The sequence below is a fragment of the Bordetella sputigena genome, assembly GCF_965137885.1.
GTDB classification, from domain to species: domain Bacteria; phylum Pseudomonadota; class Gammaproteobacteria; order Burkholderiales; family Burkholderiaceae_B; genus Bordetella_C; species Bordetella_C sputigena.
In genome coordinates this window covers 113198-169355 of the sequence record NZ_CBCSCA010000007.1, presented here as the reverse complement: position 1 = coordinate 169355, position 56158 = coordinate 113198, and the positions used below count along the sequence as shown (strand labels likewise).

The following is a 56158-nucleotide window of genomic DNA, read 5'->3' as shown; positions in this document are numbered from 1 at the left end:
CCAGCGCGCTGGCGGCATGGTTCCGGACGTAGCCCAGCCGGTCGCAGGCTTCCTGGATTCTGGCCCGCAGCGCCGGCTGCACTTTGTCCGGCGTACGCAGCGCGCGCGATACCGTGATGGCGCTGACGCCGGTGGCCCGTGCGACGTCCGCCATGGTGACGCCTTGCTGGCGCGAACTGCGAGACTTGCGGACCGTCATGGCTGGGGCTGTCGCAAAAAAACCGTAGTCTGACCCAAAGGCGGCCTTGGTACAAACCCGGACAGGCATGGGAAGGGGTTGGCAGCCCGTGCATGATAGCGCTAACATTCACGGCCGCATCGAATGCAACGCAAAAAATCTGGAGACAACGATGCCAACCTTTCCTTCGGCCGGGAGCGGGCGCAATCCGCTTGGCCGTGCCCTGGACCTCGTATTCCGCATCCAGACCGCGCTCATGGCGGCGTGCCTGGTCGTCATGGTCGTCCTGCTGTTCGGCAACGTCGCGCTGCGCTACCTGTTCAACTCCGGCATCAACGTGTCCGATGAATTGTCGCGCCTGGCCTTCGTCTGGCTCATCTTCATCGGCTCGGTCCTGGCGATGCGCAGCCACACCCATATGGGCGTGACCATGCTGGTGGAGCGCTTCGGGCGGGGCGCGCGCCGCGTCACGCACCTGTTCTGTCAACTGCTGGTGCTGGGTGTGCTGTGCATGTTGATCAAGGGAAGCTGGGACCAGACGCTGATCGGCATGGCGACCCTGTTGCCTGTTACCGGGCTGCCGGCCGGCATCTTCAACCTGGCCTGCCTGTACGCGGCGGTCGCCATGGCCCTGCTGACGCTGGCCGACATCGTGTTGACGCTGGGCGGCGCCGAACCGGCCCTGGACGCCAGCGCCGTCGATCCGCTCAGCTGACACGCCGGGCCATGTCTTCCGTTCCGCAACGCCCGGGACCGGCGTGGCCGGCGGCGCGGCCACGCGCCACCCGTATCGCGGTCCTGGCCATTCCTCTTCGTCCGACGCCATGATTCTTTCCGTATTCCTGATCGTGCTGCTGGGCCTGCTCGCGCTGGGCATGCCGATCGCGTTCGCGCTGATGATCAGCGCCGTGCCGATGATGTTCCAGCTGGACTTCGTCGACCCGCAGATCCTGGCGCAGAACATGCTCGGCGGCGCCAACAGCTTCACGCTGATGGCCGTGCCGCTGTTCATGCTGGCCGGCGAGCTGATGAACGAAGGCGGGATCTCGCGCCGCATCGTCAACCTGGCCGCCATGTTCGTCGGCCATATACGCGGCGGGCTGGGCTACGTGGCCATCTTCGCCAGCGTGCTGCTGGCGGCCTTGTCCGGGTCGGCGGTGGCGGACGCGGCGGCGCTGGGATCGCTGCTGATCCCCATGCTGCGGGAAAAGGGCTACGAGGCGGGCGATGCCGCCGGCCTGATCTCGGCGGGCGGCATCATCGCGCCGATCATCCCGCCGTCGATCTCCTTCATCATCTACGGCGTGGCGACCAATGTGTCGATCACGAAGCTGTTCTTCGCCGGCATCGCGCCCGGCCTGCTGATGGCGCTGACGCTGGTGGCGGTATGGTCCTGGACCGCGCGGCGCAGCGGCGGCCATGTGCTGCCCACGCCGCGCCAGCCCTGGGGCGCGCGCATGCGTGCGCTGCGTGAATCCTTGTGGGCGCTGTTCCTGCCCGTGATCATCATCGGCGGCCTGCGCGGCGGCATCTTCACGCCCACCGAGGCCGCCGTGGTGGCGGCCGTCTACGCGCTGCTGATCAGCCTGTTCGTGTATCGCGAACTGCGCTTCAAGGATCTCGGCCCTATCTTCGTCCGCGCCGCCAGCACCACCGCCATCGTCATGTTCCTGGTCGCCGCCGCCATGGTGTCTTCCTACATGATCACGTTGGCCGATATGCCGCAGGACCTGGTGGCCCTGCTGGAGCCCTTGCTCGACCATCCCAAATGGCTGATGTTCGCGATGCTGATCGTGCTGACGCTGGTCGGCACCGCGATGGACCTGACGCCGACCATCCTGATCCTGGCGCCGGTGCTGATGCCGGTCGTCACCAAGGCCGGCATCGACCCGGTGTATTTCGGTGTGATGTTCGTCATGGTCGGCTGCGTGGGGTTGCTGACGCCGCCGGTCGGCACCGTGCTGAACGTCGTGGCCGGTGTCGCCCGCATCCGCATGGAAACCATTATCCGCGGCGCGTGGCGCTACGTCGTCGCCTATACCCTGCTACTACTGTTGATGGTGATCTTTCCGGAATTGATCACCGTGCCAGCGAAGTGGATTCATTAGAGGCCCGCCAACGTCGACAGGCCCTGAACCAGGAAGTGACCACCCTCGGGAGACAACCATGTTCACCACCATGAAGAAACTGGCCATCGCCTTGGCCGCCGTATCCCTGTGCGGCGCCGCGGGCGTGGCCCAGGCGCAGGATGTGAAGACGCGCATCATCCGTTTCGGCTACGGCCTGAACGAAGAGAGCGTGCAGGGCCGAGCGGCGCGCTATCTGGCCGAAGAACTGGGCAAGATCAGCGGCGGCAAGCTGAAGATGCGGACCTACGGTTCGGCCAACCTCGGTTCGGACGAACAGATGCAGGCCGCCCTGGTGGGCGGCGCGCAGGAAATGATGGTGGGGTCCACCGCGCCGCTGGCCACCATGGTCAAGGAATTCGGCGTGTACGACCTGCCTTTCCTGTTCAATGACGAAAAAGAAGCGGATGCGGTGCTGGACGGCCCCTTCGGCGAAAAACTCCTGAAAATGCTGGACGCCAAGGGGCTGGTCGGCCTGGTGTATTGGGAAAACGGTTTCCGCAACGTGACGAATTCCAAGCATCCCATCGCCAAGGCGGAGGACATGCAGGGCATCAAGCTGCGCGTGATGCAGAACCAGATCGCGCTGGGCGTCTTCGGCGCGCTGGGCGCCAATGCGGTGCCCATGCCGTTCTCCGAATTGTTCACCGCGCTGGAAACGCGCACGGTGGATGGCCAGGAGAATCCCGTCACCACGATTCAGAGCAGCAAGTTCTACGAAGTGCAGCCCTATCTGAGCATGACGCGTCACGTCTATACGCCCTGGGTGGTGATGGCGTCGAAGAAATGGTGGGACACGCTGTCGCCGGACGAGCAGAAGCTGATCCGCCAGGCCGCCGCGTCGTCGCGCGATTTCGAACGCAAGGACAGCCGTGCGGATTCCAACAAGGCGATGACCGTGTTGAAAGACTCCGGCATGAAGATCAACACCGTGTCCCCGGAAGAACTGCAGCGCCTGCGCGAGAAGGCCCAGCCGGTGGTCGACAAGTACACGCAGGACCTGGGTCCGGACCTGGTCAAGCAGCTGCAGGATGAGATCAACAAGGTCCGCAAGGGCTGAAGCACGCAAGCTGGCCGGGATCCGGTCCGGACCCGGCCGCACGCAATACCGCCGCGAGAAACACCATGTCAGAAGCTCCCCGCCGTTTACGCAGCCAGAAATGGTTCGACGATCCCACCCACGCCGACATGACGGCGATCTATGTCGAGCGCTACCTGAACTATGGCTTGACGCGCGCCGAGCTGCAGTCCGGCCGGCCCATCATCGGCATTGCGCAGACCGGCAATGACCTGGCGCCGTGCAACCGGCACCATCTGGAGCTGTCGCAGCGTACCAAGGCGGCGATCCGCGATGCCGGCGGGATACCCATGGAGTTTCCCGTGCATCCGCTGGCCGAACAGGGCCGCCGTCCGACGGCGGCCCTGGACCGCAACCTGGCCTATCTGGGCCTGGTGGAGATCCTGCACGGTTATCCGCTGGACGGGGTCGTCCTGACCACCGGTTGCGACAAGACCACGCCGGCCTGCCTGATGGCCGCCGCCACGGTCGATATTCCCGCCATCGTGCTGTCCGGCGGTCCCATGCTGGACGGCTGGCACGAAGGCAAGCGCGTGGGTTCGGGCACGGTGATCTGGCACGCGCGCAATCTGATGGCCGCCGGCAAGATCGACTACGAAGGCTTCATGACGCTGGCGACGGCATCGTCGCCGTCGGTGGGCCATTGCAATACGATGGGCACGGCGCTGTCCATGAACTCGCTGGCCGAAGCGCTGGGCATGTCGTTGCCGACCTGCGCCAGCATTCCCGCGCCGTATCGCGAGCGCGGCCAGATGGCCTATGCCACCGGCCTGCGCATCGTCGAGATGGTGCGCGAGGACCTGCGGCCTTCGCGCATCCTGACCCGGCAGGCTTTCGAGAACGCGATCGTCGTGGCATCCGCCCTGGGGGCCTCGAGCAACTGCCCGCCCCACCTGATCGCCATCGCGCGGCACATGGGCGTGGAGCTGTCGCTGGAAGATTGGCAGCGCCTGGGCGAAGACGTGCCGCTATTGGTCAATTGCGTACCCGCCGGCGAATACCTGGGCGAAAACTTCCACCGCGCGGGCGGCGTGCCGGCCGTGCAGCACGAGTTGCTGGCGGCGGGACGGCTGCATGGCGATTGCCTGACCGTATCCGGCAGGACGGTGGCGCAGATCGCCGGCAACGCCGCCACCACCGATCGCGACGTCATTCGTACCTGCGACACGCCGCTCAAGCAGCGCGCGGGTTTCATCGTGCTGTCGGGCAATTTCTTCGACAGCGCCATCATGAAAATGTCGGTGGTCGGCGAAGACTTCCGCAAGGCCTATCTATCCAAGCCCGGCGACGAGAATGCCTTCGAGACGCGAGCCGTCGTGTTCGACGGTCCGGAGGACTATCACGCGCGCATCGACGATCCCGAGCTACGGATCGACGAACATTGCATGCTGGTCATACGCGGCGCCGGCCCGATCGGCTATCCCGGCGGCGCGGAGGTCGTGAACATGGCCCCGCCGGCCCGGCTGATCCAGCAAGGCATCGAATCGCTGCCCTGCATGGGCGACGGCCGCCAGAGCGGTACGTCGGCAAGCCCCTCCATCCTGAACATGTCGCCCGAGGCCGCGGCCGGCGGCGGCCTGGCGCTGCTGCGCACGGGCGATCGCATCCGCGTCGATCTGACCGCCCGCACCGTCACGCTGCAAGTCGATGCCGCCGAACTCGAGGCGCGCCGCAGCGAAGCGCCCGCTTTCCAGATCCCGCCGCCGCAGACGCCCTGGCAGGAAATCTTCCGCGGAATGACCGGTCAGCTGTCCACCGGCATGTGCCTGGAACCGGCAACCCTGTACCTGAAGGTGGTGGAGCAGCGCGGCGATCCTCGCCATTCGCACTGAGTCCCTGCGTCTGGCGCCGAATGCCCCTGGGATCCGAACGCATCCCCGCTGGCCGGCATGACGCAGGGCCAGGCCATGGCGGTGATGACGGACCTGCTGGCTCGACGAGGCGGCTTCGGCGAGCGTGACCGCGATGCCGGCCGGCTGCATGGGGGCGACGACATATTGCTCCTTCCTCCGATCCGATTCGGCTTCCAAGGGCTGTCGGCCTGGCCTGGCGATGGAACGCGCGCGCAGGCGCGGCCACCGTCATCAGCGTTCCGCCGCTGCGCGCGCGGGGCGCTTATACGAGAACCTTGCCAGGCGTATTTCCATGTTCAGTCTCAGCAATATCAAAATCCCGCAACTCGAACCTTCGGCCATCTGGTATGACACGCCGGCAACCGCCGCCGGGCATGAGCACGAAGTCAACGTGGACGACCCGCTGCTCGATGATGATTTCCCCGGATGCCGGACGTTCGTGCATGCCGTGCAGGCGGAAAGGGTGCGCGACAGCGACTATTCCCGCCTCTTCCGCCCGGTGCTGTTGCCTTGCCATATCGCCTTTGCGGGCGCGGACGACGACATGCGGCAATTGCACGAGGCCGCTGTGGCCTGGAACGCCACGGACATGTTCCTGGCAGGGGCGGATAACGCGTTGACGCGGCTGCCGATGAGCGGCCAATGCCGCAAGGTGCGAGTCCGGGGCGTGGGCATGGTGCCCCTGCCGGAGCGGGTTGAAGGCCCCGTGCCGGATCCTTCACGCAGGGTCGCCCAGATCATCGCATATGGTGAATATGTGATCACGCCCGGCGATGATGAAGTGTCCTTCAGGATGGACAGCGCCCGCCTGGACAAGGATCCGGGCGCCCACGCCTCCATCGTGCCGGATCGCGGCGTGTACGAGATCGAGGACGGAAAATGGCTGATCGGCCGCCGGGCCAAGGAAGATCCGCTCGCCGTCTGCCTGCGCATGGTGCAGATGGAGGGCTCATCGACGGCCTGTATGCGCAACGCGTTATTGAACGCGCCCCAGGATATGGACGGCCCTCGGGGATCGCCGGCCTTTCAGGCACAGGAATGCGCGCGTCTGCTGGGCCCGGGCGCGATATTGCTGTCCCTGGACGGCAAGACGCATCGCGAGGCCATGCAATCGATCGGCGAAAAGCTGGAAGACCGGCACTGCGGCATTCTTTTCACGCAAGGGCATGTCAGGGTGTTGGACCACGCCAGGACGCTGGGGCGCGTTTTTTCGATCGGCCTGCGTGATCCACAGACCTGCTCCGCAAGATGGATACGCGACCACATGGAATTCTGGCGGGACGAGGCGGCGTCCTCCGCCGTCACCCCGGTGCCCGATGACTGGGTGCATGGGCCCGCGGATGTACTGGTTCTACCCCCACCGCGGCTGGGGCCGCGCATGCCGGAACAACTGGCCTGACCTTAACGGGCCGCGCCGCGCGCGGCGATATCGTTGACCACCACGAGTGCCGCTTCGAGCGTGAATTCGCCGTTGGCCGCCATGGCATGCGCCTGCTCCGGCGTCACTGTCGCGAACTCCATGACTTCGCCGTCGCGGTTCGCCGGCCTTACGCCGGCGTCCAGGACGCAGCGGCTGACCAGCAGATCTTCCACTTGATACCCTTCCGGCAGCCGCCTGTGCATGCGCAGGACGGTGCGTAGCGGCTCGCGGCCGCGCACGTCGCGCGGTGCCAGGCCGGCTTCTTCATGGCATTCGCGGATCAGCGCGACGTCCAGCGATTCGCCGCTCGCCACCAGGCCGCCCACCAGGGTGTCCCACATGCCGGGGTCGGTGGCCTTGTTCAGGGCGCGGCGCGCCACCCAGAGCCGGCCGTCCGGCGTCCAGGCGTTCAGATGCACGGCCCGCGTCAGGATGCCCAGCGGCCGCACGGCCGCGCGCTCGATAGCGCCGAGCCGGCGGCCATCGGCATCGTATACATCCAGCAATTCGTCGCGCCAGCCGCGCAGGCAGTCAGCTTTACGCAAGGCTTGCGCGACGGCGGCCAGCAGCGCGTCCAGTTCCGGCCCGTCCGCCATGCCGTCGCCCAGCTGCAAGGTATTGGTGTCAACCCTGACCCCGGCAAGCCCGCGCAAGGCATCGCATGCCGCCAGGGTGGCGTGGCCGCAGCGCCGGCCGGCGACGTACAAGGCGCGCGATGAGGGCGGGATCAGCTCCTGGGCGCGCGCGCGCAGCGCGGCATACAGGTCGTCGAGCAGGGGCGGATGGGGCGATGGCAGAGGACTTTGCTGCATGGCGGGATTTTAGGGGCTTATTCCTTGCCTGGTTGGTGGCCGCGGTCGTTTTCAGGGTGGCCGTCCGGCCATGGGCAGGGCGCTTGCGTCGGCGCCGCGCGGCCTGCCGGAAAGCGGCATCGCGATGTTCCGCCGGGCCGGTCGATACCAGGGGAGGCGGCCTCCGCTATAATCCGGCGGTTTCTTTGTGATTCGAGCAGAACCGATGTGCGTTGGCAGTGGTTTTATGCCCGTCTCGTAATCTGCCGTCCAACAATCGCGCGTTTCCGTGTAGGTACCGGCAGCACCCTGCCACATCGGCACGGCCCTGACGCGTCATGATAGAGGGTCAGCATGAAGAAGTGGAGAGGGATACTGGGCGCGTGCGCATTGCTGGCAAGCGGCATTGCCTGTGCTCAGGTCAAGGACATGCCGGGCGGCCCCAAGGTCGACCAGCTGAACCTGCACGAAGGCGTTACGCAGATCGCCCATGACGTGATGTGGCTGCACTGGATGATGCTCAGCATCTGTCTGGTGATCTTCATCGGCGTCTTTGGCGTGATGTTCTATTCGATCTGGGCGCACCGCAAATCGCGCGGGCATCAGCCGGCCACCTTCCACGAGCACGTCGGCGTGGAAGTTGCCTGGACTGTCATCCCTTTCTTCATCGTTATCGCCATGGCCTTGCCAGCCACCAAAGCGGTGGTCGCCATGAAGGACACGTCCAGCCCCGACCTGACCGTCAAGGTCACGGGCTACCAGTGGAAGTGGGGCTACGAATACATCGACGGTCCCGCCACCGGCGTCAAGTTCCTGTCTACCTTGTCCACGCCGCGCGCGCAGATCGACGGCAAGGAACCCAAGGGCGAGTTCTACCTGATGGAAGTCGACAACCCGCTGGTCGTGCCCGTGGACCAGAAGGTGCGCGTCGTGCTGACCGCCGGCGACGTCATCCACTCCTGGATGGTGCCGGATTTCGGCATCAAGCAGGACGCCATCCCGGGCTTCCTGCGCGACACCTGGTTCCGCGCCGAAAAGGTCGGCACCTATCGCGGCCAATGCGCGGAACTGTGCGGCAAGGACCACGCCTTCATGCCCATCGTGGTGGAAGTCAAGTCCAAGGAAGACTACGCCAAGTGGGCGGACGAGCAAAAGAAGAAACTGGCCTCGGCCGCCGACGATCCCAATAAGCAATGGACCGAAGCCGAACTGGTCGCCCGGGGCGAAAAGGTCTACGGCGCCAATTGCGTAGTCTGTCACCAGGCCACCGGCAAGGGCGTACCGGGCTCCTTCCCGGCCCTGGACGGCGATAAGATCGTGCTGGGCCCGCAGGCGGAGCAGATCAAGACCGTGCTGCACGGCCGTCCCGGCACGCCGATGCCGGCCTTCATGAACCAGCTCAACGACGTGGAAGTCGCCGCGGTCATCACCTATACCCGCCATGCCTGGAGCAATGCGGGCAAGGGCCAGGATCCGACCGTCCAGCCGTCCACCGTCAAGTCGTCGCCGCACTAACACGCCGTGTCCGGGCCACGCCCGGACTTCTTGCGTTCGTCAGATACCGAATACCTCAGCCTGGCCGTGGATCGGCCCGGCAACATGCAGGAAGGAGTTGAGACTATGAGCAGCGTCACTGTAGACCACGTCGAGCCGGGCCACGGGCACGGCCACGGTCACGATGACCACCATCACGCCATCCCCACGGGCTGGCGGCGCTGGCTGTTCGCCACCAACCACAAGGATATCGGGACGATGTATCTCATCTTCTCGTTCCTGATGTTGCTGGAAGGCGGCACGCTGGCCTTGCTGCTGCGCACGGAGCTGTTCGAGCCGGGCCTGCAGTTCTTCCGTCCGGAACTGTTCAACCAGTTCACCACCATGCACGGCCTGGTGATGGTGTTCGGCGCCATCATGCCGGCCTTCGTCGGCTTCGCGAACTGGATGATCCCGATGCAGATCGGCGCGTCGGACATGGCTTTCGCGCGGATGAACAACTTCAGCTTCTGGATCCTGCCGATGGCGGCGATCCTGCTGACGGCGTCGTTCTTCGTGCCGGGCGGCGCCACCGCCGCCGGCTGGACGCTGTACGCGCCGCTGTCGCTGCAGATGGGCCCGGGCATGGACCTGGCCATTTTCGCCATGCACATCATGGGCGCATCGTCCATCATGGGCGCGATCAACGTGATCGTGACCATCCTGAACATGCGGGCGCCCGGCATGACGCTGATGAAAATGCCGCTGTTCTGCTGGACCTGGCTGATCACCGCCTTCCTGCTGATCGCCGTGATGCCGGTGCTCGCCGCCGCCATCACCATGGTGCTGACGGACCGCCATTTCGGCACGGACTTCTTCAACGCGGCCGCCGGCGGCGACCCGGTGCTGTACCAGCACGTGTTCTGGTTCTTCGGGCATCCCGAGGTCTACATCATGATCCTGCCCGCGTTCGGCATCGTGTCCGCCGTCGTGCCGGCCTTCGCCCGCAAGCCGCTGTTCGGCTATGCCTCCATGGTGTACGCCACGGCGGCCATCGCGGTGCTGTCCTTCATCGTGTGGGCACACCACATGTTCACCACCGGGATGCCGGTGACGGGGCAGCTGTACTTCATGTACGCGACCATGCTGATTTCCATCCCCACCGGGGTGAAGGTGTTCAACTGGGTGGCCACGATGTGGCGCGGGTCGATGACCTTCGAAACGCCCATGCTGTTCGCCATCGGCTTCATCTTCGTGTTCACCATGGGCGGCTTCACCGGCCTGATCCTGTCGGTGGCGCCGATCGACATCCAGGTGCATGACACCTACTACGTGGTGGCGCACTTCCATTACGTGCTGGTGGCGGGCTCGCTGTTCGGCCTGTTCGCGGGCGCGTACTACTGGGTGCCGAAGTGGAGCGGCCGCATGTACAGCGAAAAGCTGGGCAAGCTGCACTTCTGGTCGTCGCTGATTTCCTTCAACGTGACCTTCTTCCCCATGCATTTCCTGGGGCTGGCCGGCATGCCGCGCCGCTACGCGGACTACGCCGCCCAGTTCACCACCTTCCATCAGATCGCCACCATCGGCGCGTTCTGGTTCGGCCTGTCGCAGCTGATCTTCCTGTACGCCATGATCCGCTGCTATATGGGCAAGGGCGAACCGGCGGCGGCCAAGCCGTGGGAGGGCGCCGAAGGGCTGGAGTGGACGGTGCCTTCGCCGGCGCCCTTCCATACCTTCGAAACGCCGCCTGAAGTGAAATAAGCGCTACCGGCCCAAGCAGACAGGACCCGCCATGACGCCCGAACAACGCCGCCGCAACCGCATCGCCGGACTGGTGCTGCTGGTCTTCGTCGTGGCGATTTTCGCCTGGGCCATTTTCAAGGGCAGCCATCTGTTCCCCGGCGGCGTGGCATAAGGACGCAACCATGGCAGACACCCCGGATACCCCGCGGCGCAGGTCCAGCTTTCTGCAGACGCTGAAAGCGGTGGCCTGGGGCATGCTGGGCATCCGCAAGGGCGCCGGCTATCAGGAAGACGCGCGGCTGAACCCCGTGCATCTGGTCATCGCCGGCGTGCTGGCCGGCGTGATCTTCGTGGCCGTCCTGGTTTCCATCGTGCGCTGGGTCGTGGCCAGCCATGGCTGACTAAACAAACTATTCGACGTATCAGTACCAGGGAGAAGACCATGAGTGCAGGACACTCGGTTCAAGCGAAAGAGGCGCCCTACTACTATGTGCCCGCCGACTCGGGCCACCCGGTGCGCAGCGCGATTTCGCTGCTGATCATCGCAGCGGGCGCGGCCTGCTGGGTGAATGATGTCTGGGTGGGCAAGTGGCTGGTGCTGCTGGGCCTGCTGTGCCTGATCGCCGTGCTGTTCCGCTGGTTCGGGGACGCGATCGGCGAATCCGAGCGCGGCATGAACAGCAAGCGGGTGGACGTGTCCTACCGCTGGGGCATGAGCTGGTTCATTTTCTCCGAGGTCATGTTCTTCGGCGGCTTCTTCGGCGCCTTGTGGTACGTGCGCACCATCACGACGCCGTGGCTGGGCGACCTGGACCACAAGCTGCTGCTGTGGCCGGATTTTTCCGCCGTGTGGCCCAACTTCGGCCCGGCCGGCGTGGTCGAGCATTTCGCCACTGTCGGCCCGTTCTGGCTGCCCACCATCAACACCGCGCTGCTGCTGAGTTCCGGCGTCACGCTGACCATCTCGCACCACGCGCTGCGGGCCGACCATCGCGGCAAGGCCATTTTCTGGCTGGCGGCGACGGTGATACTGGGCGCCATCTTCGTGGCCTGCCAGGCCGCCGAGTACCACCACGCGTATACCGAACTGAACCTGAAGTTCAGTTCCGGCGCCTACGGTTCGCTGTTCTTCATGTTGACGGGCTTTCACGGCTTCCACGTCATCATGGGCGCGACCATGTTGACGGTGATCCTGATTCGCCTGATGCGCGGCCATTTCACGCCCAGCCACCATTTCGGTTTTGAAGGCGCGGCCTGGTACTGGCACTTCGTCGACGTCGTCTGGCTGGGCCTGTATCTGTTCGTCTACTGGTTCTGAGTCCGCGCGGGCGGCCCCGGCCGGGGCCGCCCGCGGATCGATCGCGGTCGCCACGGCCGCCACGGTCGACCACCGGTGGCCATGCCGGCGCACCGCTGGCCGCTGGTCGAACAGGACACGCCCAGGCAGTCTTCCGAGTCCTGCACGAGCCGCCAGGGAACCCGCGGCTTGCGTCCTTATCTAATCCCGGTGCTTTCGATCCAGCCGAAGTGATGGGCGATCAGCACGAACAGGAACAGGGCGACTGACAGCCCGATGCGCACCGTCAGGGCGTTGACCGTCCTGTTGGTGGTTCCCTTATCCCTCATCAGGTAAACCAGGGCCGAGCCCAGGCTGGCCAGAATGCCGACGAAGGCCAGGACAACTAGGACGCGCATGGCGGTCTCCGGGTGTAAACCAGAATTATTGCAGACATGGCTCGCGCGCATCGCACTTTGATTGCCCTGGTGCTGCTGGGCATCATGGCGCTGCTGCTGGCGTCGCTGGGACGCTGGCAGTTGCGCCGTGCCGACGAACGGCGCGCCATCCTCGCGGCCATCGAGAACGGCCGCCGCCAGCCCCCGCTGCTCTTGACGCCGGCCACGCCTTCCGACGACATGCGGCCATGGCGGCCGGTGTCGGCGCAGGGGCATTGGCGCGCCGCCATGACGGTCCTGCTGGACAACCGCAACCAGGATGGCCGGCCTGGCTACTGGGTCGCCACGCCGCTGATGCTGGATGAAGGCGCCAATACCGCGGTGCTGGTGCTGCGCGGATGGCTGCCGCGCGCGCTGCCCGGCGAGCCGGCGGCGGTGCCGCCGCCCTTGCCTGACGGCATCCGGACCATCAGCGGCGAACTGGTGCAGCGGGTGCCGCGCCTGTTCGAGTTGTGGAATCCGGGCGGCGCCCCCAGCGACGCCTTGCCGTCCACGTGGCCCGCGCCCGCGCTGCCCACGGTGCAGAACCTGGATCTGGACGCCTATGCCAGGGCCACCGGCCTGAACCTGCTGCCCACCGTCGTCGAGCAGCTGGCGCCCTCGGGCGACGGCCTGGTGCGCGAATGGCCGCAGCCCTCGGTGGACTTCAATCAGAATATTGGCTATGCCATGCAATGGTTTGGTTTCGCGAGCATTGCCGGCATCGCCTTCGTGGTGGTGGCGGTCCGCGCCGCGCGGTCGGCGCGCGCCATGCGCCGCGGCCGCGGGCCCTGATCGTCGCGGCGCGCGTCGCCGAGCTCGTCGCGGTGATGCCGTCGCGTCGCTATCCGGCGCGATCGCGCGGCGAGGATCCGCCGGCCATCCCCACCGCATGGCCGATGACCGCCGATCATCGCCTTTCTGCAACTACTATCGCTGGAACGCACGATTTTGCCCACACCCGCCATGACTTCCGCACCCGAGCGACCGCGCGCCGCCCCGCGCCGCGGCCGGTCCGTCCTGATCGCGATCTTCCTGATCACGCTGGCGCCCATCCTGGGCGCCGTGGTCATGTACCTGAACCCGCAATGGTGGCCCGATGACAGCAGCAACTACGGCACCCTGGTCCAGCCGCAGCGCGATATACCCGGCGCCGCGGAGCTGCCGCTGGCGACCCTGGACGGCCAGCCTTTCGATCTGTCCAGCCTGAAGGGCAAATGGCTGCTGATGACGGCGGACGGCGGCGAATGCCCCGAATCCTGCGCCCGCAAACTGTTCATCATCCGCAATACCCACGCCAGCCAGGGCAAGAATGTCGACCGCGTGGCCCGCGTGTGGTTCATCACCGACGATGCGCCCGTGCCGCAGAAAGTGCTGGAGGCGTATCGCGGGACCGTCATGGTGCGCGGGCGGCCCGAACAGCTCGCGCCGTTCCTGCTGGGCGCGCCCGCGGGCACGGGGGCGGGTCAAACGGCTGGCCAAGGTTCGGGCACGGGTGCCGGACCAGCCGCCGCACAGGGCGCCGCGGCGCTCGCGGGACCGATCTGGATGGTCGATCCGCTAGGCCATTTGATGCTGCAATTCCCCGCCGAAGCCGATCCGGTAAAGGTGCGCAAGGACGTCAGCAAGCTGATCTACAACTCGCGCATTGGCTGAGTTCATGGACACCGTTATCCACCGCTACCGCAAGCTGGTTTTCTTTACCTGGTTCCTGACGCTGGACCTGATCATGTTCGGCGCCTTCGTGCGGCTGACCGATTCGGGCCTGGGCTGCCCCGACTGGCCCGGCTGCTACGGCAGCGTGACGCCGCTGGGTTCGCTGCACGACATCCACGCCGCCAACAGCGCCATGCCCTTCGGTCCCGTATCGCTGTCCAAGGCCTGGATCGAGATGATCCACCGCTATGCCGGCTCCATCCTGGGCATGCTGATCATCGCCATCGTCTACATGGCCTGGCGTTATCGCGCCCGGCTCGGTCGTTCCCCGGCGCTGGCGACCGCGACGCTGGTGATCGTCTGCGTGCAGGGCGCCTTCGGAGCCTGGACGGTCACCCATCAGCTGATGCCGGTGGTCGTCACCGCCCATTTGCTGTTTGGCATGTTGACCCTGGCGGTCATGACCTGGCTGGCCGCGCGCGAACGACCCTACCAGCCCCTGAGCGCCGGCGCCGCGCGCTGGCGACCCTGGATGGCGGGCGGCCTTGCGCTGCTTGTAGTGCAGATCGCCCTGGGCGGCTGGGTCAGCACCAACTACGCGGCCCTGGCCTGCATGGACTTTCCCATGTGCCAGGGGCAGTGGCTGCCGCCCATGGATTTCGCGGGCGGCTATTCCATCATCCGCGCACTGGGCGAATTGCCGTCCGGCGAAATGATCTCGCAGTACGCGCTGACGGCCATCCATTGGGTACACCGCAATTTCGCGTTCGTGGTGTTCATCTATCTGGGCACGCTCGGTTTCCGCTTGCTGAAAGAGCCCGGCCTCCGCGGCCCCGCCCGGCTGATGCTTTGCCTGCTGCTGGCGCAGTTGCTGACGGGCCTGACCACCATTTTCTTCGAATGGCCGCTGCTCATCGCCGTCCTGCACAACGGCGGAGCAGCCGGGCTGGTCCTGGCGGGGGTCACCTTGCAGGTGCGGCTGGCCACCGCCGGGCGTCCGGCGTACAGGCCCTTCAACGGCGCCGTGCTGGCTGCTGACAGGTCCTGACGCCGCAGGGGGTTTAAAATACCGTCCATCATGACCAGTTTCGTTGCCTCCGATTCCGGATTGCTGCGCCAGTACCTGGTGCTTACCAAGCCCCGCGTGACACAGCTCGCGGTGTTTTGCGCCGTCATCGGCATGTTCCTGGCGGCGCCCGGCATGCCGGACCTGAAGCGGGTGGCCTATGCGACCCTGGGCATCTGGCTGCTGGCCGCGGCCGCCTTCGCCATCAACTGCCTGATCGAACAGGAAGTGGACGCGCGCATGCTGCGCACCGCGCGGCGGCCGACCGCGCGCGGCAGCATCCTGCCGCAGCAGGTGATCGCCTTGTCCGGCCTGCTGGGCGGCGCCGGCATGCTGGTGCTGTACAACCTGGTGAATCCCCTGACGATGTGGCTGACCTTCGCCACGTTCGTCGGCTATGCGGTGATCTATACCGTCATCCTCAAGCCCCGCACGCCGCAGAACATCGTCATCGGCGGACTGTCCGGCGCCATGCCGCCGGCGCTGGGCTGGGCGGCCATTGCCAATGCCACGCCGGCCCAGGCCTGGGTACTGGTCCTGATCATCTTCATCTGGACGCCGCCGCATTTCTGGGCGCTGGCGCTGTACCGCATGAACGATTACGCCAAGGCCGGCCTGCCCATGCTGCCCGTGACGCATGGGCGGAAATTCACCCGCCTGCATATTCTGCTTTACAGTATCGCGCTGCTGGCCACGACCCTGCTGCCTTATGCGATCCGCATGAGCGGCCTGGTCTATCTGGTCAGCGCGGTGGTGCTGGGGGCTGTGTTCGTCGCTTATGCCTGGCAGCTGTACCGCGCTTATTCCGATGCCCTGGCCCGCAAGCTGTTTCGCTATTCCATCGTGTACCTGTCGCTGCTGTTTGGCGCCCTGCTGATCGATCACTGGGCCCAACTGCTCGCCTGACCCGCCGCGAGATTTCTTCCATGCCTGCTATCGCCGTTCCGCGCCGCGCCTTGCTGCGGGCCTTCGCCGCCGCGCCCATCGCCAGCCTGCTGGCGGCCTGCGGCCAGGATGCGCCTTCCTTCAAGGGCAGCGACATTACCGGCACCCATTTGGGCAAGAACCTGTCGATGGTGGACCAGGATGGCCGGCCGCGTACCCTGTCCGACTATGCGGGCAAGGTGATGGTGGTCTTCTTCGGCTACACCCAGTGCCCGGACGTCTGCCCGACGGCATTGGCGGAGCTGTCCCAGGTCATGCAGGCGCTGGGCGACCAGGCGTCGCGCGTGCAGGTCGTCATGATCAGCGTGGACCCGGAGCGCGATACGCCGGATGTGCTGAAGCAGTACGTGCAGACCTTCAACCCGTCCTTCGTGGGCCTGACCGGCACGCCGGAGCAGGTCAAGCAGGCCGCTACGTCATTCAAGGTGTACTACGCCAAGGTGCCGGCCAAGAACGGCAAGGACTACAGCATGGACCACAGCGCGGCCTTTTATCTGCTCGACGCGAAGGGCGAGGCGCGCGTGCTGGCGGGGAACGGGTCGGACGTCGCCTCGCTGGCGCACGACATCAAGGCCTTGCTGACCTGATTACCGGGGCACGGCCGGCCGGGCCAGGCCGAAGCGGGCTTAGGGCGCGGCCTACGGCCCGGATTTGCTGGCCTCGTTGAGCGTGTTGGCCCTGTTGGCCCTGTTCGCGGCCGCGTCCCAGGCGGCAAAGGCGGCCTGGGCGGGCGCGTCGAGCTCGCCCAGGGAAATATCCCGGCGTCCCGCCAGGATCATCAATGCATAGGGCGTGGCCAGCGCGGAGGCCTCGGCGCACAGGCGCGATTCCTCGCCGGTGGCGGGTAGGCGGTTGCGCCAGTAGTTGATTGCATCTTCCAGCCGTGTGATCGGAATGACGGTATCCATCGGTCCATTGTCCCAGAACCTTGCGTGAAGTCACGCCGCGGCGCGGGCCGGAAACGGTTGTTCGCCCGCGGTGGTTTCAACGGTACGGTCGAAACCGCGTCCGGCCTTGCAAAACTTTCAAACGGTCACTTTGGCAATACGCTGAAAATAGGACCGGGTGCTATACATCGGGCCGTGTTTTTCTGAAGGAGTTCCATCATGAATGCTCCAGCACCTTTGCATGGGATGGCCGCCAGGCGCGGCCTGCATCCCCTGGTGGCCATAGCCTCCGTCTGCGTGATCGCGCTGTGCGCCGTCGCCACCGCGGCCATCCTGGGCTGGCTGCCGACGCCCAAGGCGCAACAAGAGGCGGCTCGCGAGCAGAGCGCGGGCACCGTGCCAGGCCCGGAAGACGCCAACCTGGCGCCGCTGCCCGGCGGGCAGGCCACCCCGGGGCCGTCCCAGGCGGCCGCCGCGGCGCCTTCCACGACCGCGCCCCGCGCCGCCGCCGCGCAGCCCGCGACGACTTCCTCGCAACGCGCGGCACAGGCGCCGGCCACGCAGCCGCCCTCATCGCAGCAGCAGGCGGCCGCGGCATGTCCGCAATGCGGCGTGGTCGTTTCCGTGAATACCGTGCAAGTGCCGGTGCAAAACAAGGATGAGCCCATCGTCGGTACGGTGGCCGGCGGCGTGGTGGGCGGCGTCGTCGGCAATCAATTCGGCGGCGGCCACGGCAGGACCGCGTTGACCGTTCTGGGCGCCGTGGGCGGCGCTTTGGCAGGCCGCGAAATCGAGCGTAATATCAAGCAGCAACAGACCGTGACACGGTATCAGTTGGTGGCGCGGACCAACGACGGCCACACCCACACGTTCCACAGCGCGACGCCTTTCCAGTATTCCCCGGGTCAAGCGATACGCGTGGAGAACAACCAACTGCTGCCGGGTTGAACCAGGGGGCGGCGCGAGGACGACATGACAGATCACAATAGCAATCCATTCGTTCTGCCCGGCATGGGACAAGGCGCGGCCGATGCGGCCAGCAATCCGCTGCTGGCCAGCATGGAAATGATGCGGCAGGCCTGGGCGGGGTTGACCGGCCCGGGCGGCCTGGCGCAGGTCATGCCCATGACGCCGCCGATGAACCTGCAGGACCTGGAACGCCGCATCGCCGAACTGCGCGCGGTGGAAAGCTGGCTGCGCATGAATCTGTCGATGTTGAGCAGCACCATCCAGGGTCTGGAAGTGCAGCGCTCCACCATCGCTACCTTGCGTTCTTTCGTGGACAACCTGGGCGCCCTGGGACAGGATGCCGGCGGCGCTTCGCCGCTGGAGATTGTTCTCGGGCTGAAGCCGGCGCCTGCGTCCGCCGGCGCCGGCCGGCAGGCGTGGTCCGGTGAGGCCGCCCGATCCGGCGAGGCATCGCCTTCGCGTGCGGAGGCCGGTGCGCGGATGGAGACACCCGCGGATGCGTCGGCGGGCGCCGGGGACAATGCCGCCAGGTCGGCAGCCGGCGAAGGCGCGGCCGCCGAAGAGGCAGCGTCGGCTGGGCCGTCGGCTTCGGCCGGGTCGGCCCAGGCCATCAACCAGGCCGCGCAATCGGCTTCGGAGGCCTGGTGGGGGATGCTGCAGCAGCAGTTCAACCAGCTGGCCGCCGCGACGGCCGCCAGCATGCCGGGCATGTCGACGCCGGGCGCCGCGGCTTCAGGCAATGCCACGCCGGGCGCCGCCACGGGTACGTCGAGTGGCAAAGCCGGGTCCGAACGGCAAGGTGCCGCCGGTATGAATCAGCAGGCGGACCGTGCCCCGGCAGCGTCGAAACGCGCGGCCGGCAAGGCCGTAGGGGCCGGCCAAGGCGCGCCCCGTAAAACGGCGGTCAGGAAAAACAAAATACAATCGGACCCGGACCAATCGTAGTTTCCTTCCAGCCATGCGCCGCCCACGAGGCGGCGCATTCTCATCGAAATTCCATGCTTAATGTCGTCATCCTCGCTGCCGGGTTGGGCAAGCGCATGCAATCCGATCTCCCCAAGGTGTTGCACACGCTGGCCGGCCGTTCCATGCTGGGCCACGTGGTGGACAGCGCGCGTGCGCTGGACCCCGCGCGCATCGTCGTCGTGGTCGGACACGGCGCCGAACGCGTCCAGGCGGCATTCAAGGACCAGGCCGACCTGAGCTTCGCGCTGCAGCAGCCGCAGCACGGCACGGGCCATGCCGTGGCGCAGGCCGTCCCGCTATTGAGCGAAGGCGACGCCGACGACGCCACGCTGGTGCTGTACGGCGACGTGCCCCTGGTCCAGCCCGACACGCTGCGACGCCTGCTGGCGGCACGCGGAGACGGCATGGCGGTGCTGACCGAAACCCTGGCCGACCCGACGGGTTATGGCCGCATCGTGCGCGACGAGCAGGGCAACATTCGCCGCATCGTCGAACACAAGGATGCGTCGGAGGCCGAGCGCGCCATCGTCGAAGTCAATACCGGCATCCTGGCCGCGCCGACCGCCCGCCTGAAAGAATGGCTGACGCGCATCGACAACCGCAATGCCCAGGGCGAGTACTACCTGACCGACGTGGTCGGCCTGTCCGTGCAGGACGGCGTGCCGGTCGGCAGCGCGCAGCCCGCCGCGCATTGGGAAACACTGGGCGTCAACAGCCGCCTGCAGCAGGCCGAACTGGAACGCACTTGGCAACGCGAACAGGCGCGCCGCCTGCTCGACGCCGGCGCGACCATCGCCGATCCCGCGCGCTTCGACCTGCGTGGCGCCATGCGGGTCGGCCGCGATGTATTCATCGACGTCGGCTGCGTGTTCGAAGGCAATGTCGAGCTTGGTGACGGCGTGCGCGTCGGACCGCATTGCGTGCTGCGCGACGTCAGCGTGGGCGCCGGCACCATCGTCGAAGCCTTCAGCCATCTGCAGGACGCGACCATAGGCCAGGACGCCCGCATTGGTCCGTATGCCCGTCTGCGTCCCGGTACGGCGCTGGCCGACCGTGCTCACATCGGCAATTTCGTCGAAGTGAAGAACAGCAAGGTCGGCGAGGACAGCAAGGCGAACCATCTGGCCTATATCGGCGATGCCGACGTGGGCGCGCGCGTCAACGTGGGCGCGGGCGCGATTACCTGCAACTACGACGGCGCGAATAAGTACCGCACGATCATCGAGGACGACGTCTTCATCGGCTCCGACAGCCAACTGGTGGCGCCCGTGCGCGTCGGCCAGGGGGCGACGCTGGGCGCCGGCACCACGCTGACGCGCGATGCGCCGGCCGGCAAGCTGGTCGTATCGCGTAGCCGGCAGACCACCATCGACGGCTGGCAGCGCCCGGTCAAGAAAAAATCGTGAAGGACCAGAGCAGCGCGCCTGCCAACGCATCGTCCGGCGCCACGCCACAGGGACCGGGCGGTCCCAAGCCTGTTTTCGAGGGGCTGCCCACGCCGCGCCGCTACTGGGCGGCCGGTGTCGTCATGCTGGGCATGACGCTGGCCGTGCTCGATGCGACCATTGCCAACGTCGCGCTGCCGACGATATCGGCGGACCTGAATATCGCCCCCGCCAGCGCGGTGTGGATCGTCAACGCCTATAGCGTGTCGGTCGTGATCATGCTGCTGCCCTTGTCGGCGCTGGCCGAGCGGGTGGGATTCCGCCGCATGTTCGGCCTGGGGCTGGCCCTGTTCACGCTGGCCTCGCTGGTCTGCGCGATGGCCAGTTCCCTGACGACGCTGATCGCGGCGCGCATGTTCCAGGGCGTGGGGGCGGCGTCGCTGATGTGCATGTTCGGCGGGCTGGTGCGCAATATCTATCCGCTGGCCAAGCTGGGCCGCGGGATCAGCCTGAACGCCACGCTGGTGGCGGTGATGTCCGTACTGGGACCGACGCTGGGATCGATCATATTGTCCGTGGCCGACTGGCCGTGGATTTTCGCGGTCAACGTGCCTATCGGTATTTTTGGCTTGTTCCTGGTGCGCTTCCTGCCGGACCCGCCGCGCAACACGGCGCCTTTCGACGTGATCAGCGCCCTGCTTTGCATGGTGGTGCTGGGGGTGTTCATCACCGGCGTCGACAACCTGCATCAGGACCTGGTCCGCGGATTGGGGATGGTGGCGATCTCCGTGCTGGCGGGCATCCTGCTGGTGCGGCGGGCCAGCCGCCAGACCGCGCCGCTGGTGCCGGTGGATCTGCTGCGCATCCAGCCGGTGGCCTATGCGGTGGCCGCGTCGGGATGTACGTTCGCGGCGCAGATGAGCGCCTACGTGTCGCTGCCCTTCTATTTCCAATCGGTGCTGGGACGGCCGCACCTGGAAGTGGGCATGCTGCTGGCCGCCTGGCCGGTCGGCACCGCGGTGGTCGCGCCGCTGGCGGGTCGCCTGTCCGACCGCTATTCGGTGGCCATGCTCAGCGGCGCCGGCGCCGGCTGCATGATGGTGGGCCTGATATGGCTGGCGGTGCTGCCGCACAGCGCCTCGAATCCCTGGATCGTCGCCGGTATGTTCCTCTGCGGCCTGGGGTTCGGTTTCTTCCAGACGCCCAACAACCGGTCGATGATCTCTTCGGCGCCGCGTACGCGTAGCGGCGCGATCGGCGGCGTGCAGGCGACCACGCGCGTTTTCGGGCAGAGTTTCGGCACCGCGCTCGTGGCCACCGCGTTCGGCCTGTTCCCCGCCAAGGGGCCGCTGGTGGCCATCAGCCTGGGCGCGCTATGCGCCGGCATGGCGGTGCTCGTCAATACCGTCCGCTTCTCGCGCGTGGCGCAGCCGCCGCGCAAAGGCTAGATGACCGCGCGGTGACGGATCCGGCGCGCGTCCGCCGGCTTATTTTCGCGGGCGATCAGCCGTTAACCGGTAGCGGGCGGCGCCTACGCCGCCCGCGCATGGCCGGCTCCTATAATGCGGCCATGGCCGCGCGTTGCGCGCGGATGAATCGATGAAGGGCATTTATCAATGAAGATCACCGTGGTGGGTACGGGATATGTCGGCCTGGTATCCGGGGCCTGCCTGGCGGAAATGGGCAACGATGTCATGTGCCTGGACGTCGACGCCACCAAGGTCGCGCGCCTGAAGCAGAACGACATTCCGATCTACGAGCCGGGCCTGGAAGAGCTCGTGCGCCGCAACGCCAAGGGCGGCCGGCTGCACTTCACCACCGATGTCGCCGAAAGCGTGCGCCATGGCGACGTGCAGTTCATCGCCGTCGGCACGCCGCCCGGCGAGGACGGCTCGGCCGACCTGCAGTACGTGCTGGAAGCCGCGCGCAATATTGCCCGTCACATGACCGGCCGCAAGATCATTGTCGACAAGTCCACCGTGCCGGTCGGCACCGCGGACAAGGTACGCCAGGCCGTGGCCCAGGTGCTGGCCGAGCGCGGCGTCGATTTCCCGTTCAGCGTGGCTTCCAATCCGGAATTCCTGAAGGAAGGCGCGGCGATCCAGGACTTCATGAGCCCGGATCGCGTGATCGTGGGCGCGGACGACGAGTACACCGTCGGCGTGATGCGGCGTATCTATGAGCCGTTCCAGCGTACGCACGACCGGCTCATGGTCATGGACGTGCGCTCCGCCGAACTGACGAAATACGCCGCCAATGCCATGCTGGCCACGCGTATTTCCTTCATGAACGAAATGGCCAATCTGGCCGAGATCCTGAACGCGGACATCGAGCAGGTGCGCCGCGGTATCGGCGCGGACCCGCGCATCGGTTACCAGTTTCTGTATCCCGGCGCGGGCTACGGCGGTTCCTGCTTCCCCAAGGATGTGCAGGCATTGGTGCGCACGGCGGAACAGCATGGACTGCCGATGCGCGTCATCCAGGCCGTGGAAACCGCCAATGATGCGCAGAAATACCGCCTGCCGGAGAAAGTGGCGCGCCGCTATGGCGAGAACCTGAACGGCCGCACCTTCGCGCTCTGGGGGCTGGCCTTCAAGCCCAATACCGACGATATGCGCGAAGCGCCCAGCCTGACGGTCATCCAGGAGCTGGCGCGGCGCGGCGCGCGCATCCGCGCCTACGATCCCGTCGCCATGGATGAGGCGCGCAAGGTCGTCGGCCGCATGCCCGACGTGCAGGACAAGGTCGAGTTCGTCGCCGATATGTACCAGGCCCTGGACGCGGCGGACGGGCTGCTGCTCGTCACCGAATGGAAGGCCTTCCGCGCGCCCGATTTCGAGCGCGTCCTGGCGCTGCTGAAGTCGCCGCTGATCCTGGACGGCCGGAATCAGTACAACGCGGCCGAACTCAAGGCCATGGGCTTCGATTACGAGGGCATCGGCCGCGCATGAAGATCCTGCAGCTCAACTTCGAGAAGGGCTGGCGGGGCGGGGAAAGACAAACCCTGTACTGCATGATGGCCTTTCGCGATGCGGGGCACGAGGTCGAGCTGCTGGCGCGCGCCGGCTGTCCTTTGGCGCAGCGCGCCGCCGAGCAGGGCTTTACGGTGCATCCCGTCAAGCATGTGCCGGGGCAGATCGCTTTCCTGGCCACGCGCGGGCGGCGCTACGACATCATCCATGCCCAGACCGCCAATACGGTCACGTGGGCGGTGCTGACCAAGGCGCTGCATGGACGCCCCGTGGTGTTCTCGCGGCGCACGTCGTTCGTGGTCAAGCCGGGCGAGGAATGGAAAACCGGCGGCAAATGGCGGCGCGTGGACCTGCTGGTGGCCATCAGCGAAATGGCGGCCGCCGAGCCGCGCCGCCTGGGCATCGAGCCGGTCATCATCCGCAGCGCGGTGTTGCCGGCGCCGATCGACACCGCCAACCTGGCCCGGCTGTCTTCCGAATTCAAACTGCCCGGCAAAAAAATCATCGCCACGTCAGCCGCCTTGATCCACGACAAGGATCCGCTGACCATGATCCGCGCCGTGGGAGAGCTGGCCGAGACGCGGCTGGATTTCATCTTCGTCCATTTCGGCGCGGGCGGGAACAACGAAGCCCAGGCGCGCGCGCTGGTGGCCGAGCTGGGATTGCAGTCCGTCTATCTGTTCGCGGGCTTCCGCAAGGGCGTGGAGGACTTCTACGCCGCCATGGACGTCTTCGCCATGAGCTCGCGCGAAGAGGCGCTGGGCAGCAGCGTGTTCGACGCCTTCCTGCGCCGCGTGCCGGTCGTTTCTACCGACGCCGGCGGCTTGAAGGAAAGCCTGGCCGACGGGCGCGGCATACTCTGTCCCGTGGAGGACTATCGCGCCCTGGCGGCGGGCATGGGGCGGCTGCTGGACGATGCGGCCTTGCGCCGGCAGGTCGTACAGAAGGCTTATGACTACGTGCGCGCCGAGCATGATGTACGCGGCATGGGCGATCGGTATCTGGCCCAGTTCGAACGGCTGCTGCGCGAGCGCGGCGAGGCGCGGCGGATCGAGGCGTCCTGACGGCGTTCCGAACCTTGTCGAAGGGGCGAGCCGGGCCGCGATGCGCTAGACGACCAGGCGCGTCTCGAACTTCGCGCGATGCACCGAGAAAAAAGTCCGCACGTTGCGCACGTTCGCCTGCGCGGTGAACGCCCGGTGCACCAGCGCGTGATATGCCGGCATGTCCCGGACCTGCGCGATCAGCAGAAAATCCGGTCCGGGCGAGACGCGATAGCACTGCAGCACCGCCGGCTCGTCGCGCATGCGCGCTTCGAACTCGTCCATCCGTTCTGCCGCCTGGACATCCAGTGTCACTTCCACCAACGCCGTCAGGCTGCTGCCCAGCCTGGCCGGATCCAGGATGGCGACCTGCTTCTCGATAATGCCGAGTTCCCGCAGGCGCCGGACGCGCCGCAGGCAGGTGGGCGGGGAGGCATGGACCTTTTCGGCGAGTTCCTGGTTGGTCAGGGAGGCGTCGGTCTGGAGCTGGTCCAGGATGCGGCGGTCCAGCTCGTCCAGTTCGGGTAGTGCTTCTGGTGCGTTCATGGTGGAGAAATCCCGGCGCAAGGCGCGGCAAGACGCTGGTGATGGAATTTTATGAAAAATTTATCGTATTTAGTTTATGAAAATTTCTCCATGAGAGTATGCAGTCCAAAAATTTCATCTTTGAGTAAAATAAGAAATCCGATTTCTTGGGCGCCGCCGCACAATCCTCGCACTGCATCAAACAACCCTGGAGCCTCCCATGTGCGGAATCGTCGGCGCGGTCGCCCAACGCGACATCACCCCCATCCTGGTCGAGGGCCTGCGGCGCCTGGAGTACCGGGGCTATGACTCCTGCGGCGTGGCGGTCTACGCCGACGGCCAGCTGCGCCGCACCCGCAGCACCGAGCGCGTAGCCGAGCTCAGCGAGCAAATCCGCCGCGATCATCTGTCCGGCTTCACGGGAATTTCCCATACCCGCTGGGCCACGCACGGCGCCCCGGCCACGCACAACGCCCATCCGCACTTTTCCAGCTTCGGCAAGGACGCGGCGCGCATCGCGCTGGTCCACAACGGCATCATCGAAAACCACGATGAGCTGCGCGCCGAACTGCAGGCCGCGGGCTACGTGTTCGAAAGCCAGACCGACACCGAAGTCATCGCCCATCTGGTCAACCACTTGTACGCCGGCGATCTGTTCGAGGCCGTGCAGCAGGCCGTGCGCCGCCTGCATGGCGCCTACGCCATCGCCGTCTTCTGCCGCGACGAGCCGCATCGCGTGGTGGGCGCGCGCCAGGGCTCGCCGCTGGTGGTCGGCATCGGCGATAACGAAAACTTCCTGGCTTCCGACGCGCTGGCGCTGGCCGGCACCACCGACCGCATCATCTATCTGGAAGACGGCGACGTGGTGGACCTGCAGCTGACGCGCGTCTGGATCGTCGACGAGCAGGGCCGGCCGGTCGAACGCAAGGTCAACACCGTGCAGGTGCATACCGGCGCCGCCGAGCTCGGCCCTTACCGGCATTTCATGCAGAAGGAAATCTTCGAGCAGCCGCGCGCGGTTGGCGATACCCTGCAGGACATCGAGACCATCACGCCCGAACTGTTCGGCGACGGCGCCTACCGCGTGTTCAAGGACACGGATTCGGTATTGATCCTGGCCTGCGGCACCAGCTACTACGCGGGCCTGACCGCGAAGTACTGGATCGAGTCGCTGGCCAAGCTGCCCGTCGCGGTGGAGATCGCCAGCGAATACCGTTATCGCGACAGCGTGCCCAACCCGCGCACGCTGGTGGTCACCATCTCGCAATCGGGCGAAACCGCCGACACGCTGGCCGCGCTGAAGCACGCGCGCGGCCTGGGCATGGAAAACACGCTGACCATCTGCAACGTCGCCACCAGCGCAATGGTGCGGGAATGCAAGCTGAATTTCATCACGCGCGCCGGCGTCGAGATCGGCGTGGCGTCGACCAAGGCATTCACCACGCAGCTGACGGCCTTGTTCATGCTGACGCTGGGCCTGGCGCAGACGCACGGCCGTTTGACGGATGAAGAGGAAGCCGAGCACATCCGCGCGCTGCGCCATCTGCCGGTGGCGATCGGGTCGGTGCTGGCGCTGGAGCCGCAAATCATGGGCTGGGCGGCCCGCTTCGCCACCAAGGAAAACGCGCTGTTCCTGGGCCGCGGCCTGCATTATCCGATCGCCCTGGAAGGCGCCTTGAAGCTGAAGGAAATCAGCTACATCCACGCCGAGGCCTATCCCGCCGGCGAACTGAAGCACGGCCCGCTGGCGCTGGTCACCGAACAGATGCCGGTCGTCACCATCGCGCCGAACGACGCCCTGCTGGAGAAGCTGAAATCCAATATGCAGGAAGTGCGCGCGCGCGGCGGCGAGCTGTATGTGTTCGCCGACGCGGACAGCCGCATCGGCAGCGGCAACGGCACCCACGTGATACGCATGCCGGAACACTACGGCAAGCTGTCGCCCATTCTGCACACCATTCCGCTGCAGCTGCTGGCGTATCACACGGCGTGCGCGCGGGGCACGGACGTGGACAAGCCGCGGAATCTGGCGAAGAGCGTGACGGTGGAGTGAGGGCGGAGTCGGCTGGGGTAGCGTGAAAGAGCGCCGCGCGGGCAAGCCTGCTGCAAGAGACGATGAACGCCGACATGGCGGCCATCGAAGAAAAGGTAAATGCGCTGCGCGAGACGTCGTCGGTCTGCCCGCCGACGAACGGCGAAGCATGCGACAAGAACACGCGCAGCCGATCGCTCAGACGCTGCACCGATGGCTTATCGCGCAGCGTCAGCGTGTTCCAGACGGGTCACCGACTCACGGCCTGGTGGCGGCGACGGCTACTTCGTCTCCTGGACTTTGCGCTTGCGCCAAAGATATAGCCCGCTAAGCAGGATAACGATCATGATCAGGTCCAACGCAGCCCAGATGATCTTGAGCGGCAGGCCGGCGGGATCACCATAGTGCAGCGGTCGCGAGAACTGCAGCACACGCAGGTACCAGGGCATTTCCAGGACCGCCGTCAATCGGCCCGTACGCGCGTCCACCAGGACTCCGTCAAAAAGGTGGGCGCCCAGCGGCGTTGCACCCTTGGCCCACAGCAGGTAGTGATGGGAGAGGCCCAGGCCGGCATCGGGGAAACGCAGCGACTCCACTACACGGCCGGGAACAGCGGCCTTCGCGGTGGCGTAGGCCTGTTGCACCGAGGCCAGTCGCGAGGAGCCAGTAGCCGGATCTCCGCCCGCCATGGCCACGGCAGCCCGGACGTCGTGGGACAGCCAGTAACGGAACAAGGGAACCGCCAGTTCGTGGATGGCGCCGGTAACGCCCATCATGAGCGTCCAGACCAGCGTGACAATTCCCAGCAGGTTGTGCAGGTCCAGCCATTTCAGGCGCGGAGCCCGTGTGGCACGGACGGTGCCAAACGGGATTTTCTTCATGTACGGATGATAGAGGACGGCGCCCGATATCACTGCCACCGCCAGGAGCAGCGCCATGAACCCAAGATATAGCTGGCCAGGAAGGCGGGCATAGAGGTCGATGTGCAGGCGAATCATGACGTTCATGATGCGGGTCCCTGGACCTTCGCCGGCGCTGTCCATCGCCTGCAACAGCATACCTGTGCGCGCATCGTACTGCAGCCGGATCGAGGACGCCCCGGACGGGGCGTCGTGCCCGGGCGCCAGCGTCATGATGACGCTGGCAGCGTCCTGGGCGACTTCGAGTTCTACGATCCGGTGCGTGGGATAGCGTTGGAGAGCCTGGTCCACCAGACGGTCGAGTACAGGAGGGGACGTGCCCGGCGTGACGCTCGGCCAGGACGGGGCAGCGTCCAGCCAGTCGACGATTTCGTCGCGGAAGATCAAGGGCAGGCCCGAGACGCAGGCCACCAGCATGAAAAGGGTACAGGCCAGGCTGGTCCACTTGTGGACCAGATACCAGGCCTTGCCGCGCACCGTCCGCGCGGGCAGTGGACTTCCGGCGGGCCGCCGCACTAGAACTCCGCGGTGACGGACAGCAGTACCGTGCGGGGGGCGGCCACCGTCAGGCCTTCGCGCGCGGCCGACTGCCAATAGTGCTTGTTGAATACGTTCTCCACCGTTGCCCGCAAGGTCACCGGTGTACGGTTGATGTTCATCGCATAGCGCGCGCCCACGTCGAAGCGGGTCCAACTGGGGATTTGCTGCGTGTTCGCCGCATCGACGTATTGCGAGCTGGTGCGCAGCACGCGTGCCGTCAGAGTCAAGCCCTGCACAAAAGGCGTATCCCACTCAGCGGAGGCGTTGAATTGCCAGCGCGGCACGGCTGGCGCGACGTGGCCGTCGTTCACGCCGCCCTCGGTCTTGGTCAAGACACCGGCGGTGTAGGCCACGCCGCCCAAGAGCCGCACACGGCGCACGGGCTCGCCCTGCACCAGAAACTCCACGCCGCGGTTGCGCTGCTCGCCGGCGGCCTGGTAGCGCAGCGTCACCGGGTCCAGGTAGGCGCTGGGCTGCTCGATCTGGAACGCGCTCAAGGTAGTCGCCACCGTGCCGAAGTCGTACTTGACGCCGACTTCATACTGCTTCGATACGTTGGGCTTGAAGGTCTCGCCGGCGTTCACGGCTTCCGCCGGCGCGGTGCCGCCCTGGCTCAGGCCTTCGATGTAGTTGCTGTACAGCGCCAGTTGCGGGGTAGGCTTCACCGTCAGCGCGATCGCCGGCGTGACGGCGGATTTTCCGTAATCCGATAAGCGCTCGCCGGTGGCGGGGTTATAGTTCACCGATTGCACACGTTGCTGGCGCAGGCCCCCGGTCAATTGCACCGCGCCGTCCATTGCCGAGAGCGTGTCGGCCAGTGCGACGCTGTACAGCCGTGTCTCGCTGGTCTTGCCAAGGTCGTGGGGCATGGCGATGGACGGTTTGGCCAGATCGACGGGATCGTACAGGTCGGAGAACACGGTGGACGAACGCACGCGCGCCGACGAATAGTCGATGTCGAGGAAGCTGGCCGACAGCACCGGCTGGTGCGCAATCGGGCCGGTATCGAAACGCCCACGGATGCCGACCTCGCCGGTCTTGCTCCAGAGTTTTTCGTTCAGGCGGGCGGGCACGGAGCCTATCGTGCCCGCCGGGTCGAGCATCAGCCAGCTCGTCTGCAGGCTTTCGAAATCGTGCTTGCGCGCACCCAACGCCCCGTACACGGTCCAGTCGTCGGAGAGGTCGTATTCGGCGCGCACGTCGCCGGTCCACTCCTTCGCCTTCCAATAGGTCCAGTCGGGGAAGAAGTTTCGCTTCGGGTCCGGCGCGTGGCCGATGTCTTCGCCCGAAGGGGGAGGAAATAGCAGACCGCTGCGCGCATCGGTCACTCGGTTCTGGTAATTGATGTCCCCCTCGATGCGGAAGCGGTTGCCGCGATAGTCCAGGCCGAGCGACAACGCCCCCATGTCCTCGCCGGCACCGGATATGTTCATGTCGCCGTCGCTGCGCAGCACATTCAGGCGCATGCCGGTGCGCTGGTCTTCGCCGAAACGGCGCGCGATATCGGCCTGCACGCCGAACTGGCTGTTCTCGATATAGGACAGCGTGACACGGTTCAGGGGTTCGGCGCCGGCGCGCTTGGGCACCAGGTTGATCGAGCCGCCAACCGAGCCGAACGGCGCCATGCCGTTGAGCAAAGCGTTGGGACCACGCAAAACCTCGACCCTCTCGATGCCGATCAGCGAGGTGGCATTGCGGGGAGAGATGCCATAGAGGCCGTTGTAGGCGACGTCGTAATTGAACAGCGTGAAGCCGCGGATATTGAACTCGTCGCGGCCTGCGCCGCGCGAATAGGTATTGCGCACCGAAGGGTCGTTGAGCAGAACGTCGCCAATGTTCTGCGCCTGCTGGTCCTCGATCAGCTTGGAGGTGTACGAGGTCACGCTGAAGGGGGTGTCGAGGAAATCCCGATCGCCCAGCAGGCCGATTCTGGCGCCGCGCGCCACCTCGCCGCCCGGGTAAGGTTCGTCGGCCGACGCGGCGGCCGAGGCGGTCACCGATACGGTGGGCAAGATCGCGTCGGCGTGCGCGGGCCGCAAGGCGTAGCCGCCGTCGGTCTGGCGAACAGCTTCCAGGGCGGTGTTGTCGAGCAGTATCCGGAATGCGTCCTCGACGGTATATGCGCCGCGTACTCCGGGGCTGTTTTTACCGGCCGTCAGAGCCGCGGGCACACTGAGAAGAATATCGGCCTGCTGGGCGAAACGGCTCAAGGCGCCCGCCAGGGGGCCCGCTGGAACGTCGTAGGCGTGGATGGGGGCCGCTGCGGCGGCACGTCCGCTGGCCTGCGCATAGACCGTGGCGACGCCCGCGTCCGTCATCAGGATCGCGCCGAGCACGGTCTTGCGCGCCATGCGGCCGACGGCGGCAGTGCGCGGCAATAGGCGGGAGGACAGTCCCAGGTGGACAGGTGGCAACAGGCGGCGCATCGAACGGCTTTCCTTGGAGTGGAGGTGGTCAAGGAGAGGTCCACCGCTTCCGGGCATGGGGGGCGGCCGGCCGTCACGGACGGTATGGCCATATGGGCGCGGCACGGCTGCGTGGGGTCCTCTTTCCCTGTTAATCGAACGAGCAGAGAAAAAGCGAACCGTGGCGTGAAATTTTCGCGAGCGTGCTTACCTGGGCTCGAGCGTCACCCACCACGGCAGCGTGCGCTGGACGCGTATCGGCAGCTCCCGCTCGAGCATGGCCAGCGTGCGATCCATGTCGTGGGCCGGATAGCGGCCGACGACGCGCAGGCCGGCGACGCGGGGATCGACGCCTGTATACCCGGGGTGATAGCGGCCCAGTTCCGCGATGAGATCGGCGAGGGGCAGATCCTCCGCCAGGATCACGCCGCGAGACCAGGCATCGCGCGCGGGGTCGGCGGGGGCGGCCATGGAGATGCCGTCGGCGGTGTAACGCCTTTGTTCGCCGGCACGGACGAGCGCAACGCGGCCGGCAAGGTTCTCGATGCGCACCTGCCCGTCATAGACCGCCAACAGGACATCGTCATCCGCCTGTCTTACCGTGAAACGGGTGCCCAATGCTTGCAGCCGACCGTAGCGGGTGTCGACGAAAAAAGGACGTTGCCGGGCATCCTTGCCCGTTTCGACGAGGATTTCGCCACGGACCAGCGCTATCAGGCGGCGATCCTCCTTGAAATGGACGTCGATGGCGCTGCGGGTATTGAGCCGGACGCGGGTATCGTCGGCGAGGATGATCTCGCGTTGTTCGCCGACTCCGGTGGCATAGTCGGAATGCCACGCCGCCACGACGGCGGGCAAGGGCGTGAGCCGCCAGGCCAGCCAGCCCAGGAGCCCCACGCCGCCCAGCGCCAGGACGCGGCCGACGGCCTGGCGGCGCGACGGCGCGCGGCGGGAAGCCACTCGTACCGCTTGCTCCGCGGCTTCGCGCTCGCCATCGTTACGCAGCAGCGCAAAGCGCCGACTTACAGCTTCGACGTGCGCCCAGGCGCGGCGATGTTCCGGCCGCGCGTCCAGCCAGCGTTGCCATGCGGCGTGCTGCCCGGGGCCATGCTCGGCATCCTGCAATACCGCATACCACTCGGCAGCCACTTTCAGGCTTTCATAATCCGCTTGCACGGAGCGGTCTTCGGCAAAGACCGGCGGAAGTGAGGCCGGCATGGCTAGGACCTGTGCGTACTGGAAGAAGTCAGCCCGGCATCGATCAGCGCGAGGTGCAGCATGGCTCGAGCCAAGTACTTCTGCACCATGCGCAGGGACACGCCCATATGGTCGGCGATCTCTCGCGTCGAAAGCCCATGTATCTGAGCCTGGATGAAGGCCGTGCGTACCGTTTCCGGAAGGCGCCCGAGCCACTCGCCGACCTCCATCAGGGTTTCGATGACCAGCGAATGGTGTTCTGGGGAAGGCACGCAGGCGACGGGCTGGGCCGCAAGGCATTCCAGCCAGGCCTGCTCTACTTCTCGCCGCCGCCAGAGATCCGTGCATAGTCCCTGCGCCATGGCGCGCAGATAGGCCCGCGCAGCGCCGCCGGTGGCAAAACCGTCGGGCGCCGGCTTAAGGATCAGCCGCAGGAAGGCGTCGTGCGCCAGATCGGCTGCGTCTGCGGCATTACCCAGGCGGCGCCGCAGCCATCCCAGCAGCCAGCCGTGATGATCTCGGTATAGAGCGCTCAAGTCTTGGTGCGCAGGGGGCATGACGACGGACATCGGGCTGAAACCCTGGCGCAGCGCAAGCCGAGCCAAATAGAAATAGGAATGGTTATTGTTTATAACTGAAATCTCCTGTTTCTAGCAATGCCTCGTCCGAGGCGGATCGTCCTGCGATCGTTACGCAAAGCTTATGGCGCGGGCGGCTGAGGTACGCGCCGCCCGCGTAGCGCGGCCGGCGAAGGATCTACTCGCAAAGCAAGTTAGAGATCGACGCTGGCGCCGGGCCGATGGGCGCTGGGCGCGCGGCCGGTCGGGCACGCAATCGCATTGGCGCGATGCCTGTCCTGTCAGCACGCCGCCAGCACGGCTCGCACCGCGTCCGGCGTGAAGGGCGCTTCGTAGAAGCGCTTGCCGGTCGCGTCGAACAAGGCATTGGCGATGGCGGCGGGGCCGGGCACCGACGCGGATTCCCCGGCGCCCAGCGGCGGTTCGTCCTGCCGGGGCATCAGCAGCACATCGATGTCCGGCAAGTCCTTGAAACCGATGATCGGGTAGCCGCCCCATTCCCGGCTGGCCACGCCCGCCGCATCAAAATCCACTTTCTCCAGCAGGCAGCGGCTGAGCGTCTGATTGACGTTGCCATGAATCTGATGGCGCACGCCGTCGGGGTTGACGATCATGCCCGCGTCGTGGCCCACCACGACGCGCGTCACGCGGATGCGTCCGGTGGCTGCCTCTACGTGCAAGTCGATGACCCAGGCCGCCCACGCCGCGCCAAACCCCGGAAACTTGCTGTGCACATAGCGCGCGTACGCCACACCGCGTCCGTGCAGCATGCCGTCGGCATCGGGCCGGCCCCGCGACCCGGTGGCGCCCGCCTGCCATCCCGCCCGCCTGGCGGTGGCGCCGATGAGGGCGCTGGCGCGCGGATCGTCCAGATGCCGCAAGCGGAATTGGACCGGGTCGGCGCCCGCCGTGTGGGCCAGTTCGTCGATCATGCAATCGTGCGCAAAGGAATTGGGCAAGGCCGACACGCCGCGCAGCCACGACGAGCGCACCAGCGGCGGCATGTCGTGGCAGACGACGCGGCGCTTGGCGTAACGGTACGGCGGGTCGGCGGTGCGGTCGCCCATCTCCAAGGTGCGAGGCTCGCCCGATACAGCGCCGGTCAGGAGCAGCGCCAGCAAGGGCGCGTCGTTGGAAGGGTAGCGCACGGCGAAGTCATAGGCCAGCAGGTCGCCGTGCGCATCCACCGCCGCGCTGACGTCCATCAACTGGCCTGTGCCCTTGGGTTCCCATTGGTGTTCCTGTTCACGCGTGAGCTGCACGCGTACCGGCGCGCCCACGGCCATGGCGAGCAGCGCCGCGTCGGCGCTGACATCGTCGGCGCAGTTGCGGCCGTAGCAGCCAGCGGCCTCCATGCGGATCAGGTCGATCCGGCCTTCACCCAGCTTCAGCAGGCGGTCCAGGTCGGCGCGCAGCATGTGCGGGTTCTGTGTGCCTGTCCATACCGTCAGCCTGCCATCGCAAAAATCCGCCACGGCACAGGACGGGCCGATGGACGCGTGCATCTGATAGGGCCACACATAGCTGCGGCGCAGTTGCGTGGCGGCGGGGGCCGGCGCCAGCGCGGCATCGACATCGCCATCGTCGATCAGCATCCGCGGGCGGGCGGGGTTGGCGCGAATGGCCGTGGCCAGATCATCCAGGCGAGGCGCGGGCGGCACCGGGCGCCAGCGCACCTTCAGCGCGCGCATGGCGGCAATGGCCTGCTCTTCGCGGTCGGCCACGACGCCGATGAAGTCGCCTTGCGTTACCACCTGAACATTGCCGGGCAAGTGCGCCACGGATCCGGCGTCCACGTCGATGAGGCAACGGCCGATGAAGTCACCCGCGTCGCGCCCCGGGTGGGGCGGCCGGATCACGCGGCCGTGGCGCATGCCAGGCACGCGCACGTCGTGCACGAAGCTGAGTTCACCTGTGGCCTTGGCGGGGATGTCCACGCGTGCCACGCCCTGGCCGACGATGCGGTATTCGCTTGCGGGTTTCAGGCGCACCGGCTGATCCTGAGCGGCCAAGGTCAGCCGGACGTGTTGGCCGGCGATAAGGTCGCCGTAGTGCAGTTGGCGTGCGGGAGTGTTGCCGGTCGCGTGGGTGGCGGCATTGGCGTCCGCGGCGACGGACACCACGCCGTCGCGCACGCACAGCGCGTCTCTGCCCACGTTCCATCGCCGCGCCGCGCGCTCCAGCAGGTATTCTCGCGCCTGCGCCGCCGCGCGGCGCAGCGGCACGGCTGAAATCTGGATGCTGGCGCTGGCGATGGTGGGCCCCTGGTTCGGGGCGGCGTTGGTGTGGCCCAGCACCATGTCCAAGCGCGCCAGCGTTATGTCGAGTTCTTCGGCAACGATCTGCGCCAGCGCCGTGCGGATGCCGGTGCCCAGGTCCACGTGGCCGTTGAAGGCCAGCACGCGCCAACCAGGCGCCGGCGCGCCATGGCTGTCCACCTCGTTGTCAGCGGTGCCCACCACGGCAATGAAGATCTCGGGCGTAGGCTGCACATAGTCCGATGCCGACCCGGGTTGGCCCGGTGCGGGGCGTGGCGGCGCGGACGGCTCGCGCACGACCAGCAAGGCGTCGGGATGCGCAAGCAGCGCGGCGGAAAGATGCTGGGGCGAGGGCAGAGTCATGGCGGGCGGGCTTGGGCCGATGGACGATTATGCCGACGTCAGCGCGTATCGGCCATCGCCTGCGCCAGGGGCATCACGGCGGCGTACTTCTGCGCCATGTCGAACAGGTTGGCGTCATGCGGCCCCAAGGCGCGGTCGCCGCAGCAGTCGGCCACGACCAGCGGCCGCATGCCCGCCTGCATGGCATCCACCACGCTGGCGCGGACGCAGCCGCTGGTGACGCAGCCGGCCACCAGCAACGTCTGTACGCCGCGCTGCGCCAGCCACGGCGCCAGCATGGTGCCGAAGAACGCGGACGGCGTGCTCTTGCGTACCACGTATTCACCCGGCGCCGGGGCCAGTTCCGGCACGATCGCGCTGTTGTGGCTGTGCTCTTTCAGCGCCAGCATCGCAGGCACCTTGATGCAGAAGATATTGCTGTCGGCGTCGTCGTCCGAAAACACGATGCGGCTGTGCGCCACGGGCCAGCCGCGTTCGCGGGCGTGGGCCAGCAGGTGGCGCGTCTGCGCGATGGCGGACGCGATGTTACCCCCGCCCAATACGTCCGGGTCCGCAAAGCCGTTGACGAAGTCCACGATCAACAGGCCATAGGGCGGTTTCAGCGGCAAGGGCGTGCCAAAGCCCTGGCGTGAATAGGCGGAGATGTCGCCGACGACGGGGGCCGCTGCATGAGGGGAAGAGGTCATGGCGTGTCCTTGCGGCGGGCGGCGCGTGCCAGCCCGGGTTCGTCTTGCACTACGCCGTTGACGACGACGAGCGTGTCGTCCAGCGCCACGCTGCAATGGCGCATGGGAATATCAATGTGGCAGGCGGTGCTGCGGCTGCCGCCCGCTTCGTTGTTCGGGCCCATGGACCACAGGAAGTTGCCTTCGAAGGCGCGGGCGTCCATGCCGATATGGGCTTCCTTGTTGTAGTGCGCCAGCATGGACCATTGCGCCCGCGGTTGCAGTCCCCAGCCGATGTGCGACACGGCATAGGCTTCCGGGTCCTCGTACGCGGCCATGTATTCCTTCAGGATGTCGGCCTGCAAACCGCCTTCGATGCGCGTGACGTAGCCGTTTTCGATGACGAGCTCGATGGGGTCGGTGACGTAGTCTTTCATGGGCAGCAGGATGTCGCCGCGGTCCAGCACCACGCGGCCATTGCTGTGGCCTTCGTTGGGCCAGGTCAGCACAAAGCCGCTGGGCCAGTGGTCCCAACGGCCGGGCTCGTCCACGAAGCCATATTCGGAGATGGCGGGAAATTCGCCCAGCGCGCAGCGCAGGTCGGTGCCCGCGTCAGACGTGATATGCATCTGCCGCGCCGCTTCGATCCGGCGCGCGGCCGCCCGCACGCGTTCGCGGTCGGCCGCGGTGGGCACCAGCCGGCACAGCACTTCGGGCGGCTCGATGGCCAGCAGGATCTTGGTGCCGGTTTTCAGGATGTCGTGCTGTTCATTCGAGAACAGCAGCGTCATCAGGTCCAGCACCAGATCGCTGGCGTTCAGTGCGGCGATCGCGGCCGGGTTGCCGGTCAGCGGCGTCGCGCCCAGATACGCCAGCGCGTCGCGGCTGATGGACTTGTCGGCATTGACGGGCGGCAGGTCCAGCCGGTTGACGCGCGCGCCCATGTCGCTGGCGGCGGTGATGGCGCAGCGCAGGGTTTGCGGATGCGTGTCGGCGCCGGTAAGTACGGTGACGATCTGGCCCGCTTCCAGCCGGGACAGCGTCAGCACCTGTTTCCAGGCGTGGATCAAATCGATGTCACTGACGGACATATGGATCTCCTTGGAAGTCCGGAGGGACGCGTCAGCGAAGCGCGCGGCCCAGGAAGTCGCCGAAGGCGGCGTAAAAGCCCGCCTCGTTGTCCCAGGGGATCATGTGGCCGGCAGCGGGCACGCGCACGTGCTGCGTCTGCGGCGCCAGGCCCTGCCATTCGGCAACGTCGTCGTCGCCCACGACCCCCCCTTTTTCCGCCGTCATCAGCAGCATCGGCACGTGGATGCGGCGCAGATCTGCATGGATGTCGTCGCGGCCGAAGTCTTCGAAGCTCCGCACAATGGCCGGTTCATGGCACGTGTGCAGCCACTCTGCGCGCAGCTGGCGCTGCGCGTCGGTCCAGGTGGGGCAGAACGCGCGCATGTCCTCGGCCGACATGCCTTGCGCGGCCTGGCGGATGGAGTCGACGTACCACGCCAGATTCGCCGGGTAGGCGCGCCGGCCGGGGCCGGAGACGGGCGGATCGACGATCGCCAGGCGCTCAAGACCAGCCGGTGCGCTGCGCGCGGCGCGCACGGCAATGCGTCCGCCCATGGAATGGCCGAGCAGCGCATACCGCGTCAACCCCAAGGCTTGGGCGAAGGCGATGACATCGGCCGCCTGCGCGTCCAGGCTGTAGTCGAGACCCGGGCCGGATGACGACAGGCCGCGCCCGCGCACGTCGAGCACATAGGTGTCGAAGTGGCGACCGAGCTGTTCGCCGACAAAGCCCCAGGTCACGGCCGGGCTGGTGATACCGGGAATGACGATGACGGCGGGACGCTGCGCGCGTCCGTCCGACGTGCCGCCGTAGCGCAGATAGTGCTGGCGGATGCCATTGGCGTGGACGTTGCCGCCGTAGAGGTAGGTGGAGCCGGGGTGGGTAGCGTCGGCGTGCGTCATTCTGCGGCCCTCGAATAGGGATATGCACCCGACAGCAGCGCGCCGGCGCCCGGTACGACCGGGTCCAGGCCCAGCTCTTTCAGGATGGCGTAGGTGGTGGCGATGGACGCCGTCAGCACAGGCTTGCCGGTTTCAGCTTCGACTTGCGCCACGGCCGGCAGCGACGGCATTTGCACGCAGGCCGACAGCACGATGACGTCGGCATCGGCCACGTTCATGCCGGCGACGATCGCGGGCAGCCTGGCGGGGTCGTGGCGGCCCACTTCCAGGTTGTCCGGAATTTCCAGCGCGCGCCAATCCACGATCTCGAACCCTTCGGCGGCGATGTAATCCATGACGAGTTCGGTCAGCGGCACCATGTAGGGCGCCACCAGCGCGATCTTCCTGGCGCCCATCACGTGCAGCGCTTCCACCAGCGCCCCGGCGCTGGTGATGACGGGGGTCGAGGCGCCGTTTTCAGCGGTGCGTTCGGTCAGTCGCTGTTGCGATACGCGGTGATAGCCACGCCCCATGGCCATGATGGCAACCAGGCAGGCGTAGCCCAGCACGTCGACCCGCGCGTCGCTCAGTTCCAGCGCGCAGCGGTCACTTTCGGCGTCCATGGCGGCCAGTTCTTCTTTCTGTACCTTCTTCATGCGCATGCGGCTGGAATGGAAGGTGAAGCGGTCGGTCGGGCGCAACGACGAATGTGCCCGCAGCATGGCGGGCACTTCGGTTTCCATCGTGGTGTTGGAGCTGGGAACGATCTGGCCGATCCGGAATGTTTTCGTCATGTGGAAAGCCTTGCAAGAAGTCGGGCCTAGGGTTTTCGATAAATTCTAAAAAAGCGTATACGCTCTATTCTTGCAAAGAGCGAGACCGATGGCCAGCCCGATTTCCGTAGTGGTTTTCACCTAATTTTCGGAAAAATAGGCGACATTTTGGTGATCTATTCAGGAGTGTGCGCCTGGTCATTCGGTCTGTGTTCCCGAAAATAAAGTGTGTACACCATAATTATTCGCTAGCAGAATCTCAGGTCCATCACCATCCAGCAAGGAGAAGTTCCGTGTCTACATCCCCTCGTATCGCCGTCGTTGGCGCGGGCCTTGGCGGCGCCGCCACCGCCGCGCTGCTGCTCAAGGAAGGACTGAATGTCCGCGTCTATGAGCAGGCGCCCGGTTTTTCGCGGCTGGGGGCGGGCATCCACGTCGGGCCCAACGTCATGAAGATCCTGCGCCGTATCGGCATTGAAGACGCGCTCAATGCGCAGGGTTCGCACCCGGATTACTGGTACAGCCGCCACTGGGAAACCGGCGACATCCTGGCGCAGATTCCACTGGGCGATCACGCGGTCAAGCAATATGGCGCGTCGTATCTGACCGTGCACCGGGGCGACTTCCACGCCTTGCTGATCGACGCGCTGCCCAAGAGCGCCGTGGTCTACGACAAGAGCTTGACGCGTGTGGAAGACCGGGGCGATGTCGTCGTTATGCACTTTGCCGACGGCACGTCGGCGGAGGCCGACATCGTGATCGGCGCCGATGGCGTGAACTCCCGCATCCGCGAAGAATTATTGGGGCCAGAGCTGCCCAAATACGCCGGCTACCTGGCGCATCGCGCCGTATTCCCCACGCCGCGGGTCAAGGCGGGCATGCTGCCCTTTGATGCCTGCGTGAAGTGGTGGAGCGACGACCGCCACATGATGACGTACTTCGTCACCAGCAAGGCCGACGAACTCTACTACGTGACGGGCGTGCCGGTTGAACACTGGGACTTGAACGACCGTTGGCTGCCCAGCAGCAAGGCTGAAATGCGCGAGGCATTCAGAGGCTGGCATCCCACCGTGCAGGCGCTGATCGACGCCACGGTCGAAGTCACCAAATGGTCGCTGCTGGAGCGCGACCCGCTGCCGCTGTGGAGCCGCGGCCGCCTAGTGCTGCTGGGCGATGCCTGCCACCCCATGAAGCCGCACATGGCGCAGGGCGCGGCCATGGCCATCGAGGACGGCGCCATGCTGGCGCGCTGCTTCAAGGAAGTCGGCGTGCACAATCACGAGCTCGCGTTCGCGCTGTACGAGGCCAACCGGGCCGAACGCGCCAGCAAAGTGCAACGAATTTCGCACGACAACACCTGGCTGCGCACCAATGAAGATCCGTCGTGGTGCTTCGGGTATGACGTGTTCAGCGAACCGCTGGTAGACGCAAAACCCCGGGCCGTCGCTTGATGGGTGTCCGCTGAAGGGGCTTGCCCCCTGCCCCGCCTCGACAAACTTCGTGCCTTCCGAATCGTCCATTTGCGCCATGCCCATGGGATCTCCCGTCAATCCAGGCAATGATCCGCCTTCCCTCCGGCTGAACGTCAACGCCGGCGCAGTCGATGTGCCCGCCGCGCCGGGCACGGCGTTGCTGCACGTGCTGCGCAATGATCTGGGGCTGAACGGTCCCAAGTTCGGCTGCGGCCTGGGCGAGTGCGGCGCGTGCACGGTGCTGATTGACGGCGTGGCGGCGCGGTCCTGCGTCATCCCGATCAAGGCGGTGCAAGGGCGCGAGGTCACCACCTTGGAAGGGCTGGGCACGCGCCAGCAGCCGGGCCCGACGCAGCAGGCGTTCATCGATTGCCAGGCGGCGCAATGCGGCTACTGCCTCAACGGCATGATCATGACGGTGGAAGCGCTGTTGCGGCGCAATGCCAATCCCTCTGACGACGCGATCCGCCGCGAATTGCATCACAACCTGTGCCGCTGCGGCACGCACGTGGAAATCATGATGGCGGCGCATCGGGCGGTGAAGTTGCGGGCGCAACGCGGGGCCGGTGTGCAGGCAGCGGTGCCCGGGTCGACGCCTTGCCAGGCGGGCGAGCGCGCGCGATGACCGGGTTCTCGGTGGATATGTCCACGCGGGCATCGGGTTCGCCAGCCGGGCAGCCGGCCGACTTATTGCATGGCGTTGCCTTGCGTCCGCCCCAGGTCCTGTGGGACGGTGCGCGTTATCGGGGCAGTGCGCTGCAAGGCGTGCGGCAGGACGCGGCGCAAGGCCAGCCGGGCGTGGTGGCCGTTGTGCAGCACAAGCATTTCGCGGGCGTGGTCGCCGTGACGCCGCTCTATGCGCGGCAGGCTGCGTTGGCGCTGGCGCCTGCATGGCAACGGGCGCGGCCGAATCCGGAAGTTTGTGGCGATGAATCGCCGAAGGTTGAAGGGCTCTCGGACTCGTTCCTGGATTCGTCGTCGGGTGATTCCTCGGACATCGATCCCATTCGCTACACGCTGCGCGCCCAGCCCCCCGCGGCCGCCGCCGGCGCGCAGGTGGTCGCGTGGTCGCTAAACGGTCGTACCCGCGCGTGGCTGCCTGCTTGCTCTCCCGACACGCAGGCGCTGATCCGGCAAGAGCTGTCGGCATTGCTGCACCAGCCGCCGGCCGCGATCACCGTCACGGTGGGCGGACCAGGCGTTGCGAATGCCGCGTCGCGGGACGGCGGCGCGGCTGCCGACCGGCACGATGTTTGTCATCCCATGGACCTGATGGACGCCGCCGCCGATGCCGCGTTGTTGTCGCAGGCAGTGGGCAGGCCGGTGTCGGTGGTGTGTGTCGCGGGCGAGGCCGATGAGCAGGTACTGGGCGTCAAGTCGGGGCTACTTCATGCCGATGCGCCGCACATGGATGCGGCATCGCTCTATGCACCAATCCCGGATGAGAGCATTCCCCATCCCGTCACCGGCGGCGCCCGCGCTGCACTGACATCGCGTTCGCCGTGGGCGCTGCGGCCCAGCCTCGCGCGGCTGTTGAGCCAACCCACACAAGCCAGCGCCGCCGCGCACGCAACGCTGTGCGGCAGTATGCCGGTGATCTCGGGCACGCACGCGTGCCCGCCGCTACGCGCCAGCGCGCAAGAGCTGAACGCCGCGCAGGTGTTCGCCGAGGAAAGCTATTGGCACGAACAGGCGCAAGCCCAGGGGCATGACCCGCAAACGTGGCGGCTGCGTCATCTGCCGCCGGGTAGGGGGCGCGATCTGGCGCGGCAGGTCGCGGCGCGGGCGGCCCAGGTTGCGGGCAAAACGGCGGCGGCCGCGCGGGAAGCGCAAAGCGAGGCAGACGGCCTGCTGCGAGGCACTGGCTTTGCCACCGCGCAGGTCCAATGCGTGGACGATACCGGCGCCGCGCGCACGGTCTGGACCGCATGGGTGGCCGAGGTGGCCGTGCAGCCGGACACGGGCCGCATCGACGTTACGCGCGTCGTGGCCGGGCATGACAGCCAGCACCTGCACACGGCGCAAGGCGCAACCATCGATTCACGTATCGACGCGTCCGATCACGCTTGCATCGACCATCAGGCCCCGTGGATGCTGGACAGCGCCCGCCGCCTGCTTGCCGGTCCTGCCGCATTCGATACCTGGACGAGTCCTTCGCGGCCCTCGTCGAATGCCGACGCCGGCGCGCTCGAAAAACGGGACGAACACCGCGACATGAGCCGCCCAGCCACAGCCGCCATGCGCATCGCGCAAGGCAGCCTGGACGTTGACGGCGTGGTGACTTTGCCCGCCTCAGCGGCCATCGCCAACGCCATCCACGATGCAACCGGCGTGCGCCTGCGCCAGGTGCCTTTCCAAACCGAGTCCTTGCGGCGCGCGTTTGCCGGGCAGGCCCGCGTGCGCAGCCCCTTGTCGCGTGGATGGAAGTGGCTGGCGGCGGGCGTGGCAGGATTGGCGGGTGTTGCCGTGACCTTGTGGCCGATGAAGCCGGCCTTGCCATTGACCCCCGGCCCCGACGTTTCACTGTATTCAGCGGGCGCCATCGAGCGTGGCCGGCTTGTCGCCGCCGCGGGCGACTGCATGGTCTGCCACACGGCGCCCGGCGGCAAGACCAATGCCGGCGGACTTGCGCTGGACACCCCCTTTGGCGTCATCTACACCACCAACATCACGCCCGACAACGACACGGGCATCGGCCGCTGGTCCTACGCCGCCTTCGAACGCGCCATGCGCCAGGGCGTGCACCAGGATGGCCGCCAGCTCTATCCCGCGTTTCCGTACACGGCCTACGCCAAGCTCAGCGATGCGGACCTGCAGGCACTGTACGGCTACCTGATGTCGCAACCGGCCATAAAGGCCGAGCCGCCCAAGACGCGACTGGCGTTTCCATTCAATATGCGTCCGCTGCTGGCCGGCTGGAACGCGCTGTTTCACGATGCCGCGCCCTTCACGCCTGACCCTACCCGCAGCGCCGAGTGGTTGCGCGGCGCGTATCTGGTGGAAGGCGCGGGCCATTGTTCCGCCTGCCATACGCCGCGCAATCGACTGGGCGCGGAGAAGACCGGCGTTCACTATCTGGCGGGCGGCGAGGCCGAAGGCTGGACCGCCCCCGCCTTGAACGCGCTTGCCAGCGGCCCGCGCGCGTGGAGCAGCGAAGAACTGTTCCAGTACCTGCGCACCGGCTACGCGCCAAAACACGGCGTGGCCGCCGGGCCGATGGCGCCCGTGATCCACGGCCTGGCTGAATTGCCGGATAGCGATCTGCGGGCTATTACGACGTATTTGATGGATTTGCCGAATCAAGACAGGGTGGGGGCGTCTGGCGCAACGTCAGCAGCCGCTGCGACGCCCTCCGCGGCAGCCATTCCGCGCGATGAATCGTCCGCGTCCGCGATCCTGGCGATGCCCACCTCCGCGACGACATCAGCACCCGCATCGGCACCGGACGCCACCACCCTTTACGCCCTGCAAGCCCGCCACGCCAATGGCGAGCGGGTCTATCAGAACGCCTGCGCGGCCTGTCATGACGCGGGCAGCGGCCCGACCCTGTTCGGCGCGCGGCCCCTGCTGGGCACGAACACCAACGTCCACGCCGCCACGCCGGACAACCTGATCCAAGTCATCCTGCATGGCATCCAGGAGCCGGCCGAGGATGCATTGGGCTACATGCCCGCCTTTCGCGACAGCCTGAACGACGCGCAGGTCGCGGACTTGGTGGGCTATCTGCGGCAACGTTTTGCGCCTGGGGAGCCGGCTTGGCCCGATCCCACGGCGACGATTAAGCGGTTACGCGACTTCTCGGAGCAGCATTAGGGAAACACGGACACAACACGTGCAACTTTAACGATGATCACATCAAGGGGTTTCATTTATGTCAGCTTCATTGGTTTCAGTGGACCAGGCGATTCAGGTCGCGGGCGTCGGCAAGTTCCAGTACCGGCTCTTCGTGATATTCGGCCTGGTGTGGATGGCCGACGCGATGCAGGTGCTGTCCATCGGCTTTAGCGCGCCGTCCATCGCCAAGACCTTCGGCATCACCGTGCCGCAAGCGCTGCAAAGCGGCACATTCTTTTTCATCGGCATGCTGATCGGCGCGTTTGTGTTCGGCCGCCTGGCCGACCGCATCGGACGCCGCCCTGTGCTGATGTTGGCCGTCATCATCGACGCCTGCGCGGGCGTGGCTTCGGCGCTCGCGCCCGAGTTCACGTGGTTGCTGTTCCTGCGCTTTCTGACCGGCATCGGCGTGGGCGGCACCCTGCCGGTGGACTACACGATGATGGCCGAATTCCTGCCCAGCGACCGCCGTGGCCGCTGGCTGGTGCTGCTGGAATCGTTCTGGGCCGTGGGTACCATCCTGTTGGCCTTGCTGGCGCTGGCCGCCGTGTCCTGGGGCGACGATGCCTGGCGCGTCATCTTCTTCGTGACGGGTCTGCCGGCGTTGATCGGCCTGGTGCTGCGTTTCTATGTCCCCGAGTCGCCGATGTTCTTGAACCGCAATGGCAAATCCGATCAGGCGCGCAAGGTGCTGGAACGCGTGGCGCGCGTCAACCGCAGCAATGTCGACGTACCGCACCTGCGACCGGAAATCCCCGTGCGCACGTCGATGTTCGCGCTGTTCTCGGCCGGCCACCGACGCCGCAGCATCGGCCTGTTCCTGGCGTGGGCGCTGATCTCCATTGCGTACTACGGCGTCTTCGTCTACCTGCCGGTCAAGCTCAGCACCGCAGGCTTCGCCTTCATGCGCGGCCAGGAATTCCTGGTGCTCCTGGCGCTGGTGCAACTGCCCGGCTTTGCGCTGTCCGCCTACGGGGTCGAACGCTGGGGCCGCAAACCCACGCTTGTCGGTTTCCTGATCCTGAGCGCGGTCGGCTGCATGCTCTATAGCCTGGGCACGTCGCCCGCCCTGGTGATCGGGTCCACCCTGTTGATGAGTTTTTCGCTCTTGGGCACCTGGGGCGCGCTGTACGCCTTCACGCCCGAGGTCTACCCGACCAACCTGCGCGCCAGCGGCATGGGCATGGCCGGCGCGGTGGCGCGTTTTGGCGGGCTGTTCGCGCCGGCCATCATTGCGCCCATCATGACCAGCCACTTCACGCTGTCGCTGGTAGTGCTGTCCGGCATGCTGGTGGCGGGCGCCATCGCAATCTGGTCGGTGGATGTGGAATCGCGCAATCGCGCGTTGGATTGACGGAACCGGGGGGCTTCCCCCCGCCGTCGCTTTCACCGATGTTGAAGCGGGGAACCGGCCTTACGCCGGTTCGTCGCCGTTCAGCATTTTTGTCAAGAGAAAATCCAGCGCCAGTCGCTCGGCCGGGTTCAGATTGCCATAGGTGCTTTCGGTGATCTGCTTGGCGAACGGCTCCATCTCTTGCACCAGCGCCTGCCCGGCAGGCGTCAGGTTGATGACGACCTTGCGCCGGTCGACGGGGTCGTGATCTACCTTCACCAACTCGCGCTGCTTCAACCGGTCTACTACCCCACGCACAGTGGCCTGGTCGATCACCGTGGCCTTGACCAGATCCGCAAGCGAACTCGCGCCGTGATCCCGCACCGAACACAACACGACAAACTGTGCGGCAGTGAGCTGGGAGTCGGGTATGTAGTGCTGGAATAACGCGGTATGCCGCTGATAGACACGCCGCAGCAGGTGACCTATCTGATCAGAAAACAAATAGCCATCCTTGATGGACGAGGATTTGCCTTTTACGTTGCGCATAAGCCTATCCGAAGCAATGCTGTGAATGTGATGATTTTTGTCAACGGTACACGCTTTGAGCGGTAGCGGAAGATTCGACATTTTGCGGCCGTACTATCCAAACTGGTTTCGACGCCTTTCTACGCCGCGTGCCGCGGCGCCGCTCGTTATATGACCAGGCGCGTTTCGAACTTCGCGCGATGCACCGAGAAAAAAGTCCGCACGTTGCGCACGTTCGCCTGCGCGGTAAACGCCCGGTGCACCAGCGCGTGATATGCCGGCATGTCGCGGACCTGCGCGATCAGCAGAAAATCCGGTCCGGGCGAGACGCGATAGCACTGCAGCACCGCCGGTTCGTCGCGCATGCGCGCTTCGAACTCGTCCATCCGTTCCGCCGCCTGGACATCCAGTGTCACTTCCACCAACGCCGTCAGGCTGCTGCCCAGCCTGGCCGGATCCAGGATGGCGACCTGCTTCTCGATAATGCCGAGTTCCCGCAGGCGCCGGACGCGCCGCAGGCAGGTGGGCGGGGAGGCATGGACCTTTTCGGCGAGTTCCTGATTGGTCAGGGACGCGTCGGTCTGAAGCTGGTCCAGGATGCGGCGATCCAGCTCGTCCAGTTCGGCTAGTGCTTCTGGTGTATTCATGGCGGATGGGACACCGGCCGGCCAGTTTGGGTCGATGGTGGTGGAATTTATAGAAAATTGTACAGCCGTGCTGTATATAAAATTTCAGGCTACCGGCGGCACTATAAATTTCATATCGAGGCCGTGCGGCAGGCGGTGCGGCGTCTGCGCGGCGCCGCTGGCGCTGGCCACCGAGCAGATGCCGGTCGTCACCATCGCGCCGAACGACGCCCTGCTGGAGAAGTTGAAATCCAATATGCAGGAAGTGCGCGCGCGGCGGCGAGCTGTATGTGTTCGCCGATGCGGACAGCCGCGGAATCCGGCGAAGAGCGTGACGGTGGAGTAGCGGCGAAATGGGGAGCGGGCCGCGATCAAAGCGTCGCAACGCGCAGTCGCTCGATCAAATCGAAGTCGATGTTCGCTCCCAATCCAGGGCCCGTCGGCGCATGGACATAGCCGTCGGCATCGGGCTCGATATCGTCGATCAGTCCATATTTTTGCGCGCCGCCCGGCAATAACACCTCAAAGAACTCGGTGTTCTTCAGCGCCATGGCCACGTGCAGCTGCGCCACGTTGTTCAGCGAGTTGCCGCCGTGGTGAATCTCGTAGTTCATGCGGAACGCCTCGGCCAGGTGGGCGGTCTTCAGCATGTTGGTAATGCCGCCTTTCAGCGGCACATCGCCGCGCAGGAAATCGGTCGCACTTTGCTGGACCCACGGCACGTAGGCGTCCAGGACCGCGGCCGGGGCTTCGGTGGCCATGATGGGAATGTGCAGTTGCTGCTTCAGCTTCATATAGTTGTAGAGGTCGGAATCCTGCAGCGGATCTTCGTACCAGTAGTAATCCAGATCCTGAATGGCGCGTCCTACGCGGACGGCTTCGGGATACTGATATGCCCAGGCTGCGTCCAGCATTAGCAGGTAGTCGTCGCCGACAGCCTTGCGCACGCCTTCGCACACGCGAATATCTTCTTTCCAGGGGTGTGGCGGGTGGATCTTGTAAGCAGCCCAGTTCAACGACTGATAAAGGCGCGCTTCGTCGGCGTACTCTTGCACCGAGTCCAGGATCATGGAGCTGGCGTAGGCCTTGATCTTGCTGCGGTAGCCGCCGATCAACTGGTGGATGGGCAGCCCCGCGACTTTGCCCGCGATGTCCCACAACGCGACATCGCAAGCGCCTATCGTGCGCACCGTGGTGGTCCGCGACCGCCGCCACATCGCTTGAAACAGGCGTTCACGCTCCAGGGGATTCTGGCCCATCAGAATGGGTTTCAGATACTTGATCAGGGTCGGTCCGTCCAGATCGGCGGGGTAATAGGCCGAACCCAGAAACGCGTGGCCCGTTACCCCCTCGTCGGTTTGGATGGACAGCAGGCCCAATTTGCTGGAACCGGCGAACTTGCCGGTGTGTGCGGCATAACTGGTTGGCGGAATGTCGTTCCAGGCGAAGAGCGTAAGGCTGACGTTGTCGATTTTCATGAAGGCTCCAATTCATGGCGGCGCGCGGCCACCGGATTCAACACAGCAATTCGATGAGGTATGGCCCTTGTGCATGCAAGGCTTTCGATAGGGCGCCGGCAAGTCCTTCCATGGTGTCGGCGCGTTCGGCGGGTACGCCCATGCCGCGGGCAAGGTGTACCCAGTCCAGAGGCGGGGCGTTCAAGGTGAACAGGACGTCGGATGCGGGTCCTGGTGCCGCGCCGACGGCGCGTAATTCGCCCTGCAAGATGGCATATGCACGATTCGCGAAGACGACGGTCACGACGTTCAGGCGTTCGCGCGCCTGGGTCCACAGGCCTTGCAGCGAATACATGCCCGCGCCATCGGCCTGCAGGCAGACCACCGGGCGGTCGGGGCACGCGACAGCGGCGCCCGTGGCGGTGGGAATGCCGCCACCGATAGCGCCGCCGGTGTTCTGCAGCCAGTCGTGCGCGGCGGCCTGGAAGGTGGGCGTGAACAGCCCGCGGCCGGACGTGACGGCGTCTTCCATCACGATGCAGTCCTGCGGCAAGAGACGAGCCAGGACCTGGCCAAATGCCGCAGGCGTGTACGGCCCGCTGGGCATGCCGGTTTCGGGCGCGGGCAGATCGAAATCGACCTGCCGTGGCGCGCGCAGGGTTTCGGCCAGCGCAATCAGTGCCGCTTCGGCATCTTCCTCGACACCGGCCAGCGGGATCACGGAAGTTCCGTCCGCGTAGAGCCGGCTGGGTTTGTCGGGATAGGCGAAGAACGCGGCAGGCGCGGGCGCTCCGGCCAGGATCAGCGTGCGGACGGGCGCCAGCAATTCCAGCGCCTGGTCCACGGCATACGGCAATCTGTCGATAGGTGGCCGTCCGCGGCCGCGCGGCATGCGCGCCACGAAGGTCGTGGTGCGCAATGCCGCGCCGGTAGCGCGGGCGACACGCCACGCCGCCAATTGGGCTGCTTCAGTGAGCCCGCTGGTCCCCAGCAAAATCATGGCGGGGCCGTCGGCGCGCAACGCGCGGGCAGCCTGATCCACGTGTTGGCTGCCGGGCCGGGGGCGCGGCGACACTGCCAGGGGTTTGCGTGGTCCGTCGGAATCGGTCCATGCGGTATCGGCTGGCAGGATCAGCGTGGCGACGCCGCCTGGCGTCGATCTTGCGGCTTGTACGGCCTGCGCGGCGTCGTCGGCTACGTCGCGAGCATGGCGCGACAACCGGACCCATTGAGACATGGGCCTGGCCAGGCTTTCCACGTCCGATGTCAGTGGGGTGTCGTACGTAACGTGATAGGTGGCATGGTCTCCCACGATATTGACGACCGGCGTGTAGGCGCGTTTTGCGTTGTGCAGGTTCGCCAATCCGTTGGCCAGGCCGGGCCCGCAGTGCAACAGGGTGGCCGCGGGACGTCCCATCATGCGGCCGTAGCCGTCGGCGCAGCCGGTTACCACGGTTTCGGCAAGTCCGAGCACACAGCGCATGCCGGGCACGCGATCCAGCGCCGACACGAAATGCATTTCGGATGTGCCGGGGTTCGCGAAGCAGGTCGTGACGTCCGCGTCGACCAAGGTACGCACCAGCGCTTCGGCGCCGTTCATCACGATTGCCTTCCGGCGTCGGTGTGCAAGCGCATGCCCTCGATGACGCCGGGGCGTTGGCCCATGCGGTGCGCCCAGGCGGACAGCGCTGGGAACTCCGCGGGGTCCAGCAGGCTGCGGCGCAACGCGTAATTGGGGTACAGAATGAAGTCCGCATAGCTGAGGGTGTTGGCCAGGTAGTCGCGGGTGGCCAGATGGTTCTCGACGATGCGGAAATAGCGGGCAAAGCGTTTCCGGAAAAGGTCTACGTGTTCCGGCACCTTGATCGGCGACACCACCTCGACCTGATTCATCGCGGCACTGGTGCCGCCTATGTCGGTGCCTGCCTGCCATGACCATTGCAGCGCCAAGGCCTGATCGGCGGCGTTTTCGGGAATGTAGCGGCGGGCTTTCTGGCAGGCGTACACCACGATGGCGCCGGATTGGGCCAGGACCAGCGGTTTGCCGCCCGGGCCGTCCGGATCGACCATGGCGGGGATCTGGCCGGCGGGATTTATCTTCAGGTAATCGGGCGACTTTTGCGTGCCGGCGCCCACGTCGACCGGGATGACCCGGTGCGGCAAGTCGCATTCGGCCAGGGCAATGGTGGCGCGCAGGCCGTTGGTGGTACGCCAGGCATAAAGATCTATCATCGATCGTTCCTCTATGTCTTTCGGGGCGGGCGGCCGGCCGGCAGCCGGTCGCCTGTGACGGCTACTGCACTTTGATGTCGGCGCGTTCGATCAACGCGGCCCATTCGCTGCTTTCCTTGTCCAGCCACGCCGTGTACTCGGCCGACGACTGATCAGCGGGTTCCACCATCATCTTGCGCAGGGTCTCCTGGGTATGCGGTTGGTTCATGAAGTCCCGCACGGCCTGATTCAGTTTCTGAACGGTTTCTGGCGGCGTGTTTGCGGGGGCGAACAAGCCTTGGGATATCAGCGCCGAGAAGCCGGGTACACCGGACTCGCTGATCGTGGGAATGTCCGGGGCATACGGAGACCGTTTTTCGGTGGCGATGGCCAAGGCGCGCAGCTTGCCGGATTTCAGCAGCTCCAAAACCGATGGCAATCCGGTGAACACCATGTCGATGTGCCCGCCCGCGGTGTCGGCTATCGCGGGACCGCTGCCCTTGTACGGAACGTGCACCAGCTTGATCCTGGCTTGCTCCATCAATTTTTCCGCCGCCAGGTGCGTAATACCGCCCGTTCCCGACGATCCGATCGTCAATTTCCCCGGGTTTTTGCGTGCTGCCTCCAACAGATCCTGGAAAGTCTTGAACCGCGAATTGGCGGGCACGACCAGCACGTTTCCGAACATGGCCAGATTGGCCACCGGTACCAGGTCCTTTCGTGAATACCCCAGGGGCTTGTATAGGGATGGAATGATGGTGTAGACGGCGGAGTCCGACACCAACAGCATCTTGTTTGGAGGCGTCGCTCTGACCACCGTCTCCGTGCCAATAATCCCTCCCGCGCCTGCGCGATTCTCGACGATCACGGTCTGATTCAAGGCCTTGGCCAGCCCGGGAGAAACAAGACGGGCGAACAGATCGGAGCCTCCTCCGGGGTTGTAGGGCACGATGAGTTGTACAGGCTGTCCTTCCTGGGCCAGGATGGGTAAGGGGGCTGCCGACAGTCCGAGCGCGACGCAGGTCGCGCGAAACAGGGTTTTGAACATTGCTTGTCTCCGTGTTTTTGGTTCTGCTGCGTGTAGGTACTGCTAGCCGGCCGTCGTCATATTCGCGGACCATCCAACCGCCGGCCCTGGAAGCACATGCGCTCAGGCAAATGCATCAGAGGGATACAGGAGGGCGATGGATCAGAACGTGCCTGGATAGGCGCCGCCATCCAGCAAGATGTTCTGTCCTGTCAGATAGCCGGCGTCCATGCCGCATATAAAGGCGCAGAGGGCGCCGAATTCCGCTGGCGTGCCGAACCGGCGTGCGGGAATCGCGTCACGTCGCCGATCGGTATAAGCCTCGACCGACGCATTCGCGCGCTGGGCCATTGCCGCCAGATTCGATCGCAGGCGATCTGTGTCGAATGTGCCTGGCAGTATGTTGTTCAGGGTGACGTTGCGCCCCGCCAAGTCGGGCTGGCGCGCCAGCCCGGCGATGAAGCCGGTCAGGCCGGAGCGGGCGCCGTTCGATAAGCCCAGTGCCGCGATCGGCGCCTTGACCGCCGAGGATGTAATGTTGATGACCCGTCCATAGCCCCGTTCGACCATGCCGCCGACGGTCGCCTTGATCAGCGCGATCGGCGCCAGCATGTTCGCGTCGAGCGCGACGATCCAGTCGTCGCGTGTCCAGTCCTGCATATTGCCCGCCGGCGGACCGCCTGCGTTGTTGACCAGGATGTCGATAGCGGGGGTTTGCGCCAGCGCCGCTTCACGCCCCCCCTCGGTGGCGACATCCCCGACGGCGATGCGGATTTCAACGTCGGGGGCCAGTCTGCGCAGTTCCTGCGCCGTGCTTTCAAGCATGTCCTTGCCGCGGGCGTTTATCACCAGGTTTACACCCTCGGACGCCAATGCTTGCGCACATCCGCGCCCTAAACCCTTGCTGGCGCCGCATATCAGGGCCCATTTTCCCGCTATACGCAAATCCATGTTGTCTCCCGCAGCAGTCATCGCTGCGCTTGGTCGTTTGCGGTAAATTACAACATTGATAAGTTGTCAGGCAACTATTTTCGATGGGCTCGTGTTCTGGCGAAACGACTGACGCAGCTATACTGGCCGCCAATCAGGGCATCGCTTGGCGATGGTTTTGCGCGGCCATCTGATCCCCGGAATTTCTATGTCCAGACCGAAAGCCGAGAATCGGGCGCAGGCCCAGGAAAGCGAATTTGCCGAGGTGCAAGACCTGCGCGCCCAGCGTCCGCCGCGTTTGGCCGACCAGCTCTACGATCGCTTGCTGCAGCAGATCACCTACGGAAAATATCCGGAAGAATCCCGGCTACCTTCCGAGATGGATTTGTGCGCGGCCTTTGGCGTTTCCCGTCCGGTCGTGCGCGAAGCGCTATTCAGACTGCAGGCGGACGGGGTCATCATTTCCCAACGCGGCGCCGGTTCCTATGTGCGCCGACGGCCCAGCCCGGAACTGGTGAAACTGGCGCCGATCGGTGGACTGGCCGAACTGGTACGCTGCATGGAGTTGCGCAGCGCGTTGGAGGGCGACGCCGCTTGCATGGCGGCGCTACGTCGGAGCGAGGACGACTTGGATGCCATGGCCACAGCGCTCGAAGACATGCGCCTGGCGTTCGATGCGCGCCAAGTGGGTAACGAGGCGGATTTCCGCTTCCATCAAGCGATCGCGAACGCCTGCGGGAATGATCTGTTCGTGACCATGCTGCAATCGCTGTCCAAGCAGATATTCGACTACATGCGTGTGATGCGCAGCCTGGCCTTGTCCAGCGCGGTCACTCGTGGCCAACAAGTCCAAAGAGAACACGAGAGAATTTTCCGGGCGATCAAGGACCAACAGGCGGAAGAGGCTCGGGATGCGATGCGCGAGCATATCTACAATTCCAGAATGCGCACGCTCGACGCGAGTTTTTCGCCAACGGCAGCACGCGGGCGTTAGGCCGTTCTACAGATTCCGTGCACGCGCGCGAATCCGTTCGGGGATAGTCTTGATGTCCTCAAACGAAAGATGCGGCAAGCACTCTTCCACCAGTTGGAAAACCGCGGTTGCCTGCGCATAGTCGCGCCGCCGCTTGCCGGCATCTCGTTCCTTGCGTTCGCTGAGCCATAGTTTGAAAAGGCCGAAGGCGCGTGGGTCGACCGTAGTCATCGTTGCCATCTCTCCACTTGCGCTGATGATCACCTGTTCGAACTTTGGCGCCGAGAGCAGCCAATCCATGTTGTGAACTTTCTCGGCCCAAAAGTGGTCCGCGTTTTCCCAGACTTGCCCAGGTTCCGAATCCTGGTAACCCTCGTCGCGCTTGACGAGATCGACTTGGTACCCCTGATTGTTTGTCAGGGTGAATGGCTTATCCACCATCTTCGTGAAGGAGGCGTCACTGCGCTGAATAATGCCAAGAAGCCCCTTGGGATCGGGGCTCGCGATTCGTAGCTTTGATCTGCTATCCCAGAGCAGATCAAGATCCTGGGTGGCCATGATCGAATCCGCGAACGTCACGCTGGCCGCCGCCGCGTATGCGTACAGCGCGTTTGTGCCTATGGTTATGATCTTCTTGCTAAGCCCGGCGTTCTCGATCTGCGCCAGTACTTTGATTACAGGCGGGGGCACGTTCCCAAGCCGCAATGCCCTGTTCATCCGTACCTGCTTCTTTATCTCCTCCGTCAGCGCGTCCAGTCGTTGGCGAGCGTCGTCGGCGTGCTCGGTGTAGATGCGGGCGATCTCTTCGGTTTTACCGCTGCGGGAACCCAGGCTCTTTCTTTGACGAATGCCATGGTCGTGACGTGTGTTGATCAGGTATTCGGTCCCGCCGGATTTCTCCCAATGGAGGCGTCCCTGGTATTTCTTTGCGTCTTCGAAGGCGGAGCGATAGCTGCTATAGAGCTGCTGAGCGTCAATGATCTGCTTGAGCTTTTGCTCTGGTACCTCCTGGAATGGGGAGTATCTCATAACTTACTGATTTTAATGAGTTTTGGGCGATTTCGTTAGTTTCGCTCGATTTCGTCCAAAAAGCAATAAAAACAATAGGTTATGCCAATACTCGTATTCCGGCCATCGAGAGCCCCCAGTCGGATCGCCGCCGATGCACGGTCAGTCCTCGGCGCGCAATCCGGAGGTCGTGTCCTGGCTGCTCGCCGCGCGCACCTTCATCAAGCGCCGGCGTGTCATGCTCAGGTGCAGTTGCATGATGTCATGCGCCAGCGCGCCGTCCCGCTCCTGCACGGCGACCGTCAGGTCGTGGTGGTGGCTCAGACTCTGCTGCATCTCATCACGGGTGTACACATGGAAAGAGCGGATGACGATGGGCATGTCTATCATCGTCGCCAGGATGGATTGCAGGCGGTGTGAACCGCTGGCTTCGAGCAACGTGTGATGGAAGACGCGGTTCGCGCCTTGCGCGGCGTCCGCCATGCCGGGGCCGCCCGCCTTGATGGCCTTCGCCATTTGCGCGTTGCTTTGCTTGAGCCTGTCCAGCGCTTCTTCGCTGCGGCGCTCGGCCGCCAATTGCGCACAGAACGGCTCCAGCCGCAGCCGCAATTGGAAAACTTCCTCGATGTCCCATTCGGTCCAGGCGGCGACGTGGACGCCCTTTCCTGATTCCGCGACCGCCAGGCCGTCTTCCACCAGGCGCCGTAGGGCGGCGCGTACCGGTGTGCGGCTGATGCCGAAGCCGTCGGCCAGGGGCTCTTCCTTCAACTGCGTGCCGGGCTTGTATTGGCCCGCCAGGATCCGGTGCTTCAGGGTTTCGTAGGCTAGGTTCGAATCGCTGGCCATGTTCGGTGCAGCCGTGCGCAAGAAATGGATAACGGGGGCGTCGCTGTCGCTTCGCGAAAGCGATGACGCGCAGGCTAACACAGACGACTGCGAGACTGCTCGGCCGCGCGGAGGCAGGTGTTGGCCACGAATTGTATTTTTACTGTACTTTCCACGGAACAGCTTGCCCGTACCATCGACTGTGTCGGCGGAGCTCATCCAGAGATATTGCAGTGCAAAATAGGCATATATAAGGGTTTACGCTCATTGGCTTGTAAGCGGCGCATCACCCACAATGCGTGGATTGTATTTTTTTTGTACGTCATGGACATTATCATCATCGGTGGCGGAGAAGTGGGCCGGTGCTATGCCGACAGCCTGGCCGAGGCTGGCCATCGGATCCTGGGCATCTGCGACACGCGTCCGTCCGAGGCCTTGAAAGGCTATAGCGACACGCATGACATCCCGCTGCACGACTCGCTGGGCCCCTGGCTGGCCGAGGCGCGGGTCGTGATCAGCGCGGTGTTCGGGTCGGTCGCGCTGGATACATGCTCGCGCGCGATGCCGTATATGGCCGACGGCGCGCTTTACGCCGATTTCACCACCGCCAGCCCGCAGGACATGCAGGCAGCGGCCGAGGAAGCCACGCGTAATAAGGTCGTGTTCGCCGATGTCGCCATCACGGGCGCGATCAGCTTGGGCAAGGGCAAGACGCCCTTGCTCTGCGCCGGGGCCGGCGCGGCCGCCATCGAGGAGTTGATGCGCGGCGCGGGCGCGCCGATACAGCAGGTCGGGACGCAGGCGGGCGACGCCGCGACGCTGAAACTGCTGCGCAGCGTGTACACGAAAGGCTGCGAAGCGCTGGCCGTGGAATGTCTTGTCGCGGCGGAGGCCAAGGGCCTGCGCCAGGATCTGTACCGCGTGCTGCAGGACATCGAACGGCAGCCGCTACAGGTCTTCCTGGAGATGCTGGTACGCACCCACGTCGTGCATGCCCGGCGCCGGCTGGCCGAAGTGCAAGAGGCCATGCGGCAGCTCGAACGCGACGGCCTGTCGCCGCGCGTCATGCCCGGCGTCGCCGCGCTGTTCGAACGGACAGCGTCGGCCATCGAAGGAACCGAGGACGCATCGTCCGTGGAGTCCAGTCTGCAATGGCTAGGGGAACTGGCCAGGAAAAAGTGAAGCGGGCGCCCTGAGGCACGGACCCAAAATAATCAAACCGAGAGGAAGACAGCATGAAATTTCACCGCTATTTCGCGGCCGGTGCCGCCCTGGCATGCGCCATCAACGTGGCGAGCGCCGCCGATCTGGGCGCATCTCCCATCACACTGGTTTCGCCCTTCCCGCCTGGGGGTGGCACGGACACGCTGACGCGCATGGTCGGCGCGGCCCTGACCGCCGACAACGGCTGGAATATCGTCGTCGAGAACAAGCCTGGCGCCGGCGGCAACCTGGCGCTCG

The 56158-nt window shown here is 65.5% G+C and carries 53 protein-coding genes (2 of these 53 cut by a window edge); 30 read left to right on the top strand and 23 right to left on the bottom strand.

Going from position 1 to position 56158, the window contains the following annotated elements; genetic code table 11:
* Positions 1-199, bottom strand: the 5' end (the start) of a protein-coding gene (gntR, locus tag ACNA0R_RS15475; RefSeq protein WP_415826911.1) for an HTH-type transcriptional regulator GntR. It extends 827 nt beyond the left edge of the window; only the first 199 of its 1026 coding nucleotides appear in the window; it begins with the start codon at positions 197-199; the stop codon falls past the left edge of the window.
* Positions 200-350: 151 nt separating this feature from the next.
* Between gntR and ACNA0R_RS15470 the strand changes: the two genes are divergently transcribed.
* The 5 genes from ACNA0R_RS15470 (at position 351) to ACNA0R_RS15450 (ending at position 6634) form a co-directional block, all read left to right on the top strand.
* Positions 351-893 carry a TRAP transporter small permease gene (locus tag ACNA0R_RS15470; RefSeq protein ID WP_415826910.1) on the top strand — a complete coding sequence of 181 codons (543 nt, stop codon included), beginning with the start codon at positions 351-353 and terminating at the stop codon, positions 891-893.
* A 109-nt stretch (positions 894-1002) separates the two neighbouring features.
* Positions 1003-2286, top strand: coding sequence for a TRAP transporter large permease (locus tag ACNA0R_RS15465; RefSeq protein WP_415826909.1), 1284 nt, complete (start codon positions 1003-1005; stop codon positions 2284-2286).
* 58 nt (positions 2287-2344) lie between these two features.
* Positions 2345-3364, top strand: coding sequence for a TRAP transporter substrate-binding protein (locus tag ACNA0R_RS15460; RefSeq protein WP_415826908.1), 1020 nt, complete (start codon positions 2345-2347; stop codon positions 3362-3364).
* Between the two features lie 65 nt (positions 3365-3429).
* Entirely contained in the window at positions 3430-5214 is a 1785-nt protein-coding gene (locus tag ACNA0R_RS15455) for an IlvD/Edd family dehydratase (RefSeq protein WP_415826907.1), read from the top strand.
* A 313-nt stretch (positions 5215-5527) separates the two neighbouring features.
* Positions 5528-6634, top strand: coding sequence for a hypothetical protein (locus tag ACNA0R_RS15450; protein ID WP_415826906.1), 1107 nt, complete (start codon positions 5528-5530; stop codon positions 6632-6634).
* 2 nt (positions 6635-6636) lie between these two features.
* Here the strand turns inward: ACNA0R_RS15450 and ACNA0R_RS15445 are convergent, their stop codons facing one another.
* Positions 6637-7452: an NUDIX hydrolase gene (locus tag ACNA0R_RS15445; RefSeq protein ID WP_415827054.1), complete on the bottom strand. Its 816-nt coding sequence runs from the start codon at positions 7450-7452 to the stop codon at positions 6637-6639.
* A gap of 348 nt (positions 7453-7800) precedes the next feature.
* On the opposite strand from ACNA0R_RS15445, the gene coxB reads away from it, so the two are divergent.
* From coxB to ACNA0R_RS15420, 5 genes are all read left to right on the top strand, one after another.
* Positions 7801-8961 (top strand): cytochrome c oxidase subunit II, encoded by a 1161-nt coding sequence (gene coxB / locus ACNA0R_RS15440; RefSeq protein ID WP_415826905.1) that lies wholly within the window; start codon positions 7801-7803, stop codon positions 8959-8961.
* 105 nt (positions 8962-9066) lie between these two features.
* Positions 9067-10680: a cytochrome c oxidase subunit I gene (ctaD, locus tag ACNA0R_RS15435; RefSeq protein WP_415826904.1), complete on the top strand. Its 1614-nt coding sequence runs from the start codon at positions 9067-9069 to the stop codon at positions 10678-10680.
* Between the two features lie 31 nt (positions 10681-10711).
* Positions 10712-10834, top strand: a complete 123-nt coding sequence (locus tag ACNA0R_RS15430) for a cytochrome oxidase small assembly protein (protein WP_218831584.1) — start codon at positions 10712-10714, stop codon at positions 10832-10834.
* 10 nt (positions 10835-10844) lie between these two features.
* Entirely contained in the window at positions 10845-11063 is a 219-nt protein-coding gene (locus ACNA0R_RS15425; protein WP_415826903.1) for a DUF2970 domain-containing protein, read from the top strand.
* Between the two features lie 41 nt (positions 11064-11104).
* Positions 11105-11980 (top strand): cytochrome c oxidase subunit 3, encoded by an 876-nt coding sequence (locus ACNA0R_RS15420; protein WP_415826902.1) that lies wholly within the window; start codon positions 11105-11107, stop codon positions 11978-11980.
* Positions 11981-12156: 176 nt separating this feature from the next.
* Here ACNA0R_RS15420 and ACNA0R_RS15415 read toward each other — a convergent pair whose 3' ends face one another.
* Complete coding sequence (locus ACNA0R_RS15415) at positions 12157-12357, bottom strand: twin transmembrane helix small protein (protein ID WP_086062776.1); 201 nt, start codon at positions 12355-12357, stop codon at positions 12157-12159.
* A 36-nt stretch (positions 12358-12393) separates the two neighbouring features.
* Here ACNA0R_RS15415 and ACNA0R_RS15410 point away from each other — a divergent pair, with 36 nt between their 5' ends.
* The 5 genes from ACNA0R_RS15410 to ACNA0R_RS15390 all read left to right on the top strand — a co-directional run bounded on the left by ACNA0R_RS15410 (position 12394) and on the right by ACNA0R_RS15390 (position 16629).
* The gene (locus ACNA0R_RS15410; protein ID WP_415826901.1) at positions 12394-13170 is read left to right on the top strand and encodes an SURF1 family protein; all 777 of its coding nucleotides are present in this window, start codon (positions 12394-12396) and stop codon (positions 13168-13170) included.
* A gap of 276 nt (positions 13171-13446) precedes the next feature.
* Entirely contained in the window at positions 13447-14031 is a 585-nt protein-coding gene (locus ACNA0R_RS15405; RefSeq protein ID WP_415827053.1) for an SCO family protein, read from the top strand.
* A gap of 4 nt (positions 14032-14035) precedes the next feature.
* Entirely contained in the window at positions 14036-15079 is a 1044-nt protein-coding gene (locus ACNA0R_RS15400) for a COX15/CtaA family protein (protein WP_415826900.1), read from the top strand.
* 30 nt (positions 15080-15109) lie between these two features.
* On the top strand, positions 15110-16003 hold the full coding sequence (gene cyoE / locus ACNA0R_RS15395) for a heme o synthase (RefSeq protein WP_415826899.1): 894 nt from the start codon (positions 15110-15112) through the stop codon (positions 16001-16003).
* 20 nt (positions 16004-16023) lie between these two features.
* Positions 16024-16629 (top strand): SCO family protein, encoded by a 606-nt coding sequence (locus ACNA0R_RS15390; protein ID WP_415826898.1) that lies wholly within the window; start codon positions 16024-16026, stop codon positions 16627-16629.
* A 51-nt stretch (positions 16630-16680) separates the two neighbouring features.
* On the opposite strand, the gene ACNA0R_RS15385 is transcribed toward ACNA0R_RS15390, so the two are convergent.
* Entirely contained in the window at positions 16681-16950 is a 270-nt protein-coding gene (locus tag ACNA0R_RS15385; protein ID WP_415826897.1) for a DUF3717 domain-containing protein, read from the bottom strand.
* A 198-nt stretch (positions 16951-17148) separates the two neighbouring features.
* On the opposite strand from ACNA0R_RS15385, the gene ACNA0R_RS15380 reads away from it, so the two are divergent.
* The 6 genes from ACNA0R_RS15380 to ACNA0R_RS15355 all read left to right on the top strand — a co-directional run bounded on the left by ACNA0R_RS15380 (position 17149) and on the right by ACNA0R_RS15355 (position 24285).
* A complete protein-coding gene (locus tag ACNA0R_RS15380) occupies positions 17149-17877 on the top strand; it encodes a glycine zipper 2TM domain-containing protein (RefSeq protein WP_415826896.1) in 729 nt (242 codons plus the stop codon).
* A gap of 24 nt (positions 17878-17901) precedes the next feature.
* Entirely contained in the window at positions 17902-18843 is a 942-nt protein-coding gene (locus ACNA0R_RS15375; RefSeq protein WP_415826895.1) for a PhaM family polyhydroxyalkanoate granule multifunctional regulatory protein, read from the top strand.
* 53 nt (positions 18844-18896) lie between these two features.
* Entirely contained in the window at positions 18897-20270 is a 1374-nt protein-coding gene (gene glmU / locus ACNA0R_RS15370) for a bifunctional UDP-N-acetylglucosamine diphosphorylase/glucosamine-1-phosphate N-acetyltransferase GlmU (protein ID WP_415826894.1), read from the top strand.
* A gap of 83 nt (positions 20271-20353) precedes the next feature.
* Positions 20354-21697, top strand: coding sequence for an MFS transporter (locus tag ACNA0R_RS15365; RefSeq protein WP_415827052.1), 1344 nt, complete (start codon positions 20354-20356; stop codon positions 21695-21697).
* 168 nt (positions 21698-21865) lie between these two features.
* Entirely contained in the window at positions 21866-23200 is a 1335-nt protein-coding gene (locus ACNA0R_RS15360; protein WP_415826893.1) for a UDP-glucose dehydrogenase family protein, read from the top strand.
* On the top strand, positions 23197-24285 hold the full coding sequence (locus ACNA0R_RS15355) for a glycosyltransferase family 4 protein (protein ID WP_415826892.1): 1089 nt from the start codon (positions 23197-23199) through the stop codon (positions 24283-24285). The genes ACNA0R_RS15360 and ACNA0R_RS15355 overlap by 4 nt, the downstream gene beginning before the upstream one ends.
* Before the next feature lie 45 nt (positions 24286-24330).
* Here the strand turns inward: ACNA0R_RS15355 and ACNA0R_RS15350 are convergent, their stop codons facing one another.
* Positions 24331-24810, bottom strand: coding sequence for an Lrp/AsnC family transcriptional regulator (locus ACNA0R_RS15350; RefSeq protein WP_415826891.1), 480 nt, complete (start codon positions 24808-24810; stop codon positions 24331-24333).
* 199 nt (positions 24811-25009) lie between these two features.
* Between ACNA0R_RS15350 and glmS the strand changes: the two genes are divergently transcribed.
* Together glmS and ACNA0R_RS15340 are read left to right on the top strand one after the other, a co-directional pair.
* Positions 25010-26842, top strand: coding sequence for a glutamine--fructose-6-phosphate transaminase (isomerizing) (glmS, locus tag ACNA0R_RS15345; protein ID WP_415826890.1), 1833 nt, complete (start codon positions 25010-25012; stop codon positions 26840-26842).
* A gap of 148 nt (positions 26843-26990) precedes the next feature.
* Positions 26991-27152: a hypothetical protein gene (locus ACNA0R_RS15340; RefSeq protein ID WP_415827051.1), complete on the top strand. Its 162-nt coding sequence runs from the start codon at positions 26991-26993 to the stop codon at positions 27150-27152.
* Here ACNA0R_RS15340 and ACNA0R_RS15335 read toward each other — a convergent pair.
* From ACNA0R_RS15335 to ACNA0R_RS15295, 9 genes are all read right to left on the bottom strand, one after another.
* Positions 27103-28257, bottom strand: coding sequence for a PepSY-associated TM helix domain-containing protein (locus ACNA0R_RS15335; protein WP_415826889.1), 1155 nt, complete (start codon positions 28255-28257; stop codon positions 27103-27105). The genes ACNA0R_RS15340 and ACNA0R_RS15335 overlap by 50 nt on opposite strands.
* Entirely contained in the window at positions 28257-30707 is a 2451-nt protein-coding gene (locus tag ACNA0R_RS15330) for a TonB-dependent siderophore receptor (RefSeq protein ID WP_415826888.1), read from the bottom strand. Before ACNA0R_RS15330 ends, ACNA0R_RS15335 begins: the two co-directional genes overlap by 1 nt.
* 186 nt (positions 30708-30893) lie before the next feature.
* Entirely contained in the window at positions 30894-31904 is a 1011-nt protein-coding gene (locus ACNA0R_RS15325; protein WP_415826887.1) for a FecR domain-containing protein, read from the bottom strand.
* Positions 31905-31906: 2 nt separating this feature from the next.
* The gene (locus tag ACNA0R_RS15320) at positions 31907-32452 is read right to left on the bottom strand and encodes a sigma-70 family RNA polymerase sigma factor (protein ID WP_415826886.1); all 546 of its coding nucleotides are present in this window, start codon (positions 32450-32452) and stop codon (positions 31907-31909) included.
* Positions 32453-32742: 290 nt separating this feature from the next.
* Entirely contained in the window at positions 32743-35082 is a 2340-nt protein-coding gene (locus ACNA0R_RS15315; protein ID WP_415826885.1) for a xanthine dehydrogenase family protein molybdopterin-binding subunit, read from the bottom strand.
* A 38-nt stretch (positions 35083-35120) separates the two neighbouring features.
* Positions 35121-35768: an isochorismatase family protein gene (locus ACNA0R_RS15310; RefSeq protein ID WP_415826884.1), complete on the bottom strand. Its 648-nt coding sequence runs from the start codon at positions 35766-35768 to the stop codon at positions 35121-35123.
* On the bottom strand, positions 35765-36838 hold the full coding sequence (locus tag ACNA0R_RS15305) for a M29 family metallopeptidase (RefSeq protein ID WP_415826883.1): 1074 nt from the start codon (positions 36836-36838) through the stop codon (positions 35765-35767). The genes ACNA0R_RS15310 and ACNA0R_RS15305 overlap by 4 nt, the downstream gene beginning before the upstream one ends.
* Before the next feature lie 31 nt (positions 36839-36869).
* Positions 36870-37721, bottom strand: a complete 852-nt coding sequence (locus ACNA0R_RS15300; protein WP_415826882.1) for an alpha/beta fold hydrolase — start codon at positions 37719-37721, stop codon at positions 36870-36872.
* Complete coding sequence (locus ACNA0R_RS15295; protein ID WP_415826881.1) at positions 37718-38494, bottom strand: maleate cis-trans isomerase family protein; 777 nt, start codon at positions 38492-38494, stop codon at positions 37718-37720. The genes ACNA0R_RS15300 and ACNA0R_RS15295 overlap by 4 nt, the downstream gene beginning before the upstream one ends.
* Before the next feature lie 272 nt (positions 38495-38766).
* On the opposite strand from ACNA0R_RS15295, the gene ACNA0R_RS15290 reads away from it, so the two are divergent.
* The 4 genes from ACNA0R_RS15290 (at position 38767) to ACNA0R_RS15275 (ending at position 45133) form a co-directional block, all read left to right on the top strand.
* Positions 38767-39924, top strand: coding sequence for an FAD-dependent monooxygenase (locus ACNA0R_RS15290; protein WP_415826880.1), 1158 nt, complete (start codon positions 38767-38769; stop codon positions 39922-39924).
* An 82-nt stretch (positions 39925-40006) separates the two neighbouring features.
* The gene (locus ACNA0R_RS15285; RefSeq protein WP_415826879.1) at positions 40007-40570 is read left to right on the top strand and encodes a (2Fe-2S)-binding protein; all 564 of its coding nucleotides are present in this window, start codon (positions 40007-40009) and stop codon (positions 40568-40570) included.
* The gene (locus tag ACNA0R_RS15280) at positions 40567-43758 is read left to right on the top strand and encodes a c-type cytochrome (RefSeq protein WP_415826878.1); all 3192 of its coding nucleotides are present in this window, start codon (positions 40567-40569) and stop codon (positions 43756-43758) included. The genes ACNA0R_RS15285 and ACNA0R_RS15280 overlap by 4 nt, the downstream gene beginning before the upstream one ends.
* A 58-nt stretch (positions 43759-43816) precedes the next feature.
* Complete coding sequence (locus ACNA0R_RS15275; protein ID WP_415826877.1) at positions 43817-45133, top strand: MFS transporter; 1317 nt, start codon at positions 43817-43819, stop codon at positions 45131-45133.
* A 60-nt stretch (positions 45134-45193) separates the two neighbouring features.
* Here ACNA0R_RS15275 and ACNA0R_RS15270 read toward each other — a convergent pair whose 3' ends face one another.
* The 7 genes from ACNA0R_RS15270 to ACNA0R_RS15240 form a co-directional block, all read right to left on the bottom strand.
* Positions 45194-45661: a MarR family winged helix-turn-helix transcriptional regulator gene (locus tag ACNA0R_RS15270; RefSeq protein WP_415826876.1), complete on the bottom strand. Its 468-nt coding sequence runs from the start codon at positions 45659-45661 to the stop codon at positions 45194-45196.
* 146 nt (positions 45662-45807) lie between these two features.
* Positions 45808-46287, bottom strand: a complete 480-nt coding sequence (locus ACNA0R_RS15265) for an Lrp/AsnC family transcriptional regulator (RefSeq protein ID WP_415826875.1) — start codon at positions 46285-46287, stop codon at positions 45808-45810.
* A gap of 350 nt (positions 46288-46637) precedes the next feature.
* A complete protein-coding gene (locus ACNA0R_RS15260; RefSeq protein WP_415826874.1) occupies positions 46638-47744 on the bottom strand; it encodes an enolase C-terminal domain-like protein in 1107 nt (368 codons plus the stop codon).
* A 37-nt stretch (positions 47745-47781) separates the two neighbouring features.
* Positions 47782-49323, bottom strand: coding sequence for an acetolactate synthase large subunit (locus ACNA0R_RS15255; RefSeq protein ID WP_415826873.1), 1542 nt, complete (start codon positions 49321-49323; stop codon positions 47782-47784).
* A complete protein-coding gene (locus ACNA0R_RS15250; RefSeq protein WP_415826872.1) occupies positions 49323-49955 on the bottom strand; it encodes a glutathione S-transferase family protein in 633 nt (210 codons plus the stop codon). The genes ACNA0R_RS15255 and ACNA0R_RS15250 overlap by 1 nt, the downstream gene beginning before the upstream one ends.
* Positions 49956-50016: 61 nt before the next feature.
* On the bottom strand, positions 50017-50982 hold the full coding sequence (locus tag ACNA0R_RS15245) for a Bug family tripartite tricarboxylate transporter substrate binding protein (protein WP_415826871.1): 966 nt from the start codon (positions 50980-50982) through the stop codon (positions 50017-50019).
* Positions 50983-51123: 141 nt separating this feature from the next.
* Complete coding sequence (locus ACNA0R_RS15240) at positions 51124-51912, bottom strand: SDR family oxidoreductase (protein ID WP_415827050.1); 789 nt, start codon at positions 51910-51912, stop codon at positions 51124-51126.
* Between the two features lie 187 nt (positions 51913-52099).
* On the opposite strand from ACNA0R_RS15240, the gene ACNA0R_RS15235 reads away from it, so the two are divergent.
* The gene (locus ACNA0R_RS15235) at positions 52100-52885 is read left to right on the top strand and encodes a FadR/GntR family transcriptional regulator (RefSeq protein ID WP_415826870.1); all 786 of its coding nucleotides are present in this window, start codon (positions 52100-52102) and stop codon (positions 52883-52885) included.
* 6 nt (positions 52886-52891) lie between these two features.
* Here the strand turns inward: ACNA0R_RS15235 and ACNA0R_RS15230 are convergent, their stop codons facing one another.
* Together ACNA0R_RS15230 and ACNA0R_RS15225 are read right to left on the bottom strand one after the other, a co-directional pair.
* Entirely contained in the window at positions 52892-53893 is a 1002-nt protein-coding gene (locus ACNA0R_RS15230; protein WP_415826869.1) for a GSU2403 family nucleotidyltransferase fold protein, read from the bottom strand.
* 141 nt (positions 53894-54034) lie between these two features.
* Positions 54035-54718 (bottom strand): GntR family transcriptional regulator, encoded by a 684-nt coding sequence (locus ACNA0R_RS15225; protein WP_415826868.1) that lies wholly within the window; start codon positions 54716-54718, stop codon positions 54035-54037.
* Positions 54719-55021: 303 nt separating this feature from the next.
* Here ACNA0R_RS15225 and ACNA0R_RS15220 point away from each other — a divergent pair, with 303 nt between their 5' ends.
* The gene (locus tag ACNA0R_RS15220) at positions 55022-55879 is read left to right on the top strand and encodes a DUF1932 domain-containing protein (RefSeq protein ID WP_415826867.1); all 858 of its coding nucleotides are present in this window, start codon (positions 55022-55024) and stop codon (positions 55877-55879) included.
* A gap of 53 nt (positions 55880-55932) precedes the next feature.
* Positions 55933-56158: the beginning of a Bug family tripartite tricarboxylate transporter substrate binding protein gene (locus ACNA0R_RS15215; protein WP_415826865.1), read on the top strand. 743 nt of this gene lie beyond the right edge of the window; 226 of the gene's 969 nt are visible here — the first part of the coding sequence; its start codon is at positions 55933-55935; its stop codon lies off the right edge, out of view.

Coding starts and splice junctions, on each gene's coding strand:
- ACNA0R_RS15470 (WP_415826910.1), top strand. CDS start 351: ATGCCAACCTTTCCTTCGGCCGGGAGCGGGCGCAATCCGCTTGGCCGT.
- ACNA0R_RS15465 (WP_415826909.1), top strand. CDS start 1,003: ATGATTCTTTCCGTATTCCTGATCGTGCTGCTGGGCCTGCTCGCGCTG.
- ACNA0R_RS15460 (WP_415826908.1), top strand. CDS start 2,345: ATGTTCACCACCATGAAGAAACTGGCCATCGCCTTGGCCGCCGTATCC.
- ACNA0R_RS15455 (WP_415826907.1), top strand. CDS start 3,430: ATGTCAGAAGCTCCCCGCCGTTTACGCAGCCAGAAATGGTTCGACGAT.
- ACNA0R_RS15450 (WP_415826906.1), top strand. CDS start 5,528: ATGTTCAGTCTCAGCAATATCAAAATCCCGCAACTCGAACCTTCGGCC.
- coxB (WP_415826905.1), top strand. CDS start 7,801: ATGAAGAAGTGGAGAGGGATACTGGGCGCGTGCGCATTGCTGGCAAGC.
- ctaD (WP_415826904.1), top strand. CDS start 9,067: ATGAGCAGCGTCACTGTAGACCACGTCGAGCCGGGCCACGGGCACGGC.
- ACNA0R_RS15430 (WP_218831584.1), top strand. CDS start 10,712: ATGACGCCCGAACAACGCCGCCGCAACCGCATCGCCGGACTGGTGCTG.
- ACNA0R_RS15425 (WP_415826903.1), top strand. CDS start 10,845: ATGGCAGACACCCCGGATACCCCGCGGCGCAGGTCCAGCTTTCTGCAG.
- ACNA0R_RS15420 (WP_415826902.1), top strand. CDS start 11,105: ATGAGTGCAGGACACTCGGTTCAAGCGAAAGAGGCGCCCTACTACTAT.
- ACNA0R_RS15415 (WP_086062776.1), bottom strand. CDS start 12,357: ATGCGCGTCCTAGTTGTCCTGGCCTTCGTCGGCATTCTGGCCAGCCTG.
- ACNA0R_RS15410 (WP_415826901.1), top strand. CDS start 12,394: ATGGCTCGCGCGCATCGCACTTTGATTGCCCTGGTGCTGCTGGGCATC.
- ACNA0R_RS15405 (WP_415827053.1), top strand. CDS start 13,447: ATGTACCTGAACCCGCAATGGTGGCCCGATGACAGCAGCAACTACGGC.
- ACNA0R_RS15400 (WP_415826900.1), top strand. CDS start 14,036: ATGGACACCGTTATCCACCGCTACCGCAAGCTGGTTTTCTTTACCTGG.
- cyoE (WP_415826899.1), top strand. CDS start 15,110: ATGACCAGTTTCGTTGCCTCCGATTCCGGATTGCTGCGCCAGTACCTG.
- ACNA0R_RS15390 (WP_415826898.1), top strand. CDS start 16,024: ATGCCTGCTATCGCCGTTCCGCGCCGCGCCTTGCTGCGGGCCTTCGCC.
- ACNA0R_RS15385 (WP_415826897.1), bottom strand. CDS start 16,950: ATGGATACCGTCATTCCGATCACACGGCTGGAAGATGCAATCAACTAC.
- ACNA0R_RS15380 (WP_415826896.1), top strand. CDS start 17,149: ATGAATGCTCCAGCACCTTTGCATGGGATGGCCGCCAGGCGCGGCCTG.
- ACNA0R_RS15375 (WP_415826895.1), top strand. CDS start 17,902: ATGACAGATCACAATAGCAATCCATTCGTTCTGCCCGGCATGGGACAA.
- glmU (WP_415826894.1), top strand. CDS start 18,897: ATGCTTAATGTCGTCATCCTCGCTGCCGGGTTGGGCAAGCGCATGCAA.
- ACNA0R_RS15360 (WP_415826893.1), top strand. CDS start 21,866: ATGAAGATCACCGTGGTGGGTACGGGATATGTCGGCCTGGTATCCGGG.
- ACNA0R_RS15355 (WP_415826892.1), top strand. CDS start 23,197: ATGAAGATCCTGCAGCTCAACTTCGAGAAGGGCTGGCGGGGCGGGGAA.
- ACNA0R_RS15350 (WP_415826891.1), bottom strand. CDS start 24,810: ATGAACGCACCAGAAGCACTACCCGAACTGGACGAGCTGGACCGCCGC.
- glmS (WP_415826890.1), top strand. CDS start 25,010: ATGTGCGGAATCGTCGGCGCGGTCGCCCAACGCGACATCACCCCCATC.
- ACNA0R_RS15340 (WP_415827051.1), top strand. CDS start 26,991: ATGCGACAAGAACACGCGCAGCCGATCGCTCAGACGCTGCACCGATGG.
- ACNA0R_RS15330 (WP_415826888.1), bottom strand. CDS start 30,707: ATGCGCCGCCTGTTGCCACCTGTCCACCTGGGACTGTCCTCCCGCCTA.
- ACNA0R_RS15325 (WP_415826887.1), bottom strand. CDS start 31,904: ATGCCGGCCTCACTTCCGCCGGTCTTTGCCGAAGACCGCTCCGTGCAA.
- ACNA0R_RS15320 (WP_415826886.1), bottom strand. CDS start 32,452: ATGTCCGTCGTCATGCCCCCTGCGCACCAAGACTTGAGCGCTCTATAC.
- ACNA0R_RS15315 (WP_415826885.1), bottom strand. CDS start 35,082: ATGACTCTGCCCTCGCCCCAGCATCTTTCCGCCGCGCTGCTTGCGCAT.
- ACNA0R_RS15310 (WP_415826884.1), bottom strand. CDS start 35,768: ATGACCTCTTCCCCTCATGCAGCGGCCCCCGTCGTCGGCGACATCTCC.
- ACNA0R_RS15305 (WP_415826883.1), bottom strand. CDS start 36,838: ATGTCCGTCAGTGACATCGATTTGATCCACGCCTGGAAACAGGTGCTG.
- ACNA0R_RS15300 (WP_415826882.1), bottom strand. CDS start 37,721: ATGACGCACGCCGACGCTACCCACCCCGGCTCCACCTACCTCTACGGC.
- ACNA0R_RS15295 (WP_415826881.1), bottom strand. CDS start 38,494: ATGACGAAAACATTCCGGATCGGCCAGATCGTTCCCAGCTCCAACACC.
- ACNA0R_RS15285 (WP_415826879.1), top strand. CDS start 40,007: ATGGGATCTCCCGTCAATCCAGGCAATGATCCGCCTTCCCTCCGGCTG.
- ACNA0R_RS15280 (WP_415826878.1), top strand. CDS start 40,567: ATGACCGGGTTCTCGGTGGATATGTCCACGCGGGCATCGGGTTCGCCA.
- ACNA0R_RS15275 (WP_415826877.1), top strand. CDS start 43,817: ATGTCAGCTTCATTGGTTTCAGTGGACCAGGCGATTCAGGTCGCGGGC.
- ACNA0R_RS15270 (WP_415826876.1), bottom strand. CDS start 45,661: ATGCGCAACGTAAAAGGCAAATCCTCGTCCATCAAGGATGGCTATTTG.
- ACNA0R_RS15265 (WP_415826875.1), bottom strand. CDS start 46,287: ATGAATACACCAGAAGCACTAGCCGAACTGGACGAGCTGGATCGCCGC.
- ACNA0R_RS15260 (WP_415826874.1), bottom strand. CDS start 47,744: ATGAAAATCGACAACGTCAGCCTTACGCTCTTCGCCTGGAACGACATT.
- ACNA0R_RS15255 (WP_415826873.1), bottom strand. CDS start 49,323: ATGAACGGCGCCGAAGCGCTGGTGCGTACCTTGGTCGACGCGGACGTC.
- ACNA0R_RS15250 (WP_415826872.1), bottom strand. CDS start 49,955: ATGATAGATCTTTATGCCTGGCGTACCACCAACGGCCTGCGCGCCACC.
- ACNA0R_RS15245 (WP_415826871.1), bottom strand. CDS start 50,982: ATGTTCAAAACCCTGTTTCGCGCGACCTGCGTCGCGCTCGGACTGTCG.
- ACNA0R_RS15240 (WP_415827050.1), bottom strand. CDS start 51,912: ATGGATTTGCGTATAGCGGGAAAATGGGCCCTGATATGCGGCGCCAGC.
- ACNA0R_RS15235 (WP_415826870.1), top strand. CDS start 52,100: ATGTCCAGACCGAAAGCCGAGAATCGGGCGCAGGCCCAGGAAAGCGAA.
- ACNA0R_RS15230 (WP_415826869.1), bottom strand. CDS start 53,893: ATGAGATACTCCCCATTCCAGGAGGTACCAGAGCAAAAGCTCAAGCAG.
- ACNA0R_RS15225 (WP_415826868.1), bottom strand. CDS start 54,718: ATGGCCAGCGATTCGAACCTAGCCTACGAAACCCTGAAGCACCGGATC.
- ACNA0R_RS15220 (WP_415826867.1), top strand. CDS start 55,022: ATGGACATTATCATCATCGGTGGCGGAGAAGTGGGCCGGTGCTATGCC.